Source organism: Serratia inhibens, assembly GCF_003591175.1.
In the GTDB taxonomy this organism is placed as follows: domain Bacteria; phylum Pseudomonadota; class Gammaproteobacteria; order Enterobacterales; family Enterobacteriaceae; genus Serratia; species Serratia inhibens.
In genome coordinates this window covers 227,575-283,643 of sequence record NZ_QYYG01000006.1, presented here as the reverse complement: position 1 = coordinate 283,643, position 56,069 = coordinate 227,575, and the positions used below count along the sequence as shown (strand labels likewise).

Below are 56,069 nucleotides of genomic sequence, written 5' to 3'. Positions count from 1 at the left end.
CGACAGCCCGCAGTTGCAAATCAATATTGACCAGCGTAAGGCGCAAGCGCTCGGCGTGGCCGTCGATGACATCAACAACACGCTGTCTACCGCCTGGGGCTCGACTTACGTCAACGACTTTGTCGATCGCGGCCGGGTGAAAAAGGTGTACGTGCAGGCCGCCGCGCCGTTCCGCATGCTGCCTGGCGATATCGACAAATGGTATGTGCGCAACAGCGCGGGCGGTATGGTGCCTTTCTCGGCCTTCTCGACCTCACACTGGGAATATGGCTCCCCTCGCCTGGAGCGTTACAACGGCAGTTCGGCGGTGGAGATCGTCGGCGAGGCGGCGGAAGGCGTCAGCACCGGCACTGCGATGGCCGAGATGGAGAAAATCGTCAGCCAGCTGCCGACCGGCTTCGGCCTGGAATGGACGGCAATGTCCTATCAGGAACGGCTGTCAGGCTCGCAGGCACCTGCGCTGTACGCCATCTCGCTGCTGGTGGTGTTCCTGTGCCTCGCGGCGCTGTACGAGAGCTGGTCGATTCCGTTCTCGGTAATGCTGGTGGTGCCGCTCGGGGTAATCGGCGCCGTCGCCGCCACCTGGCTGCGCGGACTGGAGAATGACGTTTACTTCCAGGTTGGGCTGCTGACCATCATCGGCCTGTCGGCGAAGAACGCCATTCTGATCGTCGAATTCGCCAACGAGCTGAATCAGAAAGGACAGGATTTGATGTCCGCCACGCTGGAAGCCTCACGCATGCGGCTGCGGCCGATTTTGATGACCTCGTTGGCCTTTATCTTCGGCGTATTGCCGATGACAATCAGCAGCGGTGCCGGCTCCGGCAGCCAGCATGCGGTAGGCACCGGGGTGATGGGCGGCATGATATCCGCCACCCTGCTGGCTATCTTCTTCGTACCGCTGTTCTTTGTGCTGGTACGGCGGCGCTTCCCGGGTAAACCCTTGCCGGCAGCAAACGCGGAAAACGCCGAATAGCAGGCATAAAAAAGCAGCATCGGCAAACCGATGCTGCTTTATCTTGAACGAGAATGTCGTTCCCAAGGTGTTTCAAATACCGACAAATAAACCATACCCTTTACTCTATACCCTATGAATTTCAAGTTGCGGCTAGGCGGCCACCTTGCTCATCCCCAGGCGCTTACTCCGGTAAGTAACTGGGGTGAGCCAGTGCAGCCAACAACGCTGCAATTTGAAATACGACGGGTATTCAGTTTCAACGCAGTATCAGTTACCCAACATCTCATCGATGAAGTCTTTCCAATTTCCTAATTCACGATCAACCATAATACTTTACAACCTCAATTATTAGACGAAGCGAATTCTACGCCTGTTTTTTGAGCAAGTGAAGTATTTCGGGAACGATGCCGGCCGCGGAAACCGGGGTTGGCGCACATTTTCGTATTAATCCTACCCAAGGGTATTTCGCCATATTCCCCGTTGCGATAAACCCCATAATTGCCGTGCGCAGAAAGCATAAAGCCGATACCGAGCCGCAAAATACCGGCCGCAGTCGGGCAAGCGGCCGGGTAAATCGCTCTGGCGCGTTTAAAAATCAACGCGTAAACCCAGGTTATAGCGGCGCCCTTCAAGCTGCGGATATTCGCCCCAATTGGTGGTGCGTTTGGGTGCGGTATCGAAAATGTTATACACGCCGGCCATCACCTGGGTGTGCTTGTCCAGACGGTATATGACCCCGGCGTCCAACAAGGTATAAGCGCCATAGCGGGTATGATCGCCGCTATCGTCGTTGCGGCTGCGATAATTGACTTTGGACCACACATCCAGCGCCGAAGCCGCCGCCCACTTAACGGATAAGTTGGCCATGTGTTTGGGGAAGTCATTCAGCGCATAGCCCTTATTGATACCGTTTTTCTGCTCGCTCTTGTTGAAGGTGTAGTTGGCGCTGATATTCAGCCGGTCCGTGGCCTGCCAGTCCGCATTGAGCTCCACGCCGTAGACATTGGCCTTGCCGATATTGAAATATTTATCAATGGAATCGGCGCTGTAACCGTTGACCACGCAAGGGATATTCTCGCTCGCCTCGCAGATATTGACTTCAGCAATCTTGTTCTTGAAATCGGTATAAAATACCGTGCCGTCCAAAGACAGATCGCGGTTGTTATTCCAGTACAGCCCCAGTTCGGTATTCAGGCTGGTTTCCGGCTTCAGCTCGCTATTGCCTACCGACAGGTAAGGGTAAGGCGGGTTGCTGCCACGCGGGGTGATAAATTGATCCGAGTTTTCCCGCAGCGAGGGCTTTTTATACCCGGAGGAGATCCCCCCCTTCAGCGCCCAGGCTTCGTCCAGCATCCAGTTGCCGTAAAGTTTCGGGCTGATGTGGGTGCCGAAGTAGTTATCCCGGTCCATGCGCGCCGAAGTGGTCAGCGAGAAGTCATCGATGTTCCACTGCCCTTCGGCGAACAGCGCCCAGCCGTCACGCGAAATTTTCGTCACCGGCTCGATCCCCGGAGCCCGCTTGCTGTCGGCGTAGAAGTCGTCGTTCAGCGTTTCGCGGCTGTAGTTGCCGCCGAGAGTCAGGTTGTGCTCGCCGAGGCTCAGCTTGGCCTGGCTATTCAGAACGTAATTCTCGGTTTGAATATGCTGCGGCGCCAGTTGGGCGCTGTGGTAGGTGGATTCGCCTTTCTCATACTGGAAATAGCTGGTGGTGGCGACGCTATCTTCAGCATACCAGCCCGAGTGGGTCAGGCTGAGGGCGTCGCGATCGAAGTCCCATCCCCAGGGCGTGCCGCCGCCTTTGGCCGAACGGCTGCGCTTTTTCTCCCCTTTGGCGAGGTTCAGGTCGAACAGGTTGGTTTCGTTGGCGGCAAAGCCCAGCGTCATGTCGAGGGACTTTTTGTTGTTCTTGCTGAAAGCGTTGGGTTTTTCGTCTTCGCGGCGATCGAGGTAATCTGCCGAAAGATTGAGCCCCAGCACGTCAGGCACCAGCGGCCCCATCAGGAACAGGTTGGCCTGCTGGGTATTGCCGAAATCCTGATGCTGCTGCAGGAAACTGTTGCCGGCAATGGACCCTATCCATTCCCGCACGCCAAACGGCTTTTTGGTGATCACGTTGACCACGCCGCCAATGGAGTCGGAACCATACAACGATGACATCGGGCCGCGGATCACCTCAATGCGTTCAATGGCCGCCAGCGGCGGCAAAAAGCCGGCTTCGGTACCGATATTTTGGCCATACGGACGCGATTCGCCGGTATTTTGCTTGATGCTGTTCACCATGAACGAGGTGTAACTCGAGTCCATGCCGCGGATCATGATATCCCCTGAAACCTCGCTGCCGGCACCGCTGCTGACGAACAGCCCGGAGACATCCTGCACCGCTTCGGCGACATCGCGGCTGTTTTGCTTTTCGAAAGATTTTTTATCGATAACCGAGATACTGGCGGGCGCATACTTCTTGTTCTGCTTAAACCCGGAGGCCGTAACCACCAGCTGGTCTTCCTGCGAAGCGTTATTTTCCTTCTCGGCCCCCTCTTCCTGCGCGTAAACCTGAGGCGTGCCCATCAATGCCAAAGCAATGACCGTCGCGATGCCGGAGCGTTTTCCCATGGATTGTTGATCAATCATCACTGTTCCTAATCGAGCCTGTTTCTGGTTGGTGTTGTAGCTCACAGAGCGCCCAATACGGCAAACGTAGAGCGCGAGCGCGGCATCGACAGCCACTGCGCACGGCGCTGTACCCACTTCTGAACGTTGTATTTTTATTTACAGTTCTTAACAAAAGCCGGGCGAATATAGCGGATATCCACCAACAATAAAAACGAAATGAAAATCATTACAATGCATAAACAAGCAGAAAAAAGGCGTAACAAACGGAACAAAAAACCCAACAATTAAAATAAATACCTTTAATTTCAATAAGTAAAACACATCGATATCAATGATTAATTAAATGATATTGATATTAATTATCAATATCATTAGCATCGACAAATCGTAAATTGATGTAAAGGAATGTCTATGTCGATGCACCTGATCGCCCCAACCAAAGGTTTTTCTCTCAGCGCCCTGACGTCTGCCCTGCTGCTGTGGTCTTGTTCAACGCTGGCTGCCGAACTGCCCGAAAACCATTTTCAGACCAAACCGGTAGGCTATGGCCTGTACGAACTGGCTTTTGACGGCGAAAACAACACCCTGTTTGCCGCCTCTACGCCTTCATTCGCCAAAGGGAAAAACACCGGTATCGTCTACCGGGTCAACCCGACCACATTAGCCACCGACGCCAATATCCTGACCCAGCGCCGCGCCTTCGCTACCGCGTTGGATGAACAGCGGCATCTGCTGTATATCGGCAATACCGTGGACGGTTCGGTGACGGTGATCGACACCCAGACAGGCAAAGAACTCGCCACTATCCAGCTCGATGAAAGCGTGAAAGAAGACCAGTTCACGCCAACGCGCGAGATGGTGCTCGATAAGAAAAACCAGCGTCTGTATGTCACCGGTACCGCGAAAAAAGGCGTGTTGTGGGTTATCGATACTGCCAATCGGAAAAAAATCGCCACCCTGAGCAACATGGGTGAATACCCGACCGGCATTGCGCTGGACAGCGAACGTGGCCGTATCTACTGCGTCAATGGTGGTGGCGAACTGATCACCCTGGACACCGCCAGCCACAACATCCTGAAACGCGTGGTGGTTGAACCCGCCAAGAAACACTTCTTCCTCAACATCAGTCTGGACAGCAAAACCGGCCGCGCTTTCATCACCGATCCCGATCTGCCGAAGGTGCTGGTTGTTGATGTGAATAGCGGGAAAATCCTGCACCAGATTGACGTGATCAATTCCCTGGCGGTGTTGTTCAACCCGGGGCGCAATGAGATCTACATCAGCCACCGTGAAGCCAAGCGCATCAGCATCGTTGACAGCAACAGCTACCAGGTAAAAAACAGCATCACTACCACCGCCTTGCCGAATAGCCTCGCGCTGTCCGCAGACGGCAATACGCTGTTTGCCAGCATCAAACAGTCCAAGGAAGAGATGGAGAAGAAGCAGGACTACCTGATTAAAATCAACCTTGGCGGACTGTGAGACTTATCCATGGCTAGTTTTATGATTCGCCTTTCCGGGGGAGCGCTGCTGTGCCTCCCGGTCATGGTTGCACAAGCGGCGGGTACCGAGCAGGCCCCCCGCACTCAGAAAGAAGACACTCTTGAGGTGGTCGCTTCGCCCTTCAGCGATGACGGCAGTACCGAGAACACCGGCTCCTATACCACCAAACAGATGACCACGGCGACCGGGTTGCCGCTGAGCATCAAGGATACGCCGCAGTCGGTCTCGGTGATAACTCGCCAGCAAATGGACGATCTCAACGCGACTTCGCTGAAGGAAATCCTGCGCTGGTCCACCGGCGTCAGCGAAAGCAATTACGATAGCGAGCGTTCCTCGTTCAACTACCGTGGTTTCAGCGTTGATAGCTATCAATACGACGGTGTCCCCACCTTCTTTGACTCCGGCTACTCCGGCGGGGAATCGGAGATTGACGCGATCACGCTGGATCACGTGGAGATCGTCAGGGGTGCTGCGGGTTTGCTGAACGGTAACGGCAATCCGGGTGCCGTCATCAATCTGGTCAGAAAAAAAGCGTCCAGCCTTTCGCCTTTTGCCCGCGCCGAACTTTCTGCCGGTTCCTGGGATCACTACCGGACCACGGTCGATGTCGGTACGCCGCTCAATGACGAAGGGACCGTCAGGGTGCGTATCGCCGCCGCCGGCGAACGCAGCCGCTCCTTTATGGAACGCCACCAGGAGCGCAAAGGCACTCTCTACGGTACGCTGGAGGCCGATCTGAGCAGCAATACCCTGCTGCGCCTGGGAGCTGATTATCAGCAAAATCGGCCGAAAGCCTCCACCTGGGGCGGCGCATTGCCGACCGGCTGGTTCAGCGACGGCAGTGAGATTAACTGGGATCGGCACTATAACGGCGCCTCTGACTGGTCGAGCTGGGATACCACCCTGACCACCCAGTTTGCCACGCTGGAACATGAGTTCGATAACGACTGGAAAGGCGTGGCCAATTATACCCACAGCCGCCAGGCTTTCGATGCCAAAATGGCGATGAGCCTCGGCGGGCTGATCGATCCGGCAACCTGGGCGGTACAACCTGCAAACCCTTATTCTGCGCGCTATGAAGGCTACCGTGATCAACATGCGATAGACATGAAGTTGAACGGTGACTTCACCCTGCTGGGCCGCAACCACACATTTGTGGTAGGCAGCTCCTCTGCCTGGCAGCACAGCTACAGCACCTATCGCAGCGCCACCTACTCGCAGCAGCAGTTCAACGGTAGCCTGCGGGATTGGAACGGCGGCCAGGGCGAGCCTGAGTGGTCGGATAAAATGCCGCAAATGGATTACCGCACACGGCAGATCGGCATTTACAGCAGCGCCGACTTCTCGCTGACGGACCGGCTGGATCTGGTGCTCGGCGCCCGTTTCAACAGCTTCAAAAACACCACGACCACCACCGCCAACAAGGTCACTCCGTTCGTGGGAACCGTCTATAAGCTGACCGAACAGATCTCTGCCTATGCCAGCTACACCGACATATTCAAGGATCAAAACCTGCTCGACAGCAACGGCCGCAACCTGGCGCCGATTGAAGGGGTCAACAAAGAAGTGGGTATCAAGGCTGCGCTGCTGGATGACCGGCTCAACGTTTCGCTGTCGGCGTTCCGCATCACGCAGGACAATCTCGGGGTGCAGGACGAGAGCGCCAGTGATCCGGATTCGCTGCAACAGACCTATCATGAGAGCCAGGGCGCGACCAGCAAAGGGGTCGAGTTCGAACTGAGCGGTGAGCTGGCGCAGGGCTGGAACGCCCAGCTCGGCATCACCCATTTCTCACTGAAAGACAAGGACAAGGTTAATCTCAACACCGAACAGCCGCGCACCCGCATCAACCTGTTCACCACTTATCAGCTGACAGGTGCCCTGCGCGATCTGACGCTGGGCGGTGGCGCACGCTGGCAGAGCGGCGTTTACGCCAACGTCACCGGGGCCAACAACGGCGAGTTTGTGGAACGCAAGGCCGAGCAAGGATCTTATGTACTGTTCGACGCGATGGCGCGTTACAAACTGACGCCGCAGACCTCAGTGCAACTTAACCTGAACAACGTTTTTGACGAGAAATACTACTCGCAGGTGAATTTCTACAGCACCCGCAACTATGGCGAGCCACGTAACCTGATGCTGACGCTGAAGCACGAGTTCTGATCGCCCTGCCATAAAAACCGGCCCCGGACAACGGGGCCGAGTCTTTCCAGGACGTTTCCCCACTGTTGGCAGTTGGCGAAGTCTCTCGCAAACGTGAAACCTTTAAACATAAACCCATTTCATGAGTAACAATCGGATAGTATTTGGGTATCCCCCGCCCTAACGGGAGTCTGTTTTCTATGTCACTAGCTACCCGACTACATGAATAACGTAAAAAGTTAGGGCCTTACTACCGGCCAGAGGATCGAGATGATCACCGAGCCGGTGACAGTTGATTATCCGCATTGCGCCAGCCACGGAGGGCACAACATGAACATAACTTTTACCCCGGAACCCATCCCCGAGTTGACAATCACAGGCATTGAGCTGGCCGAGTTGGGTTTTGGTATCGGCGAGCCGTTGCAAATTACGCTGCGACCAGATGGGCTGTGGATCACCGTCGTCACCGATGACGCCATCTGGGAAGCACTCTGCGAAGCCAGCCAGCACAGCCCGGATCTTGGTGCAGATTGGGTACGGGAGAACGGCGAGCTGGTGATTGGTGGCGATTGGCTGATTGAGTCTGGGATCACTGAGGCCGGGCAATTGGAAGTCATCTCTGCTCCCGGAGTGATCCGGTTGCAGCGGCGGGAGATTGAGGGATTCGAGGCTTAGAAACACTAACCCCGGCCAAGGCCGGGGTTAGATAAGTGAAGGTTCCGCACCCAAAACCCCTTTTCATCCTTGTAGCGCGCCCTGCGGGAATAACCTGGCCGACCGCTTACTGACCTCTATATTTCTTGTAGGATCAATTCTTCCGTAGTAGCGTGCCAGGGGTAGAAAAAACCCCACTTTTCTGAGGCCATAACATGTCCCCGACGCTGACGATCGAACAATTGAAACAGCTGGGCCGCTATCAGGAAGCGACCGAACTGGCGCAGCAGCAATTGCTGCAAAAACCGGAAGATGCCGCGCTGCACTACCAATTGGCCTGCCTGTACGACGTGCAGGGATTTGAGCAGCAGGCGATCCCCTGCTACCTCGCGGCATTGGCGCACACTCTGCCGGCGGCGCAGCGGCAGGAAGCCTGGCTTGGTCTGGGCAGTACCTACCGCGCACTCGGGCTGTATCAACCATCGCTGGCCGCCTTCGACAATGGGCTGGCCGAGTTCCCGCAGGCCAGGGAACTCACCCTGTTCCGCGCCATGACGCTGTACAATCTGGGGGAAACCAAACAAGCGGTGGCCGATCTGCTGCTGCTGTTGGCGGAAACCTCCTCGCATCGCGACATCAGCAGCTACCAGCGCGCTATCCGTCAATATGCCGCCGATCTGGACCGCATCGGCTAGGAGAGAAGCATGGAGATTGTGACCGACCCAAACCGCTACCGCATCGACTGGCCGCAATTGGCCGCGTTGTTGGCCGCCGCCGGGCTGGGCCAGCGTGACCCGCATCAGCTACAGCGCGTTTATCAGCACAGCCAGTTTTGCTATTGGGGATACCTCGACGGCGAACTGGTGGCCACCGCCCACGCCATCAGCGACATGACTTCGGTGGCTTACCTGGCCGACGTGGCTATCCATCCCCACTATCAGGGCCGCGGTCTGGGCAGGCTGCTGATGGACCGGGTCATGCAGGATTTGGCGCCGCTCGGCAAGGTGTTTATCTACTCGGTACCCGACAAACTGGAATTCTACAAAAAATACCACTTCCACGAACTGACTACCGGCATGGTCTATGCCGAGGGGCCGGCCTTGGCCCGCCTGCAGCAAAGTGGCTACGTACGCTAAAAAAGGAAACCCGAAGTGATCATCGAGAACAAGCTTTCTCCGCAAGACTGTGCGGGCATGAGCGATATCCGCGCGGAAATCGACATGCTGGACGAACACATCATTAAACTGATCGCCCAGCGCTTTGCCTACGTGAAGGCCGCCGCAAAATTCAAAACCAGCCCCGATGCGGTGCGTGCCAAAGAGCGCTTCGAGGCCATGCTGCAACAACGAAGAGTCTGGGCCGACGAGCAGGGCTTAAGCCCGGAAGTGATAGAAAAAATGTATCGCGACCTGGTTAATTATTTTATTGGCGAAGAGATGAAACACTGGTCGCGTGAAAACGGCGAAAAGTGAATTCAAGGGGGAAATAGCGGCAAATGTCTGACTCATCCTGGCTTATCGAAACCGAGCTGAAAAGCAAAACCGTCAGCCTGATCCCTCTGCGCAAAGATCATGCGGCGGCGCTGGTGCAGGCGGCCGCTGATGGGCACCTCTGGGAACTTTGGTTTACTTCGGCGCCCAACGAAAACACCGTCGATGATTATGTCGGTTTCGCCCTGAGCGAACAGGCCGCCGGGCGGGCGTTGCCTTTTGTCGTAGTGCATAACGACACGCAAAAGATTGTCGGCACCACCCGCATTTGCAATGCCGATGGGCACAACCGCCGCGTTGAAATTGGCTATACCTGGTATGCCAAAAGCCATCAGAGAACCGCCGTCAACACCGAGTGCAAACGCCTGCTGCTCGGCTATGCGTTCGAAGCGCTGGCGGTGATTGCCGTTGAATTTCGCACCCACTGGCACAATCACGCATCGAGAACGGCTATCGCGCGTTTGGGCGCCAAGCAGGACGGCGTGCTGAGAAACCACCAGAAAAATGCCGATGGCAGCTATCGCGATACGGTGGTTTTCTCGATCATCGACCATGAATGGCCAATGGTTAAAAAAAGCCTGGAGTATAAATTACGCCAGACCAGAGAGTGATTGCCGCGGGTCAGGTTATAAGGTCTTCGACATAAAAATTCGGCTGGTACCTGCCGGTAGGCAAGGCACTTCACCAAAGCGCGTCCAGCCGTTCTGTTCGTAAAACCTCGGTGCCTGGAAGCTGATGGTGTACAGCACCGCGGAAACGCAACCCCTGCGGCGCCCTTCCAGCTCGAAGCGGCGCAGCAGTTCGCTGCCCAGCCCTGCACCCCGCATTGATTCAGGCAGGTAAAACAAATCCACAAACAGCAAACCCAGCGAAGAGCGCCCGGTAATGCCGCCAAGCACCTCACCGCTGCTCGGGTCTTTCACCGTCACCGCCAGCGGGCGACGATCGCTGCTGCCGGTCACCTCATCGTTATACTGATTCAGCCCTTCCGCGATCAGCGCTTCTATTTTATCTACAGCGTACTCGGTAGTTTCGATACGGTATTTTTCCACATTACTCTCTCCGATAGGATGGCAGGCTGCCGCATTCAGATTAGCAAATATTCGCCGCACTGAATGCAGCCCGAATTTTTTCGCCCTTTCCCTGGCTTTCGGACCATTGGACGGTGGAACTCCCCGCCATTTTTCGGCATGCTGGGCGCTGGTTTTCATTTTACCGCCACGGCGGTTTACCACTGGCGCCATGCCGGTGTTGGGTTGCAGAGAAGGTTCTTATTCCATGACGTTGACCATGTACGGCATCAAAAATTGTGACACCATCAAAAAGGCGCGCCGCTGGCTGGAAGAGCAAGGCGTGGCTTATCAATTTCATGACTACCGCGCCGACGGGCTGGATGAACAGCAGTTGCGCGGGTTCGTCGAACGTCTGGGCTGGGAACCGCTGCTGAATACCCGCGGCACCACCTGGCGCAAGCTGGATGAAGCGCAGCGCAACGCCTGCGACAACGCCGATGCGGCCATCGCGCTGATGCTGGCGCAGCCGGCGATCATCAAACGCCCGCTGCTGGACGACGGCAAGGGGCACGCCCTGCTCGGCTTCAGTGCCGAAGGCTACCAGCAATTTATTTCTGAGGTAACAGCATGATTTGCCCGGTTATCGAACTGGCTCAGCAGCTCATCAAACGCCCGTCCCTCAGCCCGCACGATGAAGGCTGCCAGGCGCTGATGATCGAACGTCTGGAGGCGATTGGTTTTACCGTTGAGCCGATGCCCTTCGGCGACACCCTGAACTTCTGGGCCTGGCGCGGCGAAGGGCAAACTTTGGCGTTTGCCGGCCACACCGACGTGGTGCCGACCGGCGATGAAAAACGCTGGGACAACCCGCCGTTTGAACCCGCCATTCGCGACGGCATGCTGTATGGCCGCGGCGCGGCGGACATGAAAGGTTCGCTGGCGGCGATGGTGGTGGCTGCGGAGCGCTTTGTGGCGGCTAACCCGCACCATCAGGGCCGTCTGGCGTTCCTGATCACCTCCGACGAAGAAGCCAGTGCCACTCACGGCACGGTGAAGGTGGTGGAAGCGCTGATGGCGCGCAACGAGCGCCTGGACTATTGCCTGGTCGGCGAGCCGTCCAGCACCGAACGCGTCGGCGACGTAGTGAAAAACGGCCGCCGCGGTTCGATCACCGCCAACCTGCACATTCACGGCATTCAGGGCCACGTAGCCTATCCGCACCTGGCGGATAACCCCGTACATCGCGCCATGCCTGCGCTCAATGAGCTGGTGGCGACCGAGTGGGATCGCGGCAATGAATTTTTCCCGCCGACCAGCATGCAGATCGCCAACGTGCAGGCCGGTACCGGCAGCAACAATGTGATCCCGGGCGAGATGTTCGTCCAGTTCAACTTCCGTTTCAGCACCGAGTCAACCGACGCGACGATAAAACAGCGCGTGGAAGAACTGCTGGAGCGGCATCAGCTGAACTACAGCATCGAATGGCGTTTGTCCGGCCAGCCGTTCCTGACCGCGCGCGGTGCGCTGGTGGACGCGGTGGTTAACGCCGTCGAACACTATTCTGAACTGACGCCGCAGTTGCTGACCACCGGCGGCACCTCGGACGGCCGCTTTATCGCCCAAATGGGGGCGCAGGTGGTTGAACTGGGGCCGGTCAATGCGACCATCCACAAGGTCAATGAATGCGTACACGCCGCCGATTTGCAACTGCTAAGCCGCATGTATCAGCGCATTATGGAGCAGTTGGTCGCATGATCACGCCGGCAATGCTGACCGGGCTCTCGACCGATCATCTGGCGCCGTTGAGCGGTAACCATCGCCTGCAGCCCGCGGCGGTGACCGCGTTCCGCGCCATGCAGCAGGCGGCGCTGGCGGCCGGGTTCGATCTGCAGCCCGCCAGCACATTTCGTGATTTCGATCGGCAACTGGCGATCTGGAATGGCAAATTCTGCGGCGAACGACCAGTATTAGATAAAGACAGCCTGCCGCTCGACATCAAGCCGCTGTCCGCCGCCGAGCGCTGCGAAGCGATCCTGCGCTGGTCCGCCCTGCCGGGTGCCAGCCGCCATCACTGGGGCAGCGATCTGGACGTGTACGACCCTTCTTTGTTGCCGGAAGGGCAAAAGCTGCAGTTGGAGCCGTGGGAATATGAGGAAGGCGGTTACTTTTATCCGCTCAATCAGTGGATGACGGAACATATGGCCGAATTTGGTTTTTATCGCCCGTTCACCGAAGACGGCGACGGCGTGGCGGTAGAACCCTGGCATCTGAGCTACCGGCCGCTGGCGCAGCAAGCCGAGCATCTGCTGACGCCTGCGCTGCTGCTGGCCGCCTGGCAAAATAAGGACGTTGCCGGTGCCGAATGGCTTGAACGCCATCTGCCCGCGATATTTTCACGTTTTATACGCAGTGAAGGAAAGGAGTAAACATGCAATGGTTAGCTGACTACTGGTGGATTATCCTGCTGATTTTAGCCGGGATGATCATCAGCGGGATCAAAGAGCTGCGTCGCGTCGACGTAAAACGTTACCTCGCCGATAAGCCGGAATTGCCGCCGCACCGCGATAATAATGCCCAGTGGGACGACGAAGACGACAACTGGCCGAAGAAAAAACCCTGACCGCCTGTACGCGCCGCCTCCCGAGGGCGGCGCTTCATTTCCCCCTCTTCCCGCAGAAAAAAGAATCGACTTCTCAAAAAATTGCCTCTAGATTTAACCCTAATTGGTTAACGTGATGATCATCACACTCCCAGCAGGTAAAACGGTCTGAATACAGACGGGGGTTAACCAAAGCACCACCCTCCACGGTAACGGCTACAGCATGGCATCAGCAGACTGATGTGACCCGATTTCAGATTCTCCTATTCTGAGGCTCGAGCTTATGGCTATTAATATTGCGCTAAACCACGTTACCGAATACCGCTACGACCGACGCATCAACCTGGGTCCCCAAGTCATACGCCTGCGCCCTGCCGCGCACAGCCGCACCTCTGTTCTGGCCTATTCACTGAAAGTGACCCCGGAAAACCACTTTATCAACTGGCAGCAGGATCCTAACGGCAATTACCTGGCCAGGCTGGTGTTCCCGGAAAAAACCGACCACTTCCGCGTGGAAGTGGATATGCGGGTTGAGATGTCGGTGATTAACCCCTTCGATTTCTTCCTGGAGCCACAGGCGGAACATATTCCCTTTTGCTATTCGGAAGAGCAAAAAATCGAGCTGGCGCCTTATCTGCACTGCCAACCGCTCACCCCGGAGCTGGAAAGCTACCTGAGCGGTATCCCCGATGAAGCCCGGCGCAGCGCGGAATTCCTGGTGGCGATCAACCAGCAGTTGCAGCAACACATCGGTTACACCATCCGCATGGAGCCGGGCGTGCAGACGCCGGAAGAGACGCTGACCCTGCGCAGCGGCTCCTGCCGCGATTCCGCCTGGCTGCTGGTGCAGATCCTGCGCAACCTCGGGCTGGCCGCGCGCTTCGTGTCCGGTTATCTGATTCAGCTGACGCCGGACGTCAAATCGCTGGATGGACCGTCGGGGCCGGAGGAAGACTTCACCGATCTGCACGCCTGGACCGAGGTTTACCTGCCCGGCGCCGGCTGGATTGGCCTGGATCCCACTTCCGGGTTGTTTGCCGGTGAAGGGCACATCCCGCTGGCCTGCACGCCGGAACCTTCCAGTGCCGCCCCAATCAGCGGCGCAGTTGATGAGTGCGAATGCGAATTTGAACACCTGATGGCGGTCGCCCGCGTGGACGAAGTGCCGCGCGTGACCAGGCCCTACAGCGAGGAACAATGGCAGGCGATCGATGCGCTCGGTTATCGGATTGACAGCGACTTGCAGGCCAACGGCGTTCATCTGACGATGGGCGGCGAGCCGACGTTCGTCGCCGTCGACGATCCTGACGGTGATGAATGGAATACCGACGCGCTGGGGCCAACCAAGCGCCTGCGCGCCGCCGACTTGTTCCTGCGCATGCGCGAGCGCTACGCCCCCGCCGGGCTGGTGCATTTTGGCCAGGGCAAATGGTATCCCGGCGAGCAACTGCCGCGCTGGTCGCTCAACTGTTTCTGGCGCAGGGACGGCGAGCCGCTGGCCGATCCGGCCATGTTTGCCGACGAACGCGAACCTTCCGCAGTCACCGCCGGGCAGGCGGCGGATTTCCTGCAACGCGTCGCGCAGTATCTGGAGGTTTCCGGCCAGCATATCTTCCCGGCTTATGAAGACCCGCTCTACTACCTGTGGCGCGAACGGCGCCTGCCGGACAACGTCGATCCGTCGGATTCCCGGCTGGAAGATCCGCTGGAGCGAGCGCGGTTGCACAAGGTGTTTGAACAAGGTTTGGGGGCCATCATCGGCCATGTTCTGCCGCTGGCCAGAGAAGAGAACCAGCCGTGGCAAAGCGGTTCCTGGTTCCTGCGCAGCGAGCACTGCTACCTGCTGCCGGGCGATTCACCGCTGGGTTACCGCCTGCCGCTGGATTCTCAACCCTGGGTGCATAAAAGCGACTATCCCTACATTCACAGCGCCGATCCGCATCAACCTTTCCCGACGCTGCCGGCCTACCGGCAACTGCTGCAACCGCATTCATCTGCAGCCGAAAATGCCCGGCCTCAGCCGATAACCCAGCGCCCGGAGCAAAAACAGTCCGCGGACTGGATTGCCCGTACCGCGCTGTGCGCCGAGCCGCGCAACGGCATTCTTTATCTGTTCATGCCACCGACGCGCACGCTGGAAGATTACCTGCAGGTAGTGGAGGCCATTGAGGCCACTTCACTGTCGCTGGGCATTCCGGTGGTGCTGGAAGGCTACGAGCCGCCTTCTGATCCGCGTTTGACCTGTTTTCGCATCACTCCCGATCCCGGCGTCATCGAAGTCAACATTCAGCCGGCGGCCAGTTGGGGCGAACTGGTGGAACAGACCACCTTCCTGTACGACGCCGCGCGCCAGTCGCGCCTGACCACCGAAAAGTTCATGATCGATGGCCGCCATACCGGCACCGGCGGCGGCAACCATATGGTGATGGGCGGCGCCACCCCGGCGGAAAGCCCGTTCCTGCGCCGCCCGGACGTGCTGCGCAGCCTGATCGGCTATTGGCATAACCACCCGTCGCTTTCCTATCTGTTCTCCGGCCTGTTTATCGGCCCGACCAGCCAGGCACCGCGCATTGACGAGGCGCGTAACGATTCGGTCTATGAAATGGAGATCGCCTTTAGCCGCTTCCCGGAGCCGGACGAGGAGGCGCAACCCTGGCTTATCGACCGCCTGCTGCGCAACCTGCTGATCGACTCCAGCGGCAATACCCACCGGGCGGAGTTCTGCATCGACAAACTCTATTCGCCGGATGGCCCAAGCGGCCGTCTGGGGCTGCTGGAACTGCGCGCTTTCGAAATGCCGCCGCATGCCCGGATGTCGCTCACCCAACAGCTATTGCTGCGGGCGTTGCTGGCCCGTTTTTGGCAGCAGCCCTATCAACCGGAGCGGCTGCGCCGTTGGGGTACCGAACTGCACGATCGCTTCATGCTGCCGCACTTTGTGCGCCAGGACTTTAACGATGTGCTCGCCGAACTGCGTGAATTTGGCTACCCGTTTGAAGCAACCTGGTTCGACGCACACTTCGCCTTCCGCTTCCCGCAGCATGGCGAATTTTCCGCCGACGGCGTCCAGGTGCAAATCGACCATGCACTGGAACCCTGGCATGTGATGGGCGAAGAAGGTGCAAGCGGCGGAACCGTGCGCTATGTTGACTCATCCGTCGAACGTCTGCAGATCAGGGTCACCGGGTTTAATGACGATCGCCATCAAGTGACCGTCAATGGCCGTCCGGTGCCGCTGCAACCCACCGGCAACGTCGGCGAGGCGGTCGGTGCCGTGCGCTACCGGGCATGGCAACCCGCAGCCAGCCTGCATCCCACCATTGGCGTGCACGCGCCGCTGACCGTGGAACTGGTGGATACCTGGATGCAACGTTCGCTGGGCGGCTGCCAGTACCACGTCGCCCATCCGGGTGGACGCAGCCACGATACCCACCCGATCAACGCCTATGAGGCCGAAGGCCGCAGGCTGGCGCGTTTCTTGCAGATGGGTCATACGCCTGGAAAATTAACCATCGAACCCCAGACGCGCAATCCGAACTTCCCGTTCACGCTCGATTTGCGCTGGAAATAAGGGGGTCGATACTGAGGAGGGCGCAAGTCGGTACCAGGAAGGTGCCGGCCTGCGCCGCAAGGGAGCTGCCGTCGCAGGACCTCATGGAAAACGGGAACGCAAAGCCTATGCCGCAATCACTTTTTGCCCGCTATCGCCACTCGCAAGCGCACTATGACGAGCTGTTCGCCGGCGAGGCTATTTTTCGCCCGCACTGGCAACGTTTTGCCGCCGAGCTGGCCGCCTATCCGGACGAACAGCTGCAAAGCCGCCTCAACCACGTGGCGCGTCAGATTTTTGAAAACGGCGTCACCTATAACGTCTACGCCGATCCGCAAGGGGTTAAACGCCCCTGGGAACTGGATCTGCTGCCGCAGATTATCCCCCACGACGAATGGCAGCAGATAGAATCCGGCATTGCCCAGCGTGCGGAACTGATGAACCGCATCCTGGCCGACGTGTACGGTGAGCAGACCCTGCTGCGCGACGGCCTGCTGCCGCCTGCACTGGTGCATGGGCATGCCGGTTTTCTGCGCCCGGCGCACGGAATCCGCTGCCCGGGCAACGTTTATCTGCATCTGTACGCCGTCGATCTGGCCCGTTCCGCCGATGGCCGCTGGTGGGCGCTGGCAGATCGTGCCCAGGCCCCTTCCGGCGCCGGCTACGCGCTGGAAAACCGCACGGTGATTTCCCGCGCCTTCCCGGAACAGTTCAGGGATCTGAAGGTGCAGCGGCTGAATACCTTTTTCCGCACGCTGCAACAGAGCCTGCGCCACTGGGCACCGTTCGCCGCCGGTGATGGCGAAGCCCCGCACATCGTGGTGTTGACCCCCGGCCCTTACAATGAAACCTATTTCGAGCATGCCTATCTGGCGCGGCATCTGGGGTTCCCGCTGGTGGAAGGCCAGGATCTGATGGTTTCCCAGGGGCGCGTCTGGCTGAAAACCCTGGACGGCCTGCAACGCGTGCATGTGATTTTACGGCGGCAGGATGATGATTTCTGCGATCCGCTGGAGGCGCGCCCCGACTCTTCGCTGGGCATTCCGGGGTTGATCCAGGCGGCACGAGAAGGTCAGGTGCTGATCGCCAATGCGCTCGGTTCCAGCCTGATTGAAACCGGTGCGCTGTACGGCTTTCTGCCAAACCTCAGCCAGCAGATCCTCGGGCAGCCGCTGCTGTTGCCTTCCGTCGCTTCCTGGTGGTGCGGTGAAAACCCCGCGCGGGAAACGGTGCTGGAAAACCTGCCTAACCTGATTATCAAAGGCGCTTTCCCGCAGTTGCGCATCAGGACCTGCATCGCCGGCGATCTGAGTGCCACCGAGCTGGCTCAGCTAAAGGAACGCATCCGCGCGCGCCCTTACAACTATGTCGCCCAGGAGCTGATCGGCCTGTCGCAGGCGCCGGGCCTGTCCCCGCGCCCGCCCTACCAGTTACAAAACCATACCACCTGCCTGCGAGTCTTTGCCGTCGCCACCCCAGACGGCTACCGGGTGATGCCCGGCGGCTTGACCCGCATCTCCGGCCCCAACAGCCGCCAGATCGTGACCATGCAGCAGGGCGGCGGCAGCAAGGATACCTGGGTGCTGGCACCGCCCTCCGCACCACCGCCGCGGCCCGGCGTGCTGGCGCAAGAGTTGCCGCCGACCGGCCACACGCTGTCGACGCGGGTGATTGAAAACTTGTTCTGGCTGGGCCGCTATACCGAACGCTGCGACAACATCGCTCGCCTGCTGCGCACCACCCTCACCCTGCGGCTCGACGAAGATGAAGGCAGCGAACAGCAGCATAAAGCCGTGATGCAGCTTTGCCTCCACTACGGTCTGTTGCCGAACGACGAAGAGTCTCCGCTTGAAGAACTGCCGCCGCAACAGTTGAACACTTTGCTGTTGGAAGCGCTGTTCAATCCGGAAATTCCACAGGGGTTTGCCGGCACCTTGCAGCAACTGCTGCGTATCGGTTTTCAACTGCGTGAGCGGCTTTCGCTGGACAACTGGCATATCCTCAACCGACTGGCCAAGGATCTGGAACAGCGCCATCAGGCCCAGCGCTGGAACCTGGCGGAGGCGCTGGCGTTTCTCGATCAGGCGATCGGGCATATGATGGCGCTCTCCGGTTTTGCGCTGGACGGCATGACGCGTGACATGGGCTGGCGCTTCCTCAGTATTGGCCGGCGGCTGGAACGCCTGCAGCAAGTGACCTATATGCTGACGCTGGTGCTGGACGATGACCAAGTGCGCGACGCCGGGCTGGAGTGGTGGTTGGAGTTGTGCGACAGCACCATCACCTACCGCTCCAGTTATCCGCAGCGGCCGGATCTGGCCACGGCCCTGCCGCTGTTGTTGACCAGCCCGGAGAACCCGCGCTCGGTGATGTTCCTGCTGAAGGGGCTGGTGGAATACCTGAAAAAACTGACCGACCAGTTCGGGCCTTTTACCGAACAGGCCATTTTCGATCTGCCGGAGAAAATTGCCGACCTGGGTCATGCCGGGTTTGCCGGAGGCCCGCAACCCTTGTCAGAATCGGTGTCGCAGTTGCAACTGGCGCTGGACCGGCTGTCCGATCAGATTAGCCTGCGCTTCTTCAATCATGGCCCCCACTACAGTACGGGAAACGACGAATGAGCCAGAGCCAAACTCAAACTGCCGGCCAATCCCTTGTGCCCACCGGCGGATGCCGCTATAGCGTCAGCCACGTGACCGAATACCAATACAGCCTGCCGGTGCCGCATTCGCGCCAGTTGCTGCGGCTGTCGCCGCGCAATCTGGCCTGGCAACAGTGCCACGCTTCGCGGATCCAGGTGGATCCACAGCCCGAGGAGTGGTTCGAACTGGATGATTTTTATGGCAACCACCTGGTGCAATTCGCCCTGCGAACGCCGCATACCCGACTGAGCGTGCGGGTGGATTCGCAGGTGCTGGTCTTGCCGCACGCCGCACAGTGGGTGGCGGAAAACAGCCTGTCTTGGGAGCGGGTACGCCAACAGTTGGCCAACGGGGGAACCGAAGTGCTGGACCCCATTCAATACCTGTTTCCTTCCACTTTTATTCCCATCGATAACGCACTGAGCCACTACGCCCTGCCGAGCTTTACCCCTGAGCGGCCGCTGCTGTCGGCGTTGCTGGATTTTACCGGGCGCATTTTCAACGACTTTACCTTTGATCCGACGGCCACCACCATCGCCACGCCGGTAGAAACCCTGTTGCAGGAGAAGAAAGGGGTTTGTCAGGACTTTGCTCACCTGCAAATTGCCTGCCTGCGTTCGCTGGGGTTGGCGGCACGCTATGTCAGCGGCTATATCCTCACGCAGCCGCCGCCGGGGGAGGAGCGAATGATTGGCGCGGATGCTTCTCACGCCTGGGTGTCGGTGTATTGTCCGCCCTATGGCTGGGTAGATATCGATCCGACCAACAATGTGTTGGCCGATACCCAGCACATTACCGTGGCCTGGGGCCGCGATTTCGGTGATGTCAGCCCGATGCACGGCATTATTTTTGGCGGGGGCGCTCACCGGTTGGACGTTAAGGTTACGGTGATGCCGCAATGACAGCGGGCGCAGCATAGCCGCGCCCGTCAGGGGAATATTATCGAAAGGCGATCAAATCGCCGCGTTTGCCAAACAGCGCTTCATCCCAGTAGCGCTGAGGTACGTAGTAGTGCAACCGCTCAAGGGCATTATTCATCATGCCTTGATTGATGCCGTGCCCGACGCCCTGCTCCACGTCCAGCGTGAAATCCACGCCGACGGCCTGCAACCGTTCCGCCGCCGCTTTGGCGTGCTGCACCGTGATCACCGCATCTTCTTCGCCGTGGATCAAATGCACGACGCTTTCGCCGAAAGCTTGCTCCGGCAGGCTGGCAAAGCGCCCGCTGAAGGCCACCACGCGGCCGGCCAGTTTAGCTTCCGCTTTCAAGGCTTCCAGCGCCATGATCGATCCCTGAGAAAAACCGACCAATGCGGTACCGGCGTAACCGACGCCGCTCTGCTGTTGCCAGTAGCGCACGGTTTCGACGAACTGCGGCATCACCTGTGCAATGCGCTCGGCGCGGTTCTCTTCGGTCACGCCCTGCACCGAGAACCATTGACGACCGTTGCCGTTATCGAAAGCCGCCGGGCCGCCGATACTGACGACCTGCGCCTGCGGGAAATCTTTGGCGAAGTAGCTTCCGATCTCGCCCATTGCCACCGGGTTATCGCCGACACCGTGAAACAGCAAGATCAGCTGCACCGCCGGTGTTGCCGGGCTTTGGACAACGAAATGCTCATGTTTCATGGTGACTCCTCGTCTTCATCGGATATCGCCCGGGGGTGCCGGGCCGTTGGCGTCTACTATACGCCGCCGAGAAATCAGGAAAATCGGGTTTTATTGAACAACATTGTCGATTTATTGCAATGACTGCGCCCAGTTGCGCCAACGCAGGCAGTGCTGCGCATCCAACTGTTCGAGCGCCTGCGCCGCCTCCAGCCGCCAGTGCCGCAGCAAGGCTTTTTGGCCGCTAAGGCCAAACTGCGTCACGCAGTCTGCCGTCGTCCTTTGCTGTTGCAGATGCCCGCGCAGCGCGGGTAGCGGCAGACCGCTTGCCAACAACAAACGTTGCAGCGCACCCAGGCTGGCCTCCAGCGGCCGATGGGCGAAGGAAAACCCGGCCAGTTCACGCCAGTCGTCTTCACTAAGCTGCGTATCGCCGTCATCGCCGGTGATCTCCAGTTGCAGATCGACCCGTTGCTGCAACCAGCGCCAATCGCGCGCCAGGTGCTTATGCGCCGCATACCGCAGCGCTTCCCCCTGTTCGCTCAACGCCAGGATGGCCATTGCGGTATAGCAGCCGCTGCTGGCCTCCGTCTTGCTGCCGATACGCACCAGTTCAAAACCGCAGGATTGCCAAAAGCGCCACAGCGGTTCGGTGTAGCCAAAACTGACCGAAAGGAAATCCAGCCCCTGTGCCTGTTGGCGTTGTTGCGCGATCAGGCTGCGGGCAATGCCCTGTTGGCGCAAGGCGGGCAGTACCGCAATGCGGGTAATACGGCGCGAACGCAGCGTCGGTGCCCACCACTGGCCACCATGCGCCGCCAGCGACTGAGCCACCAGGTTGCCGCGCGGCCGCCGTCGCCCCGCCCAGACCTCATGCGCCAGTTCGGCGCTCAGCCCCCCTTCATCCACCAGCCACAGCGCGCCAACCACTTCTTCTTCCACCTGCGCCACGCCAAAGTGCATGCCGGGCGCATCCATCAGCCGCCGTAAATCGAGTGGCGAGGTGCGGTAATGGGCGCTGCTCAGCAGAGCGTAGAAACGCGCCAATCCTTGGGGATCGGCGCACAGCGCGCTCTGTTCGACCAGGCAGAAACGAGCGGCCTGATCGGTCGCCCGCCATTCCGGTTGTTCGTTGAACAACAGAGCATTATCTATCACCCGCTCCAGCGCATCGCCTTCAGCCCAGCGCATGGGTTGCCGCAATCCTAACGGCCGGAACGAAGGTAAACCGGCGCAGAACTTCAGCAAAAACCCCCGGCCGGTACCTTCATAACCCTGCACGGTGGTAGTCAGCAATACACGAGGGAAATAACTGACCAATTGTTGCAACAGTGGGCCAGGAATAGCCGCCGCTTCATCCACCAGCAACCAGCCCAGATTACTGACGTCATGTTCGCGGCAATGGGCAAGCAGCGCGTCCGGTGCCCAGAACTGCGCTCGCCCCTGCGCCCATTCGCCGGCGACTTCGGTGGCGGCACGGCTCGGTCCGGTAATCCAGCAGGTTAGCGACGTGTTCGCCACCAGCATACCTGCCAGCGTCGACTTGCCGCGGCCACGTGCCGCGGTCAGCACCCAGACACCCGCCGAGGCATTCAGCAGTTGTTCCAGCAGCCTTTGTTGTTCGGCAGTGGGGTGGCCATCGGGCGCCTGCCAAGGCGGGCGCTCCGGCAACGCCGCCAACTCAAGCGTCTCGCCCTGTCGCCAGAGCGTGACTTCGATGTCCGCCGCCAGGTGGCGTTGCAGATGATGGATAAAATGCGGGGTGGTGATCGGTTGAGGGCAATCGCTCCAGCGCAGGCTGTCGGCGTCCGGCTGCTGATGCCACTGGCGCCAGGATGGCGTCAGTAACAACAGCCAACTGCCGGCGCGCAGCGTACCCGCCAGCGCCGCCAGGGCTTCAACATCCAGGGCCGTTGTCGCGTCAAACACCGCATGCAGCCGCTCTTGCCCCAGCAGAGTTCGCACCGCACCGCTCGCCAAAGCTTGCAGGCCGGCCGGCGGGTTTTCCCCCACCCACGGCCAGTCGCCCGCCAGGCTTGCAGCCAGCTGCTGCGCCTGTTGGCGGCACCATTGCGGTTCGCCGCTGAGCACCATCAAGCGCCTGATGCCCTGCTGTTGCATAAGTTGTTGCATTGCCTGTAACAAGGCTGTGTTCCTGCCTAAAAAAATGCCGGAGTCAGGCTCCGGCACGGTATGTTAACGGGATGCGAAGGTGTTGCAGGTGTTAGGATCGCCGCTGTCGAAGCCCTGTTTAAACCAGGTGTAACGCTGTTGCGAGGTACCGTGGGTGAAGCTGTCCGGCACTACGCGCCCCTGGCCCTGCTGCTGCAAACGGTCGTCGCCGATCGCCTGCGCGGCGTTCAATGCCGCCTGCAAGTCACCCTCTTCCAGCATCTGCTGTTTCTCGGCATATTTGCCCCAAACGCCGGCAAAGCAGTCCGCCTGCAGTTCCATTTTAACCGACAGGCGGTTCACTTCAGCCTGGCTGGCGCCCTGTTGCATCTGACGCACTTTAGGTTCAATGCCCAGCAGATTCTGCACGTGGTGGCCGACTTCGTGCGCCACTACATAGGCCTGCGCAAAGTCACCACCGGCGCCCAGTTTGGTTTTCATATCCTGGTAGAACGACAGATCGATATACACCGTTTTGTCGCCCGGGCAATAGAACGGCCCCATCGCCGACTGACCGGTACCGCAGTTGGTGCGAGTCACGCCGCGATACATCACCAGCTTGGGCGGTTGATAGGTTTTGCCCATACGCTGGAAAACTTCTTTCCAGTTATCTTCGGTAGAAGCCAGCACCACCGAGGTAAATTTGGCCAACTCATCGTCTTTTGGACTGATGCTGGCACTCTGTTGTTGAGTTTGCGGACTCACGTCACCGCCGTTCAACAGCGGTGAGAGATCGATGCCGTAATAGCCGGCCACCAGCACCACCACCAGAATGACGATGCCGCCTTTGCCGCCGACTGGCGCGCGAAAACCCCCGCCGCCACCCAGACCTGAAGACTGCCCGCGACGATCCTCAACATTGTCACTTTCCCGACGCCCTTGCCAACGCATAAGTAAACTCCAGATTAGGTTTTTAATAATCGTAGGAAACTAGCCCACTGATTGCCATTATAAATGGTTAACGATGCGGGAAATGTAGAATTTTTCTGGAAATGCAGGCGAAAGAGAAAATGAATGACGGGGCGCTCCGGCTGGATGGCCCCGTTATTGCGGCAGAGCGTTTAGTCCAGCTTCACGCCGATGCGGCGCGCCACTTCTTCGTAGGCCTCGATCAGGCCACCCAGGCTTTGACGGAAACGGTCTTTGTCCATCTTGTCCAGGGTGTTTTTGTCCCACAGGCGGCTGCCGTCCGGCGAGAACTCATCGCCCAGCACCACTTCGCCGTTGAACAGACCGAATTCCAGCTTGAAGTCGACCAGGATCAGGCCCGCGTCGTCAAACAGCTTGCTCAGTACGTCGTTCGCCTTGTAGCTCAGCTCACGCATGCGCGCCAGATGCTCTTTGTTCACCCAGCCGAAGGTTTCGCAATAGGATTCGTTGACCATCGGATCGTGCATCGCATCGTTTTTCAGGAACAGGTCGAACAGCGGCGGGTTCAGCACCAGACCTTCTTCAATGCCCAAACGCTTCACCAGCGAACCGGCGGCGCGGTTGCGGATCACGCATTCGACCGGCACCATATCGAGCTTCTTCACCAGCACTTCGTTGTCTGACAGCAGGCGTTCCATTTGCGTCGGGATGCCGGCTTCTTCCAGTTTGCTCATGATGAAATGGTTGAACTTGTTGTTCACCATGCCTTTGCGATCAAACTGCTCAATGCGCTGACCATCCAGTGCTGACGTATCGTTGCGGAACTCTAACACCAGCAGATCGGGGTTTTCGGTGGTGTAGACGGTTTTTGCCTTTCCGCGATACAACTCAGCTATTTTTTGCATCTTATTACTCCAATAAAAGAATACCCTTCATCTTTCAAACGACAGCGTTGTTGGCTGCGTGCCCTCACTCCAGTCACTTACTCAAGTAAGCTCCTGAAGATTCACGCACTTGCCGCCTGGCTGTCGCTTGAAATCTATTGGGTATAAAATTTATACAACGAATTCTTTAACAACACACATGGGCATATTGTGCCAAACCTGGAACGCAAACGATACCGTGCAGACAAAACAAAAAGGGGCCGCAGCCCCTTTTTAGTTATTTAACGCTGGTTTTACTGAACGCAGCCTGGAATGCCGCAACCAACCCGTCGTTTTGCGACTGGGTCAACGGTTTCCCTTTCGGATCGATAAATTGCAGGCTGGTGCGGTTGTTCAAATCACCCACCTGCAGTTTGTAATCACCTTCGGTCAGTTCAGGATCCTTGGCGCCCAATGCATCCCAGTCGCTACCGCTCAGGGATTTGTAGGTCACGGCGACGGTGCCCTGCGGACGGCTGCGGTCACCCACTTTCATCCCCAGTTTTTCCAACGCCGCAGGCAGGCGATCCCACACTACGGTGTACGGACCACGCACGACCAACATCGGCAAGCCGGTGTCATCCGCGCCGCTCTGCACGTCCAGTGCGCCGAAGCGGTTGGCCGTTTGGCTGCTCGCCAGGTTGTCCTGCTTGTCCAGCCCCTCAACGATAGTGTTCATCATCATGCCGTTGTAACGCTGCACTTCAGAAGGGTCGGTAATCTGCTCGGTTTTGCCCTGCTGCTGCAAACCGACGGTTTTCACCACCAGCGCCTGCTGGTAGCCCTGCTGCTGCACGCTGATCTGGTAGCGGCCTTCGTACTGGTTGTCTTCATCCAGACGATTCCACTTAACCCAATCGGTAGTCAGGGTCTGGCCGGCATCCTGACGTGAGGCAATGGCGATATTTTTCGTCTGCAACATGCTGACGACGCGTGACCACAGGTTCTGGTTCTGCGGGCTGTTTTCCAGCAGCAGCGTACCGCTGTCACCGGCATATTGCGCACGTGAACCGCTCAGCAACGCCAACGGCTGCACCGGCGGACGAATATCCAGTTGCTTGCCAACGCCGCCTTTCAGCGTGGTTGCCGGAACATCATAATTCCCGCTCTGCACCGGCAGGATCATACCGGCCGGCGCGTTCAACGGTTTGAGCTCCGACGCGTTGAGATAAGACTCATCGCCGCTGACCTGGCGTTTGTAACGTTGATCGGTGGTACAGGCGGCCAACATCATAACCAGCGAAATACCCACGACTTTTGCTACCGTCGACTTTTGCAATGAATAAACCATCAAATTTCCCTTAGAGTTACAGCAAACCGGCGCTTTTCAACGCACGCTCAACGATCGGGCGAGCAGCGTCGGTCAACGGCGTCATAGGCAGACGCATCGTATCGGTTGCCATCAATCCCAATGCCTTACAGGCCCATTTCACCGGAATTGGGTTTGCTTCTACAAACAAATCCTGATGCAACGGCATCAAGCGCTGATTCAAGCGGCGTGCTTCAGCAAAGTTGCCCTGTGCCGCCAGCGTGCAAAGCTGCGCCATTTCACGCGCCGCCACGTTGGCCGTCACGGAAATCACCCCTTTGCCGCCCAGTTGCATGAAATCCAGACCGCTGGCGTCATCGCCGCTCAGCAAAATGAAATCTTCATCATCAACCAGCACTTGGATCTGACTTACACGACTTAAGTTCCCTGTTGCCTCTTTAACGGCAACAATATTCTTGATTTTTGCTAAACGCGCAATCACCGGCGGCAGCATGTCACAACCGGTGCGTGAAGGCACGTTATAGAGGATCTGCGGCAGCGCGGTGCTTTCGGCAATCGCCTTGAAGTGCTGGTACAGCCCTTCCTGGGTCGGCTTATTGTAGTAAGGCGTTACCGTCAGGCAACCCACTACGCCGGTATTTTCGAAGCTTTTGGTCAGCGAAATGGCTTCGGCGGTGGCGTTGGAGCCCGTGCCGGCGATCACCGGAATGCGGCCTGCGGCCAGCTCCAGCGTCTGCAATACCACTTCAACGTGCTCGTCATGGGCAAGCGTTGCGGACTCGCCGGTCGTCCCTACGGAAACAATGGCCGAGGTCCCACTGGCTACATGATAATCAATCAGTTTTTTTAGGCTCGCACGATCGACAGCACCTTTGTCGTCCATCGGCGTAACCAGTGCAACAATACTTCCCGTAAACATTGGCCGTCCCCTCCACAAACAAGTCACTCATGGTACTTTTGCTGCCTATCCAAAAGCAAGCGAACAACAGCGTTGTAAGCGCTTGGCAGGCGGTTTTTTTTATGTTTACCATGGTAACCCCATTGAGCACGACAGGAAGATCCATTTTGCCTAAGCCAGATGAACACTATCTCGTGATTACCGCGCTCGGCGCCGACCGCCCCGGAATCGTTAATGCCATCACCCGCCACGTCAGCAGTTGCGGATGCAATATCGAAGATAGCCGTCTGGCCATGCTGGGTGAGGAGTTCACTTTCATCATGCTGCTTTCCGGCAGTTGGAACGCGATTACCCTGATTGAATCCACTCTGCCGCAAAAAGGTGCGGAGCTGGAGTTGCTGATTGTGATGAAACGCACCAACTCGCATGAAAGGCCCCCGATGCCGGCCACGGTGTGGGTTCAGGTTGAGGTGAAAGACTCCCCGCACATCATTGAGCGCTTCACCGATCTGTTCGACTCCAGCCAGATGAACATTGCCGAGCTGGTGTCCAGAACCCAACCGGCGGAAGGTCACCTGCCGCCGCAGCTTTACATTCAGATCACCGCGCACAGCCCCGGCGACGCGGATGCATCAAATATCGAGCAAGCCTTTCATCGCCTATGTACAGAATTGAACGCACAAGGCAGTATTAGCGTTGTTAACTATCCACAGCATGATGAGAAAGATGGAGAGTAGTGATGAGCCCATTGAAAGCCGGTGACACAGCGCCGAAATTTAGTTTGCCTGACCAGGACGGTGAGGAAATTAATTTGGCCGACTTCCAGGGACAGCGAGTGCTTGTTTATTTTTATCCCAAAGCGATGACGCCGGGTTGTACCGTTCAGGCCTGTGGCCTGCGGGATAACATGGATGATTTGAAAAAAGCGGGTGTCGAAGTGCTGGGTATCAGCACGGATAAACCAGAGAAGCTGTCGCGTTTTGCCGAGAAAGAATTGTTAAACTTCACGCTGTTATCTGATGAGGATCATCAGGTGGCGCAGCAGTTCGGCGTTTGGGGTGAAAAAACCTTCATGGGGAAAACCTATGACGGTATTCACCGCATCAGCTTCCTGATTGATACCAAAGGTAAAGTCGAGAAAGTGTTCGATGATTTCAAAACCACCAATCATCACGACATCGTTCTGAGTTACCTGCAGCAATAATTCTCGCGAAGCGCAGCGGCACCGCCTGCTGCGCTTCGTCATTCCCGCTTAATCTTGTTCCGTTTCCACCCGCAGTTCGTCCGGCCAGGCGTGTATCACCGCCTTCACCAGCGTGGCTAATGGGATAGCAAAGAACACCCCCCAAAAACCCCACAGCCCGCCAAAGATGATCACCGACAAGATAATCACCAGCGGGTGCAAATTGACCGCCTCGGAGAACAGGATTGGCACCAACAGGTTGCCGTCCAGCGCCTGCACCACCAGATAGGCGACAATCAGCGTCCAGAAATCGGCCCCGACGCCCCACTGGAACATCGCCACCACCACCACCGGAATGGTCACCAACACCGCGCCTATATAGGGGATCAGTACCGAGAAACCGACCAGCACCGCCAGCAACAGCGAATAGCGCATATCCAAAATAACGAACACCAGATAGGTCGCCACGCCGACGATCACCATCTCCAGCACCTTGCCGCGGATATAATTGGTGATCTGCTGGTTCATCTCGATCCACACCTGCCCTGCCAACCCGCGATTGCGCGGCAACACGCGGCGCACCGCGTTGAGCATTTGCTCTTTGTCCTTCAACAGGAAGAACATCATCATCGGCACCAGAATCAGGTAAATCGCCAACGTCAGCAGCCCGACCAGTGAAGCCAGCGAGAATTTCACCACCGACTCCCCCATGCCCGACAGCCGACCGCGCAGGTTCTCCGCCATCATATCGATGATGCCGGCATCGACCAGCGCCGGATAACGCTTCGGCAGCGTCGCCGCGAAGTTATAGAACTGATTGAGCATCCCCGGCAGATCGGTCATCAGGTTGATACCCTGCTGCCAGGCGGTCGGCGCCACCACAAACACCAGCAGCATCGCGATGCCGGCGAACATGATCATCACCATGCTCGCCGCCCAATTGCGCGAACAACCGATACGCTGCAGCCGTGCGGTCGGCCACTCAAGCAGGTACGCCAGCACGATGGCCACCAGCAGTGGCGTCAGAATGCCGTGCAGAAAATAGAGAATAAGGAACCCGGCGACCAGAATCACCAGCAGCGCGATAGCCTGCGGATCGGTAAAGCGTCGGCGGTACCATTGTAATAACATCTCCAACATCAGAGAGTGCTCCCAGAGGTTTGACTTGCAGGCATTGCGGTTCCTGGAGTGGATCTTTTTATGAAATGAACGGGGTACAGGTTTGGGCACACCGACACTCAAAATCACTGAACGAGCCCGCTATGCTTCAACACCTGACTGATTGGATTTTCCGCCCAGGAAACATCCAACTCACAACATGCTCCATAAGAATACCAGAGCCCAGGGCAAGCGTATCCTTAAAAAACCAGGCCGAATCTCAATCCGCGCATCCCGGCAATGCGCATGGCATTCCGTTGGGAGCAAATAATATTTGCTCTCATTTGGCCTCCGCGTCTCGGCCATTAAACGAAAACCGGGCGTGCAAACGGTGGGTTGCTCAATAAGTCTTATTTATCTTCACATCACAAGCCTAATTATTTTTCTGACGTATTGATTATTGAATAAATAAATCAGATAATTTAATCACTGACTCATAAAGTCTGATTAGCATCGCCATATGTCATACATTAAAAATTCACCTGCCGACGATAAATCTCATACATTGTTACATATTATCGGCCATGATAACTAATCATCACTAAAAAGATCACAGCCAAAAGCAAACTACCAGGGAGTAGTAAACCCATGATTATTCGCCCAAACCAGCACTGGTTTCTTCGCCTGTTTGATTGGCACGGTTCGGTACTGTCAAAAATCACCTTTCGTCTGTTTTTAAATATCCTCATGTCTATTGTCGCCATCATTATTTATCAGTGGTATGAACAACTTGGCATACATCTCACCATTGCCCCCTTTAGTCTTCTGGGGATCGCCATCGCTATTTTTCTGGGTTTTCGCAACAGTGCCAGCTATAGCCGTTTTGTTGAAGCGAGAATGTTATGGGGAACCTTGCTGATAGCGGAACGCACATTATTAAGACAATTAAAAAACCGGCTCCCAGAAGATAAAAAATCTCATGATGAAATAGCAAAATATCTTATTGCGTTTAGCTGGAGCTTGAAGCATCAATTAAGAAACACCGATCCCACTGATGATTTATATCGCATTTTACCGAGAGAGGCATTCTCGGAGGTCATCGCCAGCCCAATGCCCACGAACAGAGTCTTGTTGTTATTGGGTAATGAAATCGGCAAGTTGCGCCTGGAGGGTAAATTAAGCGATGTCACCTATAGAATGCTCGATAATAAACTGGATGAACTGGCACATGTTCTCGGCGGTTGCGAAAGAATAGCCAATACGCCAGTGCCTTTCGCCTACACGCTGATCCTGCAACGCACCGTTTATTTATTCTGTAGCTTGCTGCCGTTTGCGCTGGTTTCTGATTTGCATTATATGACGCCGTTCGTTTCCGTCTTTATTTCCTATACCTTTTTATCCTGGGACTCACTGGCCGAAGAGTTGGAAGATCCTTTTGGTACCAGCGCCAATGATCTGCCATTGAATGCCATCTGCAATACCATCGAACGGAATCTGATGGAAATGAACAATCAAAAACCTCTGCCTGCCCCGCTCAAACCCGACCGTTATTTCAATCTGATCTGACGCTACTCTTCGGCACGGTGCCAACCGTGCCGAAACCTGATGGGAATAAAATATTCAGATAACTACCAGCGTTCAACTGCCGCACAATCTTTTTCCCTTGCGGCAACCCATCGTTCCCCCTGCGGCGTTGATTCCCTTTTCCAGAATGGCGCTTTGGTTTTCAAATAATCCATAATAAATTCGGCGGCAAGAAAGGCGTCGGTTCTATGAGCGCTGCTGACGCCGACCAAAACGATGCCATCTCCAGCCTGCATCTCGCCGATGCGGTGAAACACGACCACCCGCCCCAGCGGCCAACGGAGGCGGGCTTCATCAACAATCTGCGCCAACAACTTTTCGGTCATGCCGGGATAATGTTCCAACGTCAGGGAACTGACATCGCTGCCCAGGTTATTATTTCGTACTTTACCGACGAAAGTGACCACGGCACCCTCGGTCTCAGAGGCTGTTAACCATTGATGTTCCCGCGCGATATCAAAATTCCCGGTATCGACGACAATTTTGTTTTGCATCTCAGCCCCCGGTTACCGGCGGATAAAAGGCCACTTCATCACCGGCATTCAAGGGGTGATCGAAAGGCACCAGCGTTTGGTTTACCGCTGCCAAAAGTTTATCGCCCTCCAGCGCCAGCGCCCAACGGTGGCCTTTTAACAACAGTGCCTGGCGTAATTTCTCCACCGTGGCGTAGTCGGCAGGGAGTTGCAAATGGTGGCAACCGATCAGCTCACGCACCTGAGCAAAGAATAAAACCTCAATCATGATCCACCGCCGTGTAATCGGAGGATTTACCTCCTCGCTTTGCCAGTAAACGCACATTGCCGATGACGATGTCTTTTTGCACGGCTTTGCACATGTCATAAATGGTCAGCGCCGCAACCGACGCGGCGGTCAGGGCTTCCATCTCGACGCCGGTTTTACCGTTTAAACGGCACAGCGCCTGAATAACCACCCTATTGTTTTGCTCATCGGCGCGCAGCGTGACTTCAACTTTATTCAGCATTAACGGATGGCACAGCGGGATAAGTTCCCAGGTCCGCTTTGCCGCCTGAATACCGGCAATACGGGCGGTAGCGAAAACATCGCCTTTATGGTGTTTGCCTTCAACGATCATTTTTAACGTTGTCGGGTTCATCGACACCGCAGCTTCGGCAACGGCTTCACGCTGCGTCTCGGGTTTGGCGGAGACATCCACCATATGGGCCTCGCCCATCGTATTGATATGTGTGAAATACGCCATGATTACACTTTCTTTAAATAAGGAACGAATTGACAAGGAGCGGAGGGTGCACGCGGATGGCGGCAAGCCCCGGCTGCCGACACTGCCCGGTTTGAAAGGACCAATTCAGCCGAAGTTTTGGTCATGGTCTTTCTCCAGTAACATTTACCCCCCGATAAACGACAGGTTTTGCGTGATGCCGGTATTTCCCTGATGCAGGAAATGCGTTTGTTTTTTCTGCAATAAACTGTGTGCAATACGCTCCTGCAATTCTTGCTGGCTGCTGTCGGACTGCAACAGGTCGCGCAAGACAATGCCGCCGTCACCAAACAGGCACAGATGCAACTTCCCCGTTGCCGAGACTCGCAGCCGGTTACAACTAGCGCAGAAGTTCTTTTCGTACGGCATTATCAGGCCGATTTCCCCCAGGTAATCAGGGTGAAAAAACACCTGAGCCGGGCCTGCGCTACGCTCTTGATCCCGGCGCTGCCACCCCATGGCGACCAGGCGTTCACGGATCACCTCGCCCGAAACATGATGTTGGCGGAACAAATCTCGCCCTTCTCCCGTTTCCATCAGTTCGATAAAACGCAGCTGAATCGGGCGGTGCTTAATCCAGTCAAGGAACGTCTGCAGGCTATGATGATTGATCCCGCGCATCAAAACGGTATTGACCTTGACCTTGTCAAAACCCGCCGTAAAGGCAGCGTCAATTCCGTCCATAACCTGCCTGAACTTGTCCTGGCCGGTAATGGCGTGAAACTGGTTGGCATCCAGGCTGTCCACACTGACGTTAATGGACGTCAGCCCCGCAGCCCGCCAACGCGCCACATCACGCGCCATGCGGTAGCCATTGGTGGTCATGGCAATATTGCTGATTTCCGGATTTTGTCTGACGGTTTCAATGATCTCGACAAAATCTCTGCGCAGTGACGGTTCGCCGCCGGTCAGACGGATCTTTTCCGTGCCGCAGGCGGCAAAAGCCCGCGTAACCCGCCGAATTTCATCCAACGTCAGAAAGCTTTTGTTATTGCCCCCAGTGGGACGATACCCATCAGGCAAACAATAGCTGCAACGGAAGTTACACACATCCGTAATGGAGAGCCGCAAATAATAAAACTTACGTTCCCAGGGGTCGGTAAATGTCGACATCTGCAATACCTCCCAAATGAGCAGTAACCAGAAATCACCAGGCACTGATTACTGAAGTGTCAGAGCGGAAAATAATGGCGTTGCTGTTGATTGCCCCAAGGCCGACTGAAAAGCAAAGCCAGGCTATCTACTATTAAGCCATAACCTGGCTGCCTGATTTTTCAGTGAGACTTCATGCCGGCTGCGACCATCAGCAGTTTAAATACCGATGCAACTACGCCGAGGGCCAGCACGCTTGCGGCCCAAATAGCCATCATCCACATCAAGCGCCGCCACAAGGCTGGGTGGCTGTCTATCACAGGTTTCATGATGTTCGTCTCCTGGTTAGGTTATCGATCAATGGTAACCTTCATCCGGTTTGATTTTTCCGCGGAACACGTAATAGCTCCAGCAGGTGTAAGCCAGAATGACCGGAATAATCAGCAACCCGCCGACCAGCATAAAGCCCTGGCTCTGAGGCGGTGATGCCGCCTGCCAGATGGAGATCGACGGTGGGATGATATTCGGCCAAATGCTGATCCCCAGACCGCTGAAACCAAGGAACATCAAACCCAGGGTCATCAGGAACGGACCATAGCTGGCCCGGCGGTTATACGCCGCCCGCACAATGCCCCAGGCAAAGGCCAGAACCAACAGCGGTACCGGCAGGAACAAGAAGATATTCGGCGTAGTGAACCAGCGCGCGGCAATATCCTGGTGCGCTAACGGCGTCCAGATGCTGATGACGGCAATGGCTGCCAACAGCGCCAGCGTCAAGGGGATCGCCAACTCGGACATCTTGCGGTGCAGGGCCCCTTCCGTTTTCATGATCAGCCAGGTACAACCCAATAACGCATAGGCGACCACCAGGCCGAGGCCGCAGAACAGCGGGAACGGCGCCAGCCAGCTCAGTGCCGAACCGCTGTAGACGCGGCCTGTGACCTCGAAGCCATTCAATATTGCCCCGACGGCAACCCCCTGGCTGAAGGTCGCCAGGATCGAGCCAACAATAAACGCTTTGTCCCAAAATGGACGATGATCCGGCGTGGCCTTGAACCGGAATTCAAACGCCACGCCACGAAAGATCAGGCCAATCAGCATCGCAGTCAGCGGAATGGATAACGCATCGGTGATAACGGCATAAGCCAGCGGGAAAGCGCCATACAGCGCCGCACCGCCCAACACCAGCCAGGTTTCGTTGCCGTCCCAGACCGGTGCCACGGTATTGACCATCATGTCGCGTTCGGTGGCGTCCTTATTGAACGGAAACAGGATACCAATCCCGAGATCGAAGCCATCCATCACGATGTACATCAAGGTGGCGAATACGATGATGGTGAACCAAATAATTGAAAGATCGATGCCCATGTTAGTTTCTCCCTTCCGGCTTGTTCAAAGGATCCTGAACCGCAGACAGCGGACGAGCCGGCGTGCCGTCGACAACGGCGCCATGCGTATCGTCGCTCCCCGGGCCTTTCTTGATCAGACGCATCAAGTACATATAGCCAACGCCGAACACCGAGCAATACACCGCGATAAAGGCCAGCAGGCTGAAGGTCATATGCATATCACCGTGCGCGGAAACGGCGTCGCGGGTCCGTTGCACCCCATAGACCACCCAGGGTTGACGGCCAATTTCAGTGGTGAACCACCCGGCCAACAGCGCAATCAGGCCTGAAGGCCCCATTAGCAACGCGAACCACAAAAAAGGACGCGACTGATACAAACGGCCTCTCCAACGCAGCCATGCGCTGACAACGCCAAGCAGAATCATCAGCATGCCCAAACCGGCCATCACGCGGAACGACCAAAAGATGATGGTGGAATTCGGGCGATCTTCCTTAGGAAAGCTTTTCAACGCCGGTACCTGCTTGTCGAGACTGTGCGTCAGGATCAGGCTGCCCAGATAAGGGATTTCCAGCTTGTAGCGGGTTTTTTCCTGTTCCATATCCGGCACACCGATCAGCACCAGCGGCGTGGCTTCACCCGGCCTGTTTTCCCAATGGCCTTCAATGGCGGCAATTTTCGCCGGTTGATACTCCAGGGTATTCAAGCCATGAGCGTCACCGATAACCGCTTGAATCGGGGCGACAAACAGCGCCATCCAGAGCGCCATGGAGAACATTTTGCGCACCGCCGGCGAATCATTGCCCCGCAGCAGGTGCCACGCAGCCGATGCCCCGACAAAGAAGGCGCTGGCCAGGAAAGCGGCGGTAGACATGTGCAATAAACGGTAGGGGAATGACGGGTTAAAGACAATTTTCAGCCAGTCGACCGGGACCACAATGCCGTTTTCGATCGCATAGCCTTGCGGCGTGTGCATCCAGCTGTTCGAGGCCAGGATCCAAAAGGTCGAGATGAGCGTACCCAGCGCGACCATGCAGGTTGCGAAGAAATGCAGCCCACGCCCTACCCGGTTCCAGCCAAACAGCATAACCCCGAGGAAACCGGCTTCCAGGAAGAAAGCGGTAAGCACTTCATAGGTCAATAACGGCCCGGTAATGCTACCGGCGAACTGCGAAAAACCGCTCCAGTTGGTGCCAAACTGGTAAGCCATTACCAGACCTGACACTACCCCCATTCCAAAATTGACCGCAAATATCTTCGACCAAAAATGATAAAGCTCACGGTAGGTGTCATTACGTGTTTTCAGCCACAAACCTTCCAGCACAGCCAGAAAACTCGCGAGCCCGATGGTAATAGCCGGAAAAATAATATGGAAAGAGACAGTAAAGGCAAACTGTATCCTCGCTAAATGGAAGGCATCTAATCCCAACATTGTTCACCCCTGTGTATCACCATTTTGATAAGTTTATAAACCATGAGTTATATTGCTATTCCAGGTCACTGCCCGTCATCCATTAAAAAGCGGGCCAAACCCTTTACATGAGCCACGCAAAAAATGAGGAAAACCTCATACCGTACTTTGTTTTTTTATCCCGGTAATTTTTAGCTTTCTTTTCCTGGCCGTGTTTTTATCGAAACAGGCCTGCGGGTGCCCCAAGCATTGGTTTATGGGCACAAACATGGGCATAATCAGGAAAATTAATTATCCTCGATACGCTTTAACCGATACAGATGATTTTGTTTTAAGTTTTAACGGCATATCTTCTCAACTTACCGCCGCCCTTTTTCCAGCGAATAATCAGTTGGTTTTTCTCAGTCTCCTCCGCCTTGTGAAGTAATTTTACCTGCCAATAACATTTCGTCAAATTGGTTAATTTTATTGCGCAATAGATACAATCTATCACGCACCTTGTTAAGTTTTGATATGCTATTTAGAAAGGTTGTATCAACATTGACAACGCAAAGTAAAAAAGGTAGCTCTATATTTAATGCGTTTTACATCAGTTATTGTTGCTTTTTAAATATCATATTTAACCTTTACTGGATGGTAGACGACTTATGAGCACGTATTATGATGATTCACAGGCAGTTTTTAGCCCTGTTACGCGCAGTGCCATCTTCATTGTCGCGACAATAACAAATACGCCGGAACACCACGCCACCGTACGCAACTGGTGTGCCGACGTGGCGGCAGTAGTGCGTTCGGTAGCAAAAAGAGCGCCAGATGGGCGGCTGTCATGCGTCTGCGGATTCGGTTCCACTGCCTGGAATACGCTTTTCGGCCTTCCGCGCCCGGCGCAATTGCATCCTTTTCGTGAAATAGGATCCGGTGGCCGCGTGGCCATCGCTACGCCCGGTGACATCCTTTTACATATTCGTGCCGAAGAGATGGATCTGTGTTTTGAGCTGGCCACCCAGTTGCTGAACAAGCTCGGCGATGCCGTCACCGTCGTGGATGAAGTCCAGGGTTTCCGTTATTTCGATCAACGCGCCATGATCGGCTTTGTCGACGGCACCGAAAACCCTGAAGGCCGCGGAGCCATCGACTTCACCGTGGTGGGTGAGGAAGACCGTACCTTTGCCGGCGGCAGTTACGCATTGGTGCAGAAGTATCTGCATGATATGAAAGGCTGGAATGCGCTGACCGTTGAACAGCAAGAGGGAATTATCGGCCGCCATAAACAATCCAATATTGAGCTGGATGCCGACGTAAAACCTTCCTCATCCCACAGCTCACTCACCACACTGGAAGATGAGAACGGTAACGAAGTAAAGATCCTGCGCGATAACATGCCGTTTGGCAGACCCGGCATGGGCGAATTCGGTACCTACTTTATCGGCTATGCCCGGTCCCCGGCGCCGATAGAACAAATGCTTGAAAACATGATTATTGGCCTTCCACCGGGTAATTATGATCGTTTGCTCGACTTCAGCCATGCCGTTACCGGCGGTTTATTCTTTATTCCATCACTGACATTATTAGAAGAGTTGTCGACGCGCAGTGTGCCGCCCAATGGTCATTGACGTAACGACTGGCGAAAACATCATTCAAGGATAATTAAAGAGTAACGCATCCAGCATTTTACTGAAAAATGCTGAATGCACTTCATTTCGTCAACCGGCATTGCGACAACAATGCTTTAACTCACCACCACCAATAAGGAGCCGGCATTAAATTCGTTAACACCATTATTTAATCCGAAAACATTAAATAACAGACATTTCTAAAACGCCTGTTTTATTGAAGTTAAATCGCTTTAACTTGATAGGAGTTAATTCACCATGCCTATTTTATGTGATATTTGTCATGTCCGTCCGGCATCGGGCCGTGTGACAGTGATGCCAAATGATTCGTGTAATCGTGAATATCCGGTTTGAGCATTTAACGCGCTCGGCGGCGGCTCAGGATATCACCCTCGATATTGCAAATTATCTGGTGGAACACCTGGAATAGTTGTCGGTTATCCCACCTCCCGAGGGGAATACCGAATAGACCTGTCTCAACGAGATATCGCCCACTCAGGGGCGGTAGGAGTTCATATGATTAAGAAGAAACGCGCCGTTCCCGGAATTCGGCCCTATGATGGACCGGCAGGTGGCTGGGGCGCCTTGAAAGCGACGGCTATCGCCGTGAAAACACAAATGGAAACCTTCGAAGCGCCGGTCACGCTGATGCGGACCAACCAACCGGACGGCTTCGACTGCCCTGGGTGCGCCTGGCCTGACAAGGAACACCACTCGACCTTCCAGTTCTGCGAAAACGGCGCCAAGGCGGTCACCTGGGAAGCCACCAGCAAGCGGGTAACGCCGGAGTTTCTGGCGGCCAATACCGTGACCTCCCTGCTGGAAAAAACGGATTTTGAGCTGGAAGGCTACGGCCGTCTGACGCATCCGCTGGTTTACGACAGCGCCAGCGATACGCTGCGCCCGGTCGAATGGGAGGATGCCTTCAAGCGCATCGGCGAGCTATTGCGCGGCATGCAGTCGCCGGATCAGGTTGAATTCTATACCTCCGGCCGCGCTTCCAATGAAGCAGCCTACCTGTTCCAACTGTTTGCCCGTGAATTCGGTACCAACAACTTCCCGGATTGCTCCAACATGTGTCACGAACCGACCAGCGTTGGCTTGCCGCAATCCATAGGTATCGGTAAGGGCACGGTGTCATTGGACGACTTCGACAATACCGAACTGGTGATTTCCATTGGCCATAACCCGGGCACCAATCACCCGCGCATGATGGGGACCCTGCACGAACTGGCGCGACGCCAGATACCGATTATCGTCTTCAACCCGCTGCGTGAACGCGCGCTCGAGCGCTTTGCCGATCCGCAAAACGTTATCGAGATGGCGACCTACAGCTCCACCAATATCGCTTCAACCTACTATCAGGTTAAAGCCGGCGGCGATGCCGCCGCATTGAAAGGGATCGCCAAGGCGCTGTTGGAATATGACGCCGCACAGGGAGCTGGCAGCAACGTTATCGATCGTGATTTCATTGCCGAACACACCCAGGGTTTCGAACAATTCGCCACGGATTTGGCCACCACCCCGTGGAAAGACATTGAAGCGGAGAGCGGCCTGACTCAGGAAGATCTGGAGCAGGTTGCGCTGGCCTATGCGAAATCCAAAGCCACGATCATTACTTACGGCATGGGCATTACCCAGCACAATAAAGGGACGGCAAACGTACGTTTGATTGCCGATCTGCTGTTAATGCGCGGCAATATCGGCAAGCCCGGCGCCGGGATCTGCCCGCTGCGCGGCCATTCCAACGTTCAGGGCAACCGCACCGTCGGCATCACTGAAAAGCCTTCGCCAGAGTTCCTGGCCAATCTGGAAAACGTGTTCGGCTTTGTCGCCCCGAAAGAGCACGGGCATGATGCGGTAAAAGGCATGCAATCCATGGTGGAAGGCACCTCCAAAGCGCTGATCTGCCTTGGCGGTAACTTCGCCGTGGCCTTGCCGGACCCGGATCTGTGCTTCCCGGCGATGAAATCGCTGGATTTAAGCGTCCATCTCGGCACCAAGCTGAACCGCTCACACCTGCTGGTAGCCAGGGAAACCTACATCCTGCCTTGCCTGGGGCGTACCGAACTGGATATGCAGGACAGCGGTCGCCAGTCGATCACGGTGGAGGATTCCATGTCGATGGTGCACGCCTCTTCCGGCAAACTGAAACCGGCATCCCCGTTCCTGCTTTCAGAACCGGCGATCGTCGCCGGTATGGCCAAGGCAACCCTGCAAGACAGTAAGGTCCCCTGGATGGAACTGGTGGCCGATTACAGCATCATTCGCGATTTGATTGAAAAAACCATTCCCGGTTTCGATAAATACAATGAGCGTATCGCACAGCCCGGTGGGTTCCGCATGCCGCTGCCGCCAACCGAGCGCATCTGGCCGACGCCAACCGGCAAAGCCATGTTCTCGGTGTTCAGCGGCGTAGAAGAAGACGCCGAGGTTCAGGGCGACGACGTGCTGCGGCTAATCACCCTACGCAGCCATGACCAGTACAACACCACTATTTACGCAATGGACGACCGTTATAGAGGCGTATTTGGCCGTCGCGATGTTCTGTTCATGCACGACATCGATCTCGAGAAGCGGGGCCTGGAACATGGTGATCTGGTGGATATCGAAACCGTGGTGGCCGGGCGCAAACTGCGGCTGGAAAATATCACGGTGATCTCCTACAACATCGCCCCAGGTTCCGTCGGCGCCTACTATCCTGAGGCGAACGTTCTGGTTCCGCTGGATTATATCGACAAGGAAAGCGGTACCCCGTCTTATAAATCGGTGCCGGTTCGCGTAACTCACGCCACGGCCAGCTAACGGCTTATTAGACTCGTCGTTAATAAGTCTGCATTGAAGGGGGGAAGTCACATTCCCCCTTTTTTATTTGAATGCCTGCCCGGCGAGCAAACCGATGGCAATAAACAGCATGGCAGCGCCGGAAATGCGGCTGACGACACGGGCGGCCTGCGGACGCGTCTGCAAAATGGACTGCGATCCCCATCCCACCAGCAGGTAAATCAGCCCGCAACTCACCAGATGCAACAGACCCAACGCGAGGATCTGCATCGGGATCGACCAGGCGGCATTGGCATCGGTGAACTGCGGCAACAGCGCCAAAAACAACAGGAAAACCTTGGGGTTGAGGCCGCTGATGCAAATCCCTTTACCGGCCCAACGCAGCCAGGAGCCGGACGACTGCCCTTCACCCGCGCTCGGCGCGGGGGGATGAAGCAGCATGTTGAAACCGATCCATAACAGATAAGCCGCGCCAATCAGGGTCAACGCCGTGAGGGCCAGCGGATTGCCCGCTACCAGCGCGCCCACGCCGGCCGCCACGATCGCTATCGCCATCAGATGCCCCAACAGCAAGCCCGTCACCGCAGGCACTACCACTCGTCCGCGTATGCCTGCCGATATGATGTACGCCCAGTCCAGCCCCGGCGTAATGACAAACAGCATGGATACCGCCCAGAAGGCGGCAAAAATAGCCGGCGTCATGTCCGCAACGCCTTTTGCGGCCACCGTAGCGCGGTGGGTGGGCTTATCCGTTTGATCACTTCACTTTCCTCCGCAGGACACGCCTTTCAGGCTCCAAAAGCCAGGAATGTCCAAAATTGTTCAATTATTGAAAAGAATATCCCCAAGTTGTTAGAATGTGGTTTCAATTATTTGCGTATAAATTGCAGATTGAGGGAAATTATTCCAAATGGACAAGATCGACCGCAAAATCCTTGCTGAACTCCAGTTCGATGGGCGTCTTTCCGTTACCGAATTGGCTGACCGGATCGGGCTCAGCGTTTCCCCCTGCCATCGCCGGGTGCGCGCTCTGGAACAATCCGGGGTGATCAGGGGCTACCGCGCGCATCTCGATCCCGGCTGCCTTGGCTTTAACTTTTCTGCGTTGGTGTTTGTCACAATGCGGGAAGGCGATCGCCAGGCCGTTGAGGCCTTCGAGAATGCCATGCTGGACATTCCCCAGGTTATCCAGGCGCAGCGGCTGTTCGGCGACCCCGACTATCTGCTGCACGTTATTGCCCGCGATCTGCCGGCTTTTCAGCGGCTTTACGACGAACGGCTTTCCGCCCTGCCCGGCGTACAGCGCCTTACCTCCACTCTGGTCATGAAAAGCGTGGTGCAAGACCGGCCTTTTCTGCCGTTGTAGATTCAAATCAAACCCAAGAGGAAACAGTGATGAGCAGTGGTTTCGAGGATTCAAAAGCCTTATACATCGGCATCTGCACGGTGGTAGGCGATGCGTTCCTGGCATTGGCCAATGAAGAGCGTGAAACGCAAAAAACGGACGTGATTAATGAACTCAAAACGGCGATTACCCGCGAAGGCCGGGATGTCGGCCTGGATGAAGCGCGCGAGTTGGCGATCGAGTGGCTGGAGCGATAACAGTGCCGAGGATAAAAACCGGGATTTGGCTGCGTGCTTTTTTACCCTTGGGAAACCGGCAATAAAGCGGGAGCGTCTCCGCTCCCGCATGCGATTCAGGGCACAATCACAAAGTCCGGATTGGCAACGGCGAAAAGCGCATCGCGGTCCGGCGCCGGTGGATAGATCCACTGCGTATTGATCTCCTGCTTAATCTTTTTGCCCTCCTGCCGGGTAAAGCGTATCTGACGCTCCCATCCTTCGGTGTAGAGCGCCCCCCAAGGGCCGAGATCAAGACAAGTGACATATTTCGGCTGGCTGTAAGGGTGTAGCGGCAGCCCCGTCAGTTCCGCCGCCGCGTTATGGCCGGCAACGCGGCCGAGGCTCATGGCATGCTGGCAGGACATCAGGTTGTAGTTGCCGCAATCGTCGGTCGCTGCCTTCACCGTATCCCCGGTAACAAAGACGCCCGCCGCCGCCGGTGCTCGCAGGAACGCATCGCCGATCACCCTCCCGCTGCCGTCGCGTTCGCCGGGGATCTGCGCAGTGAGCGGGTGTGCACGCATGCCCGCAGCCAGTATCACCGTATTGGCCGCGATGCGTTCGCCGCTCGACAACGTCACGCCGTCCGCATCTATCGCAGTGACGCGCACCCCGGCCCGCGACTCGACGCCGCATTCGGCCAGCGCCTGCTGGATCACTGCGGCAGGCTCGGTGCCCATTCCGGCACCGACCTCTGGCGCGGTATCAACAATCACCACGCGAATATCCGCTTGGCTGCCCAAAATGGCACGTAGCCGCATTGGCATCTCGGTGGCACTTTCCAACCCGGTCAGCCCACCGCCGACCACCACCACACTATTGCGCGCAGGGGTTTCCGCTTTATTGGTCAGCGTTTTTAAATGGGTATCCAGGCGCTGCGCGCTTTCCAGCGTATCCACGTTGAAACCGTATTCTGCAAAACCCGGCACCGCAGGAACAAACAGCCGGCTGCCGGTCGCCAGTACAAAGCGGTCATAACCCAGGGTGATTTTTTGCCCGTCTGCCTGTTGAACCACCAGCGATTGACTCGCAGTATCAACCTGCTCAACCAGACCCGCCAGATGATGCACGCCGACGGCGGCAAGCTGGGAGGAAATGTCCGGGTTCATGTTTTCCAGCACCGCCTCATAGAGACGTGGCCGTATGGTGACATTTGGCGTCGGCGATACCATCGTCACCTCGATCGCCCCGGTTTTACCGGCAAGCGCGATGGCACGCATGGCGGAAACGGCAGCCCAAAACCCGGCAAAACCCGAACCGGCGATCACTATTTTCTGCGTCATTGGTTTACTCCTTCAAAGATAGATAACCGGGCCTTCAGGCTGCCCGTGACATTTTCCGGACGAACGGCGCCGCTCCGCCGCCCGTCAACAGGGCGCAGAAGGGCCCCCGCCTCTTCCGGAGAGGCGGGAAAAAAGAGTCTTTTCAGGGAAATACTACGGCGATGTCAGGGCTTGGTGCGCGCCGGTTTGCCGCTGCGGGTGGTGCGCCCGGTCATGCGTTCATCGATCCAGATATTCACCTCGCTGAAGAAGCCTTGCGGTGCCTTGCGGCCAAAACGAGTGGCGACGGCGCCCAGAGTTTGCGCCGCCAGAGCGTCGCGCATGGCTTTTTCCGCCTGCAGCATCACCGCATGGATCGCGCACTTGCCGGAAACCGCCCAATCGGGCGGCGAATTGTCGAATACGGCGCAGCGGCCACGCACTTCCTGGCAATCGAACAAGGGTTTGTGCCCTTCAATGGCGTCGATGATTTCCAGGAAACTGATTTCATCCGCCGGGCGCGCCAACCGGTAGCCGCCGCGCACCCCTTCGCTGGCCGCCACTATCCCCGCCTTTTCGAGTTTGGGAAAAATTTTGGCGAGGAAGCTGGGGGAAATCCCCTGCAATTCTGCCAGCTCACGGCTGCTGAGGGCGCGCTGGTTATCGCCGACCAGCCAGAGCAAACAGTGGATACCATATTCAACGCTGGTTGTGATGTACGCCATTTTTGAGTCTTCAGTATGATGTGGCCTTCAATAACACAGACTATATTAGTCTCCGTTTATCTTGTCAATAAAACACAGACAAACTTTGTCCTCGTTTTAGCCTGTAACCTGAATCAATCGAAAAGGGGATGACGGGCAGAGCGAGATAAAAGCGGGGTTCAGAAATGAAAAATAAAACTTTTTTGCCTGGTTATTCCCTGACGGAAGTTTCATTGTCGCCTGCGGCTGACTATGATGTGATCTGTTTAAACGGCACTGCAGCGTGCCGTTTTGTGAGCCACCGCACTTTCGCGCTGATTGTTTTGGCGAGCCCGGCACGGAAGAAGAACTCTTATGTGATGCTGACGTCTTAGAGATGACTATTTAAGGGAAAGGCCTGACTATGACCACCCGGTTGACCAAAACAGCGATTGCAGTACTGTTGCTCGGCGCGATCAACGCCACGGCGATGGCGCCGGCGAAGGCGGAAACCCAGGATCAACTGCCGGATATGGGCACCTCTGCGGGCGGCACCCTGAGCATCGGCCAGGAGCTGGCGATGGGGGATTTCTATGTGCGTCAGTTACGCGCCAGCGCGCCCCTGATCAACGATCCGCTGCTGACCCAATACATCAACCAGTTGGGCAACCGGCTGGTGGCGAGCGCCTATTCGGTGCGTACGCCGTTCCATTTCTATCTGGTGCGCAACGACGAAATCAACGCCTTCGCTTTCTTTGGCGGCAACGTGGTGCTGCACTCCGCCCTGTTCCGTGAAACCGACAACGAAAGCCAACTGGCCTCGGTGCTGGCGCATGAAATCTCGCACGTTACCCAACGCCATCTGGCGCGGGCAATGGAAGACCAGCAGCGCAATGCCCCGCTGACCTGGGTCGGCGCCCTGGGTTCGATCCTGCTGGCGATGGCCAACCCGACCATGGGCATGGCAGCATTGAGCGGCACGCTGGCGGGTACCCAACAGGGCATGATCAGCTTTACCCAATCGAATGAGCAGGAAGCAGACCGCATCGGCATTCAGGTGCTGCAACGCGCCGGATTCGATCCGGAAGCGATGCCCAATTTCTTGCAGAAACTGTCCGACCAATCGCGCTACGCCTCCAAGCCGCCGGAAATGCTGCTGACACACCCCTTGCCCGACAGCCGCCTGTCCGATGCGCGCAACCGCGCCAACCAAATGCCCAAGCACCTGGTGCAGTCCACACAGGATTACCTGATGGCCAAGGTGCGTTCGCTGGGCATGTACAGTTCGGAAGGTTACGGTCTGAATGAAGAGCTGCTCGATACTTACAGCAAAGGCAACGTACGCGAGCAGATGGCCGCCAAATACGGCCGCGCCATCCTGTTCTATGAGGCGAAAAAGTACGACGACGCCCGCAATCTCATTCAGCCGCTGCTGACGCAAGATCCGAAAAACGTCTGGCTGCTCGATCTGATGACCGACATCGATCTCGGTCAGAAACGTGCGCCGCAGGCCATCGCACGGCTACAGGCCGCCAACGCCGCGCAGAGCAACAACCCGGTGCTGCAGCTCAACCTGGCCAACGCCTATGTGGAAGGCAACCAGCCGGCGCAGGCCTCAAAAATACTTAACCGCTACACCTTCGCCCATCCGGACGATCCCAATGCCTGGGATCTGCTGGCGCAGGCCAGCGCCGCACAAGGGCTGCGCGATGAAGAGCTTTCCGCACGCGCCGAGAGCCTGGCGCTAACCGGCCGCCTCGATCAGGCGATCGGCCTGCTCAGCAACGCCAGTTCGCTGCAAAAACTCGGTAGCCTGAAACAGGCGCGCTACGATGCGCGCATCGACCAGTTGCGCCAGTTGCAAGAACGTTTCCGCCAGTACCAGCGCAGCTGATTTTCATAAGGATGAAGTCAATGAAAAACGTCACTATTTACCACAACCCACGCTGCTCCAAGAGCCGCGAAACCCTGGCGCTGCTGGAGCAGCATGGCGTAACGCCTGAAGTGGTGCTGTATCTGGAAACGCCGCCGTCGGCGGAAGAACTGAAGAAACTGCTGAAGGAACTGGGTTTCAGCTCCGCACGCGAGTTGATGCGTAAAAAAGAGGATCTGTACAAAGAACTGAAGCTGGCGGATGAAACGCTGAGCGAAGCGCAACTGCTGGCGGCAATGGTGGAGAATCCGAAGCTGATCGAACGCCCTATCGTGGTCAAAGGCAGTAAAGCACGTATCGGCCGGCCACCGGAGCAGGTGCTGGAGATTCTGTAAACGCTGCTCCGGCAGCCCCCCATTGACCAAGATTATGATCATAGCCCTTACCTGGGCTATTTTTAATTGATTGTTATATAAATACTTTTCATCATCCCTTCTGGTTCTTCCTGCTATTCTCCCGACGTGCAGTTTTAACTCACAAACGGCGTTGACAACCGTCAACGGTTAAAATATCCTCAACATAGCTTTAGGTGGCCGATGAAAAACCACCCTAATAAACATATTCAGGCCGCGTTATCCTATGCCATCTCGCAAGGTTGGTTTTTTCGCTCCAGCAATGGGCACGCGTTTGGCCGCCTACAATGTTCTCTTCCGGAGCATCGAGAACACATGATGAGCATCTGGTCCACGCCAAAAAACCCTGAACAGCACGCCATGCAAATACGACGCAAGGTAGATCAATGTCTTGCTCAATCAGGAAAAAAGTAACAGGGGGCCCCTATGGCGCTTTACCATTTCTCACTGACGCTGACCGGCGTCACCTCAGATACCGCCAATCTGGAGGATGCATTGTATGCCAGCGGGTGTGATGACGGCTTAATCTGTTTCTATGGCAAGAGCGTTTACCTGGAGTTCGATCGTGAAAGCGACAGCTTCGCCAAGGCTATTTTCAGCGCCATCGAAGATATCGAATCCGCCGGTATTGCCGCTCAAGTAGTGTCCGTCGATTCCTCTCTGGTGGGCTTAAGCGATATTGCCGAGCTCACCGACATGTCGCGGCAAGCCATCGCTATGCTGAAAGACGGCACACGCGGTTCCGGTGATTTCCCCTCCCCGATCCAAAGAATCAAAGGTTCGTCGCCCTTATGGCGTTGGGCTAGCGTAGCAACCTGGCTGGCGAGCAAAGGTAAAATTGGCCAGGAACTGGCAGATAATGCGCGCTGTCTGGAGAACATCAATCTGGCGTTGCAACTGAGGGCCAGCAAGGAACGCGGTCAGATTGATCGCTATTTTGCCTTACTGGAACACGCGGAAGAATAACGGCGGTAGGTCATTGCAGGGCTACGGCTACAGCCCCAGAATTTCTTTGACGAACGGAATGGTCAACTTGCGCTGAGCGGTGATCGAGGCGCGATCGAGCTGATCCAGCGTCATAAACAATGTGCGCATCTCGCGATCCAACCGTTTCAGCAGGAAACGGCCTACGTCTTCCGGCAGTTCAAAGCCACGCAGTTTGCCGCGCAGTTGCAAAGCCTGCAGTTTCTCTTCATCCGACAGCGGTTGCAGCTTGTAGATTTGCCCCCAGTCAAGACGCGAAGCCAGGTCCGGCAGATGGAGGTTCAATTGACGCGGCGGGCGATCGCCGGTAATAAACAGACGCGTACGGCCTGTTTCCAGAATGCGGTTGTAGAGATTAAAGATCGCCATTTCCCACTCTTCGTCGCCCGCGATGCATTCGATATTGTCGATACACACCAGAGCCAACTGCTCCATGCCGTCCAGCACTTCAGGCACGAAATAAGCACGCTTATCCAGCGGCACATAGCCCACCGCTTCTCCGCGCTGCGAAAGCTCCGCGCAGGCCGCATGCAACAGGTGACTGCGCCCACCGCCCTCGCGAGACCAGAAATAGATATAATTGCCATGTTCCTGACGAACGGCAGACTGGATCGCGGCTAATAGGGATGGGTTCTCGCCCGGATAAAAACTGGCAAAAGTTTCATCATCGGGAAGATAAAGTGGCAGTGAAAGCTGTGCCGGCGTATTCAGGGAAGCACCTCAACCAAAACTGGCAGGAAAACGCGGTAAGTCTATCACAAAAAGCGGGCGCTGTTGAACCGGCAGGATTTTATGCCGCAATAGTGAGCAACCGCCCTCTGTGACCGCAAAGTAACTCACTGCCATCGCTGGTGAAATTTGTATTTTAGCCAAGATTTATCCTAGTATAGAGAGGCGAAATGCAGTCACCATAAACTAGGTTTCTACAAGGACATAGACAATGAAAGTATGGAATAAAGTGCTTTTGGCCTCAATCATTGGGCTGTTGGTTGCCGGTTGTGATGATTCATCCAAAGTCGACGCCAATCTTGAGAAAGCCAAAGACAGCGCAGAGCAGATGAAAGACGCCGCACAGAAAAAAGCGGACAATCTGACCGATAAAGCGGAAGCCGCCGCCAAAGACATCAAAAAAGAAGCATCCACTCAGGCTGACCAGCTCAAAGACAAGGCTTCAGCCATTAAAGACGACGCCTCCAGGCAGGCGGAAGCGATCACCAATGATGCCAAGGCCAAAGCCGATGCCATCAAGGATGACGCCACCCAACAAAGCCAACAGCTGGTCGAGCAGGCTAAATCCATTAAAAACGATGCCATTGGTGGCGCCAAGGATCTGACCGAACAGGCCAAGGCGAAAACCGAAGCCATTAAAAACAGCGCTGAGAATAAAGCGGAAGAATTAAAAAATGACGCCAACGCGGTGGTGACGGAAAATACTCCGCCAGCCAAGCAGCAGTAATGAAAATCGAGTATCAAAAGCAAAGTAAGGAGCAGTAAATGGGTATTATTTCCTGGATTATCTTCGGTCTCATCGCCGGTATTTTAGCCAAGTGGATCATGCCAGGCAAAGACGGTGGCGGTTTTATTCTGACCATCGTGTTGGGTATTGTCGGCGCCGTGGTCGGTGGCTACATCAGCACCTTCTTTGGTTATGGCAGAGTTGACGGTTTCAACTTCGGCAGCTTCGTGGTGGCGGTGATCGGCGCTATCGTGGTGCTGTTCGTTTACCGTAAAATCCGCAGTTAACGGATTGCGCATCAACGAAACGGGCAGCCTTTTGGCTGCCCGTTTTTATTTACTTCGGTTCTGCCGGCGTTTCGATAACCTCTTCTTCTTTGCGATACAGGCTGATGACCTTGAACAGCAGGCTGAGGCCGATACCGACGATAGTCGCCAGCGCCATGCCCTTCAGCTCCGCCGCCCCGATATGCACCTTGGCGCCGCTAACGCCGATAATCAGGATCACCGAAGTCAGGATCAGGTTCTGCGCCTTGTTGTAATCCACTTTGGATTCAATCAGCACGCGAATGCCGGAAGCACCTATCACCCCGTACAGCAAAAGTGAAACGCCCCCCATCACCGGCACGGGCACTGCCTGGATGGCTGCCGCCAGCTTGCCGACACAGGAAAGCAGAATAGCCAGAATGGCCGCGCCGCCGATCACCCAGGTGCTGTAAACCTTGGTGATGGCCATTACGCCGATATTCTCGCCGTAGGTGGTGTTCGGCGTTGAACCGAAGAAGCCGGAAATCACCGTCGAGATGCCGTTGGCAAACATTGAGCGATGCAGGCCCGGATCGCGGATCAGGTCTTTTTTCACGATATTGGCGGTCACGACCAGGTGCCCAACGTGCTCGGCGATCACCACCAGCGCCGCCGGCAAGATGGTGAAGATGGCAAACCATTCAAAACGCGGGGTATAGAAGGTCGGCAGCGCAAACCAGTGCGCCTCGCGGATCGGGGTCAAATCCACCACGCCCATAAAGAACGACAGCGCATACCCCACCAGCACGCCAATCAGGATCGGGATAATCGCCAGAAAACCGCGGAACAGCACCGAGCCCAGGATGGTCACGCCCAATGTCACCAGTGAAATGGTTACGGTAGTGGGATCCGCATGGGTGCCGTCGGCCGGCAGCAGGCCCGCCATATTGGCCGCCACACCCGCCAGCTCCAGGCCGATAACCGCAACAATAGCCCCCATCGCCGCCGGCGGGAACATCACATCCAGCCAGCCGGTGCCGGCTTTTTTGACGATCAGCGCCACCAGGCAAAACAGCACGCCGCACATGATGAAACCGCCCAGCGCCACCTCATAACCCAGCGGCAACAGCAGCAGCACCGGTGAGATAAACGCAAAGCTGGAACCAAGATAGGCCGGGATCTTGCCCTTGCAGATAAACAGATACAGCAGCGTGCCGACGCCGTTGAACAGCAGCACCGTCGCCGGGTTGATCTTGAACAGGATGGGCACCAATACGGTAGCGCCAAACATGGCGAAAAGATGCTGGAAGCTGAGCGGAATGGTCTGCAGTAACGGCGGGCGTTCGCTGACGCCAATGACGCGACGGGTCATGGGTGTTTTCCTCTGCTATCCCCGTCATACTTGCCGCTGCCTCTGCGTTGGCTACGCTCACTCACCCGAATCACTTACCTAAGTAAGCTCATCGGGATTCTCTCGCTTGCCGCCTTGATGCAACATCAATTATTTAGGGGATAGATATGTTTTATACATAAAAAAGCCGACTCATTAAGTCGGCTAAATTTGTTACTTGGTACCAAATATCTTGTCGCCGGCATCACCCAGGCCCGGCACGATGTACCCTTTCTCGTTCAGACATTGGTCGATGGAGGCAGTGTACAGCTCGACGTCCGGATGCGCTTTCTCCAGCGCGGCGATCCCTTCCGGCGCCGCAACCAGCACCAGCACCTTGATGCTGTTACAGCCGGCTTTCTTCAGCAGATCGATAGTGGCGATCATCGAACCGCCGGTAGCCAGCATCGGGTCAACAACCAGCGCCAAACGTTCTTCGATATTGGAAACCAGCTTCTGGAAATAGGGTACCGGCTCCAGGGTTTCTTCGTCGCGGTAAACGCCAACCACGCTGATACGCGCGCTCGGGACGTGCTCCAGCACCCCTTCCATCATGCCCAAACCTGCACGCAGGATCGGTACAACGGTAATTTTTTTTCCTTTAATCTGGTCTATTTCAACCGGCCCACACCAACCTTCGATGGTGACTTTTTCCGTCTCCAGATCGGCGGTCGCTTCATAGGTCAGCAAACTACCCACTTCAGAGGCCAGCTCACGGAAGCGTTTGGTACTGATGTCATTTTCACGCATCAGACCAAGCTTGTGTTTCACCAGCGGGTGTTTCACCTCAACGATCTTCATCATTTTTCTCCTATTAAGGTGGTTGACGGCCAAAAAAATCGCGGGATTATAACTCCTTTTACCGGCCGCGCCACCCACAATAGCCCGATCGGGATCAACAAAAGTTTGAATAGCAGTATAGATGACGAAAAAGCGGAGCTGGTTCACAAGCCACTCGCAAACGTTTGCCTGCGCTGTTAGAATTGCCGCGCCTTATTCCGGTATCAACGCCGGATGCACAGTATTCAAACCGCAAACCGTCGTGGGGAACGCGCAGTGACCGACAAAACCTCTCTCAGCTATAAAGACGCAGGTGTCGATATCGATGCTGGCAATGCATTGGTAGACCGCATCAAAGGTGTAGTTAAACAGACCCGCCGCCCGGAAGTGATGGGTGGTCTGGGCGGTTTTGGCGCCCTGTGTGCGTTGCCGCAGAAATACCGCGAGCCGATCCTGGTTTCCGGTACCGACGGCGTAGGCACCAAGCTGCGTCTGGCGATGGACCTGAAACGCCACGACACCATCGGCATCGATCTGGTTGCAATGTGTGTGAACGACCTGGTGGTACAGGGCGCTGAGCCGCTGTTCTTCCTGGATTACTTTGCCACCGGCAAACTGGACGTGGACACTGCGGCCAGCGTCATCACCGGCATCGCCGAAGGCTGCAAGCAGTCCGGCTGTGCGTTGGTGGGCGGTGAAACCGCCGAAATGCCGGGTATGTACCACGGTGAAGATTACGACGTGGCCGGCTTTTGCGTCGGCGTGGTCGAGAAATCCGAAATCATCGACGGCAGCAAAGTTCAGTCCGGTGACGCACTGATCGCGCTGGGCGCTTCCGGCCCGCACTCCAACGGCTACTCGCTGGTGCGCAAAATCCTGGAAGTCAGCAACACCGATCCAACCACCACCGATCTGGAAGGCAAACCGCTGGCTGACCACCTGTTGGAACCGACCAAGATTTACGTGAAATCGGTACTGGAACTGATCGAGAAAATCGACGTTCACGCTATCGCTCACCTGACCGGCGGCGGCTTCTGGGAAAATATCCCGCGCGTACTGCCGGAAGGCATGCAGGCGGTGATCGACGAATCAAGCTGGCAGTGGCCGGCGGTATTCAGCTGGCTGCAGCAGGCCGGTAACGTCAGCCGCCACGAAATGTACCGCACCTTTAACTGTGGCGTGGGCATGGTGATCGCACTGCCGGAAGAATCCGTTGAACAAGCCATCGCATTGTTGACCGCAGCCGGTGAAAAAGCGTGGAAGATCGGTAAACTGACCGCATCTTCCGACGAACAACAAGTGGTCATCAACTGATGAAAAAGATCGTGGTGTTGGTCTCCGGCCAGGGGAGCAATCTCCAGGCACTGATTGACGCCTGCCAGCAGGGCCGGATTGCCGCCGAGATTGTGGCGGTGTTCAGCAACAAGGCGCAGGCTTACGGCCTGCAACGCGCAGAAGCGGCAGGCATTGCCGCCCATGCGCTGGATGCCAAGGCCTTTGCCGACCGCGTGGCGTTTGACGCTGCGCTGGCGGATGCCATCGACCGGTACCAGCCGGATCTGGTGGTGCTGGCCGGCTATATGCGCATTCTCAGCCCGCAGTTCGTGCAGCGCTATGCAGGCCGCATGCTGAATATCCACCCTTCTCTGCTGCCGAAATACCCTGGGCTGCATACTCACCGCCAGGCCATCGACAACGGTGACAGCGAACACGGCACCTCGGTGCACTTCGTGACCGAGCAGCTCGACGGCGGCCCGGTGATCCTGCAGGCCAAGGTACCGATTTTCCCCGGCGACGAGGAAGATGAGGTGGTTGAACGGGTGCAAACCCAGGAACACACCATTTACCCGCTGGTGGTGAACTGGTTTGCCGAAGGCCGGTTGGCGATGCGTGATAACGCCGCCTGGCTGGACGGCGAACGCCTGCCGGAACAGGGGCATGCAGCGGACTGATCGCCTATCTTGATTCACTTCTCAAACCCTGGCTTTTAGCCGGGGTTTGTTCTTCAGGGATATTCTCGTTTAGCGTGAATCACGCCAAGAACTTCTATTATGTCCGATGATTCTATAAACAATCAGGTAGTTGGGATGGACGACAATCTCACGAGTGTTATCTACTCTACCCAACCGGTACATAAAGGGATTCAGCGACAGCGAATGCACCGCCGTTTCGATCCCGCGCTGTAAAATGAGCGCAGCCTGCGGGTTTCTATCATCAATATAATCAATAATGTTCCATAGCTCTTCCTGAGCTTCACGACTCCATTCTATCCGCATCAATCATTCCATTTTGCGTATCTTTTTCTTTGCAGCTAAACGAATTTGCATCTCGTTCATGACCTGCTCGTGCGGAACTCTTGGCTTTTCGCTGTTAATGGCTGCTTCAATCTTGGCCCGGAACCAACGATCGTAACTTTCGCCTTGTTCGGCTACCTCAGCTATGGGCTGGGTGGAGAGGGAGGTTTTGATCACCATAAAGTTTGGCCTCTCTGAGGTGTTTATATTTCAGGCAGTATAGCGGCTTTGGTTACCAAAAAATACGCGACTCAAACCGGCATTCTTTCCATAATTTATTGTCCAGTATTATCATTGGTACTTACCCACGGCATAAGAGGAACACACATGTCCAGCACTACCAGCGTCAGGCTACGTCCATTGGAACGGGATGATCTGGCGTTCGTCCATCAGATGGACAACAACGCCAGCGTGATGCGCTATTGGTTTGAAGAACCTTACGAAGCCTTTGTCGAGCTTTCCGATCTCTACGACAAACACATCCACGATCAGAGCGAACGGCGTTTTATCATCGCCCACGAAGGTGCCAGGGTCGGGCTGGTGGAGTTGGTGGAGATCGACCACATCCACCGCCGCGCAGAATTCCAGATCATCATAGATCCGGCCCATCAGGGCAAAGGCTACGCCAGCACCGCCGCCAAGCTGGCGATGGATTACGGCTTCTCGGTGCTGAACCTGTACAAGCTGTACCTGATCGTCGACAAAGAAAACCCGAAGGCGATCCACATTTACAGCAAGCTGGGCTTCGAAGTGGAAGGCGAACTGATTGACGAGTTCTTCGTCAACGGCGAATACCGCACCGTGCTGCGCATGTGCATCTTCCAGCCGCAGTACCTGGCGAAGTTCAAAACGCCTGGCGATAAGCCGCTGGTGAAGTGAACAAAAAACCCGCTAACGCGGGTTTTTTAAGGCAATGCAGCACAAGGTTCAAAAATAAATCAACCGTAACGCCCGGTAATATAGTCTTCGGTGCGGCGTTGACGCGGTGACGTAAAGATATCGTCGGTCGCGTTGTATTCCACAAGTTGCCCCTGGTGAATAAACGCCGTGTAATCGGATACCCGCGCCGCCTGCTGCATGTTGTGGGTGACCAGCACCACGCTGTACTGCTGTTTCAGCGCGGAGATCAGCTCTTCGATGGTCAGGGTGGAGATGGGATCCAGCGCCGAAGTCGGTTCATCAAGCAACAGCACTTCCGGCTCAATGGCTATCGCCCGCGCAATCACCAGCCTTTGCTGCTGCCCGCTGGAAAGGCGGAATGCATTCTCGCGCAGCCGATCCTTGACCTCATGCCACAGCGCTGCGGCGCGCAGTGAACGCTCCACCGCCTCGTCCAGGATCCGGCGGTCACGCACGCCCTGTAGCCGCAGGCCATAGACCACGTTTTCATAAATCGACTTCGGGAACGGGTTTGGGCGCTGGAATACCATGCCGACCCGCCGCCGCAGCGCCGCTACGTCGATCTGCGTGCCGGAAATACCCTGCCCGTTGAGTTGCAGCTCACCTTCGATCCGGCAGTTATCCACCAAATCGTTCATGCGGTTAAAACAGCGCAGCAGCGTCGATTTACCGCAGCCGGAAGGGCCGATCAGCGCCGTAACGCGGTGCTTTGGAATACGCAGCGAAATATTGTGCAGCACCTGTTTCTCGCCATAAAACAGGTTGAGGCCATTCACCGCCAGCGCGGTATGTTCATCGTCAAGATGCTGGACATCCAGCCGGGGCAAACTGCCTGGCGTCATCAAACCCATTACGCACTCCCCAGAAATAACGTCATTGTTACTGCGACCATGCTCTATACCGCTCCCTCAGCGAATGGCGGATGCCCATCGCCGCCAGATTCAACCCTACCACAATCGTCACCAGCAGAAACGCCGTGGCGAACACCAGCGGCCGGGCGGCTTCCACGCTCGGGCTCTGGAAGGCCATATCGTAAATCTGGAAGCTCAGATGCATAAACTTCCGCTCCAGATGCAGATACGGGAAAATATCGTCCACCGGCAGCACCGGCACGGATTTCACCACACCCACCAGCATCAGCGGCGCCGTTTCCCCGGCGGCGCGCGCCACTGCCAGGATCAGGCCGGTCATCATCGCCGGTGCGGCCATCGGCAAAACGATACGCCACAGCGTTTCCGCACGGCTGGCGCCTAATGCCAACGACCCCTGGCGCAGCGTGGCGGGAATACGCGACAGCCCTTCTTCGGTAGCCACGATCACCACCGGCAGCGTCAATAGCGCCAGCGTCAACGCCGCCCACAGCACGCCGGGCGTACCGAAGGTCGGGTTGGGCAGCGATTCCGGATAAAACAGCTGATCGAGGGTGCCGCCAATCATATAAACGAAGAAACCCAGACCAAACACGCCGTAAACAATCGACGGCACGCCGGCCAGATTGACCACCGCAATGCGGATCAGCCGGGTCAGCAGATTATTGCCGGCGTATTCGTGCAGATAAACGGCGGCGATCACGCCAAACGGCATCACCACCATCGACATCAGGATCACCATCAGTACGGTGCCGAAAATCGCCGGGAACACGCCACCTTCGGTATTGGCCTCACGCGGGCTGTCGCTGAGGAACTTCTTCACCTGCTCGGCCCAATGCACCAGCTTTTGAGTGGTGTTCATCGCATTGGGATACCAGGCATCACGCACCTGACTGAGCGCAATGGTATGAATCTGCCCGTGCATATCGCGCAGCAACAGCGCATCGCGCTGACGATCGCGGTTCAAGCCTTCCAACCGGTCGGACAACTGCCGATACTGGCGTTGCAGCTCCAGCCTTTCAGCCCTGATGGAGGCCTGTGAACGA

The 56,069-nt window shown here is 56.3% G+C and carries 60 protein-coding genes (2 of these 60 only partly in view); 33 read left to right on the top strand and 27 right to left on the bottom strand.

The window, feature by feature from the left end; translation table 11 throughout:
• Positions 1-976 carry the 3' end of a multidrug efflux RND transporter permease AcrD gene (acrD, locus tag D4100_RS18835; RefSeq protein WP_119804994.1) on the top strand. The gene continues 2,159 nt to the left of window position 1, outside the view, so only the last 976 of its 3,135 coding nucleotides appear in the window; its start codon lies off the left edge, out of view; the stop codon is at positions 974-976.
• A gap of 249 nt (positions 977-1,225) precedes the next feature.
• On the opposite strand, the gene ypfM is transcribed toward acrD, so the two are convergent.
• Both ypfM and D4100_RS18825 read right to left on the bottom strand, forming a co-directional pair.
• Positions 1,226-1,285, bottom strand: a complete 60-nt coding sequence (gene ypfM / locus D4100_RS18830) for a protein YpfM (RefSeq protein WP_100396732.1) — start codon at positions 1,283-1,285, stop codon at positions 1,226-1,228.
• Between the two features lie 261 nt (positions 1,286-1,546).
• Complete coding sequence (locus D4100_RS18825; RefSeq protein ID WP_119804993.1) at positions 1,547-3,586, bottom strand: TonB-dependent receptor domain-containing protein; 2,040 nt, start codon at positions 3,584-3,586, stop codon at positions 1,547-1,549.
• A gap of 393 nt (positions 3,587-3,979) precedes the next feature.
• Here D4100_RS18825 and yncE point away from each other — a divergent pair, with 393 nt between their 5' ends.
• From yncE to D4100_RS18790, 7 genes are all read left to right on the top strand, one after another.
• Positions 3,980-5,050: a 7-bladed beta-propeller protein YncE gene (yncE, locus tag D4100_RS18820; protein ID WP_119804992.1), complete on the top strand. Its 1,071-nt coding sequence runs from the start codon at positions 3,980-3,982 to the stop codon at positions 5,048-5,050.
• Positions 5,051-5,059: 9 nt separating this feature from the next.
• Positions 5,060-7,234, top strand: coding sequence for a TonB-dependent siderophore receptor (locus D4100_RS18815; protein WP_119804991.1), 2,175 nt, complete (start codon positions 5,060-5,062; stop codon positions 7,232-7,234).
• Positions 7,235-7,543: 309 nt separating this feature from the next.
• Positions 7,544-7,888 (top strand): SymE family type I addiction module toxin, encoded by a 345-nt coding sequence (locus tag D4100_RS18810; protein WP_119804990.1) that lies wholly within the window; start codon positions 7,544-7,546, stop codon positions 7,886-7,888.
• Between the two features lie 194 nt (positions 7,889-8,082).
• Complete coding sequence (locus D4100_RS18805) at positions 8,083-8,562, top strand: tetratricopeptide repeat protein (RefSeq protein WP_119804989.1); 480 nt, start codon at positions 8,083-8,085, stop codon at positions 8,560-8,562.
• A gap of 9 nt (positions 8,563-8,571) precedes the next feature.
• Positions 8,572-9,003: a GNAT family N-acetyltransferase gene (locus D4100_RS18800; protein WP_119804988.1), complete on the top strand. Its 432-nt coding sequence runs from the start codon at positions 8,572-8,574 to the stop codon at positions 9,001-9,003.
• Positions 9,004-9,018: 15 nt separating this feature from the next.
• Positions 9,019-9,339: an isochorismate lyase gene (locus D4100_RS18795; RefSeq protein WP_119804987.1), complete on the top strand. Its 321-nt coding sequence runs from the start codon at positions 9,019-9,021 to the stop codon at positions 9,337-9,339.
• A 23-nt stretch (positions 9,340-9,362) separates the two neighbouring features.
• Complete coding sequence (locus D4100_RS18790) at positions 9,363-9,968, top strand: GNAT family N-acetyltransferase (protein WP_119804986.1); 606 nt, start codon at positions 9,363-9,365, stop codon at positions 9,966-9,968.
• 15 nt (positions 9,969-9,983) lie between these two features.
• Here the strand turns inward: D4100_RS18790 and D4100_RS18785 are convergent, their stop codons facing one another.
• Positions 9,984-10,409, bottom strand: a complete 426-nt coding sequence (locus D4100_RS18785) for a GNAT family N-acetyltransferase (protein ID WP_004951804.1) — start codon at positions 10,407-10,409, stop codon at positions 9,984-9,986.
• Between the two features lie 226 nt (positions 10,410-10,635).
• On the opposite strand from D4100_RS18785, the gene D4100_RS18780 reads away from it, so the two are divergent.
• The 7 genes from D4100_RS18780 to D4100_RS18750 all read left to right on the top strand — a co-directional run bounded on the left by D4100_RS18780 (position 10,636) and on the right by D4100_RS18750 (position 20,063).
• Positions 10,636-11,001, top strand: coding sequence for an ArsC family reductase (locus D4100_RS18780; protein WP_037431537.1), 366 nt, complete (start codon positions 10,636-10,638; stop codon positions 10,999-11,001).
• Positions 10,998-12,125, top strand: coding sequence for a succinyl-diaminopimelate desuccinylase (gene dapE, locus D4100_RS18775; protein ID WP_119804985.1), 1,128 nt, complete (start codon positions 10,998-11,000; stop codon positions 12,123-12,125). The genes D4100_RS18780 and dapE overlap by 4 nt, the downstream gene beginning before the upstream one ends.
• Complete coding sequence (locus tag D4100_RS18770) at positions 12,122-12,796, top strand: M15 family metallopeptidase (protein ID WP_119804984.1); 675 nt, start codon at positions 12,122-12,124, stop codon at positions 12,794-12,796. Before dapE ends, D4100_RS18770 begins: the two co-directional genes overlap by 4 nt.
• A gap of 2 nt (positions 12,797-12,798) precedes the next feature.
• Positions 12,799-12,990, top strand: coding sequence for a YpfN family protein (locus tag D4100_RS18765; RefSeq protein WP_004951808.1), 192 nt, complete (start codon positions 12,799-12,801; stop codon positions 12,988-12,990).
• A 262-nt stretch (positions 12,991-13,252) separates the two neighbouring features.
• Entirely contained in the window at positions 13,253-16,540 is a 3,288-nt protein-coding gene (locus tag D4100_RS18760) for a transglutaminase family protein (RefSeq protein ID WP_119804983.1), read from the top strand.
• A 107-nt stretch (positions 16,541-16,647) separates the two neighbouring features.
• Entirely contained in the window at positions 16,648-19,140 is a 2,493-nt protein-coding gene (locus D4100_RS18755; RefSeq protein ID WP_244941682.1) for a circularly permuted type 2 ATP-grasp protein, read from the top strand.
• Positions 19,137-20,063 carry a transglutaminase family protein gene (locus D4100_RS18750; RefSeq protein ID WP_119804981.1) on the top strand — a complete coding sequence of 309 codons (927 nt, stop codon included), beginning with the start codon at positions 19,137-19,139 and terminating at the stop codon, positions 20,061-20,063. The genes D4100_RS18755 and D4100_RS18750 overlap by 4 nt, the downstream gene beginning before the upstream one ends.
• A 37-nt stretch (positions 20,064-20,100) precedes the next feature.
• Here D4100_RS18750 and ypfH read toward each other — a convergent pair whose 3' ends face one another.
• The 6 genes from ypfH to dapA form a co-directional block, all read right to left on the bottom strand.
• Complete coding sequence (ypfH, locus tag D4100_RS18745; protein ID WP_119804980.1) at positions 20,101-20,790, bottom strand: esterase; 690 nt, start codon at positions 20,788-20,790, stop codon at positions 20,101-20,103.
• 111 nt (positions 20,791-20,901) lie between these two features.
• On the bottom strand, positions 20,902-22,902 hold the full coding sequence (locus D4100_RS18740; protein ID WP_244941681.1) for a GNAT family N-acetyltransferase: 2,001 nt from the start codon (positions 22,900-22,902) through the stop codon (positions 20,902-20,904).
• A gap of 63 nt (positions 22,903-22,965) precedes the next feature.
• A complete protein-coding gene (ypfJ, locus tag D4100_RS18735; protein WP_006316869.1) occupies positions 22,966-23,832 on the bottom strand; it encodes a KPN_02809 family neutral zinc metallopeptidase in 867 nt (288 codons plus the stop codon).
• 170 nt (positions 23,833-24,002) lie between these two features.
• Entirely contained in the window at positions 24,003-24,716 is a 714-nt protein-coding gene (gene purC / locus D4100_RS18730) for a phosphoribosylaminoimidazolesuccinocarboxamide synthase (protein WP_004951825.1), read from the bottom strand.
• A gap of 256 nt (positions 24,717-24,972) precedes the next feature.
• Positions 24,973-26,025: an outer membrane protein assembly factor BamC gene (gene bamC / locus D4100_RS18725; protein WP_006316873.1), complete on the bottom strand. Its 1,053-nt coding sequence runs from the start codon at positions 26,023-26,025 to the stop codon at positions 24,973-24,975.
• A gap of 16 nt (positions 26,026-26,041) precedes the next feature.
• Complete coding sequence (dapA, locus tag D4100_RS18720; RefSeq protein ID WP_006316875.1) at positions 26,042-26,923, bottom strand: 4-hydroxy-tetrahydrodipicolinate synthase; 882 nt, start codon at positions 26,921-26,923, stop codon at positions 26,042-26,044.
• Between the two features lie 110 nt (positions 26,924-27,033).
• Here dapA and D4100_RS18715 point away from each other — a divergent pair, with 110 nt between their 5' ends.
• Both D4100_RS18715 and bcp read left to right on the top strand, forming a co-directional pair.
• A complete protein-coding gene (locus tag D4100_RS18715; RefSeq protein WP_199685709.1) occupies positions 27,034-27,639 on the top strand; it encodes a glycine cleavage system transcriptional repressor in 606 nt (201 codons plus the stop codon).
• Positions 27,640-27,641: 2 nt separating this feature from the next.
• Positions 27,642-28,106, top strand: coding sequence for a thioredoxin-dependent thiol peroxidase (gene bcp / locus D4100_RS18710; RefSeq protein ID WP_006316879.1), 465 nt, complete (start codon positions 27,642-27,644; stop codon positions 28,104-28,106).
• A 48-nt stretch (positions 28,107-28,154) separates the two neighbouring features.
• Here the strand turns inward: bcp and D4100_RS18705 are convergent, their stop codons facing one another.
• Positions 28,155-29,225: an AI-2E family transporter gene (locus tag D4100_RS18705; RefSeq protein WP_006316880.1), complete on the bottom strand. Its 1,071-nt coding sequence runs from the start codon at positions 29,223-29,225 to the stop codon at positions 28,155-28,157.
• Positions 29,226-29,831: 606 nt separating this feature from the next.
• On the opposite strand from D4100_RS18705, the gene D4100_RS18700 reads away from it, so the two are divergent.
• Complete coding sequence (locus tag D4100_RS18700) at positions 29,832-30,749, top strand: bestrophin family protein (protein WP_119804978.1); 918 nt, start codon at positions 29,832-29,834, stop codon at positions 30,747-30,749.
• 62 nt (positions 30,750-30,811) lie between these two features.
• Here the strand turns inward: D4100_RS18700 and moaE are convergent, their stop codons facing one another.
• From moaE to D4100_RS18665, 7 genes are all read right to left on the bottom strand, one after another.
• A complete protein-coding gene (moaE, locus tag D4100_RS18695) occupies positions 30,812-31,261 on the bottom strand; it encodes a molybdopterin synthase catalytic subunit MoaE (RefSeq protein ID WP_119804977.1) in 450 nt (149 codons plus the stop codon).
• Between the two features lies 1 nt (position 31,262).
• Complete coding sequence (gene moaD / locus D4100_RS18690; RefSeq protein WP_119804976.1) at positions 31,263-31,508, bottom strand: molybdopterin synthase sulfur carrier subunit; 246 nt, start codon at positions 31,506-31,508, stop codon at positions 31,263-31,265.
• Positions 31,501-31,986 carry a cyclic pyranopterin monophosphate synthase MoaC gene (moaC, locus tag D4100_RS18685; protein WP_119804975.1) on the bottom strand — a complete coding sequence of 162 codons (486 nt, stop codon included), beginning with the start codon at positions 31,984-31,986 and terminating at the stop codon, positions 31,501-31,503. The genes moaD and moaC overlap by 8 nt, the downstream gene beginning before the upstream one ends.
• A gap of 144 nt (positions 31,987-32,130) precedes the next feature.
• On the bottom strand, positions 32,131-33,117 hold the full coding sequence (gene moaA, locus D4100_RS18680; protein ID WP_119804974.1) for a GTP 3',8-cyclase MoaA: 987 nt from the start codon (positions 33,115-33,117) through the stop codon (positions 32,131-32,133).
• Between the two features lie 161 nt (positions 33,118-33,278).
• Positions 33,279-33,425, bottom strand: coding sequence for a DUF2474 domain-containing protein (locus D4100_RS18675; RefSeq protein ID WP_119804973.1), 147 nt, complete (start codon positions 33,423-33,425; stop codon positions 33,279-33,281).
• 28 nt (positions 33,426-33,453) lie between these two features.
• Positions 33,454-34,464: a cytochrome d ubiquinol oxidase subunit II gene (gene cydB / locus D4100_RS18670; protein WP_119804972.1), complete on the bottom strand. Its 1,011-nt coding sequence runs from the start codon at positions 34,462-34,464 to the stop codon at positions 33,454-33,456.
• A gap of 1 nt (position 34,465) precedes the next feature.
• A complete protein-coding gene (locus D4100_RS18665) occupies positions 34,466-35,875 on the bottom strand; it encodes a cytochrome ubiquinol oxidase subunit I (protein ID WP_119804971.1) in 1,410 nt (469 codons plus the stop codon).
• A 626-nt stretch (positions 35,876-36,501) separates the two neighbouring features.
• On the opposite strand from D4100_RS18665, the gene D4100_RS18660 reads away from it, so the two are divergent.
• Positions 36,502-37,467 carry a Dyp-type peroxidase gene (locus D4100_RS18660; protein WP_119804970.1) on the top strand — a complete coding sequence of 322 codons (966 nt, stop codon included), beginning with the start codon at positions 36,502-36,504 and terminating at the stop codon, positions 37,465-37,467.
• A 516-nt stretch (positions 37,468-37,983) separates the two neighbouring features.
• Positions 37,984-40,272: an FdhF/YdeP family oxidoreductase gene (locus D4100_RS18655; protein WP_119804969.1), complete on the top strand. Its 2,289-nt coding sequence runs from the start codon at positions 37,984-37,986 to the stop codon at positions 40,270-40,272.
• Positions 40,273-40,335: 63 nt separating this feature from the next.
• Here D4100_RS18655 and D4100_RS18650 read toward each other — a convergent pair whose 3' ends face one another.
• On the bottom strand, positions 40,336-40,953 hold the full coding sequence (locus D4100_RS18650) for a LysE family translocator (RefSeq protein ID WP_119804968.1): 618 nt from the start codon (positions 40,951-40,953) through the stop codon (positions 40,336-40,338).
• A 208-nt stretch (positions 40,954-41,161) separates the two neighbouring features.
• Here D4100_RS18650 and D4100_RS18645 point away from each other — a divergent pair, with 208 nt between their 5' ends.
• Both D4100_RS18645 and D4100_RS18640 read left to right on the top strand, forming a co-directional pair.
• Positions 41,162-41,617, top strand: a complete 456-nt coding sequence (locus tag D4100_RS18645; RefSeq protein ID WP_004951866.1) for an Lrp/AsnC family transcriptional regulator — start codon at positions 41,162-41,164, stop codon at positions 41,615-41,617.
• Positions 41,618-41,646: 29 nt separating this feature from the next.
• Positions 41,647-41,853, top strand: coding sequence for a DUF2767 family protein (locus D4100_RS18640; protein WP_119804967.1), 207 nt, complete (start codon positions 41,647-41,649; stop codon positions 41,851-41,853).
• Positions 41,854-41,948: 95 nt separating this feature from the next.
• On the opposite strand, the gene D4100_RS18635 is transcribed toward D4100_RS18640, so the two are convergent.
• Positions 41,949-43,157 carry an NAD(P)/FAD-dependent oxidoreductase gene (locus D4100_RS18635; protein WP_006316884.1) on the bottom strand — a complete coding sequence of 403 codons (1,209 nt, stop codon included), beginning with the start codon at positions 43,155-43,157 and terminating at the stop codon, positions 41,949-41,951.
• A gap of 164 nt (positions 43,158-43,321) precedes the next feature.
• The gene (locus D4100_RS18630) at positions 43,322-43,861 is read right to left on the bottom strand and encodes an RrF2 family transcriptional regulator (protein ID WP_006316885.1); all 540 of its coding nucleotides are present in this window, start codon (positions 43,859-43,861) and stop codon (positions 43,322-43,324) included.
• Positions 43,862-44,025: 164 nt separating this feature from the next.
• Here D4100_RS18630 and D4100_RS18625 point away from each other — a divergent pair, with 164 nt between their 5' ends.
• The 5 genes from D4100_RS18625 to D4100_RS18605 all read left to right on the top strand — a co-directional run bounded on the left by D4100_RS18625 (position 44,026) and on the right by D4100_RS18605 (position 47,071).
• Positions 44,026-44,214: a hypothetical protein gene (locus D4100_RS18625; protein ID WP_006316887.1), complete on the top strand. Its 189-nt coding sequence runs from the start codon at positions 44,026-44,028 to the stop codon at positions 44,212-44,214.
• A 29-nt stretch (positions 44,215-44,243) separates the two neighbouring features.
• Positions 44,244-45,713: a beta-barrel assembly-enhancing protease gene (gene bepA, locus D4100_RS18620; RefSeq protein WP_006316888.1), complete on the top strand. Its 1,470-nt coding sequence runs from the start codon at positions 44,244-44,246 to the stop codon at positions 45,711-45,713.
• Between the two features lie 20 nt (positions 45,714-45,733).
• Positions 45,734-46,087 (top strand): arsenate reductase (glutaredoxin), encoded by a 354-nt coding sequence (arsC, locus tag D4100_RS18615; RefSeq protein WP_006316889.1) that lies wholly within the window; start codon positions 45,734-45,736, stop codon positions 46,085-46,087.
• Between the two features lie 201 nt (positions 46,088-46,288).
• On the top strand, positions 46,289-46,519 hold the full coding sequence (locus D4100_RS25920; protein ID WP_071919919.1) for a hypothetical protein: 231 nt from the start codon (positions 46,289-46,291) through the stop codon (positions 46,517-46,519).
• A gap of 12 nt (positions 46,520-46,531) precedes the next feature.
• The gene (locus D4100_RS18605) at positions 46,532-47,071 is read left to right on the top strand and encodes a helix-turn-helix transcriptional regulator (RefSeq protein ID WP_006316890.1); all 540 of its coding nucleotides are present in this window, start codon (positions 46,532-46,534) and stop codon (positions 47,069-47,071) included.
• Positions 47,072-47,098: 27 nt separating this feature from the next.
• Here the strand turns inward: D4100_RS18605 and hda are convergent, their stop codons facing one another.
• Positions 47,099-47,800, bottom strand: coding sequence for a DnaA inactivator Hda (gene hda / locus D4100_RS18600; RefSeq protein ID WP_043911850.1), 702 nt, complete (start codon positions 47,798-47,800; stop codon positions 47,099-47,101).
• On the opposite strand from hda, the gene D4100_RS25615 reads away from it, so the two are divergent.
• The 3 genes from D4100_RS25615 (at position 47,716) to D4100_RS18590 (ending at position 48,832) form a co-directional block, all read left to right on the top strand.
• Complete coding sequence (locus tag D4100_RS25615) at positions 47,716-47,913, top strand: hypothetical protein (protein ID WP_065506479.1); 198 nt, start codon at positions 47,716-47,718, stop codon at positions 47,911-47,913. The genes hda and D4100_RS25615 overlap by 85 nt on opposite strands.
• A 116-nt stretch (positions 47,914-48,029) precedes the next feature.
• A complete protein-coding gene (locus D4100_RS18595) occupies positions 48,030-48,545 on the top strand; it encodes a hypothetical protein (protein WP_006316896.1) in 516 nt (171 codons plus the stop codon).
• Positions 48,546-48,583: 38 nt separating this feature from the next.
• Positions 48,584-48,832, top strand: coding sequence for a GlsB/YeaQ/YmgE family stress response membrane protein (locus tag D4100_RS18590; protein WP_006316897.1), 249 nt, complete (start codon positions 48,584-48,586; stop codon positions 48,830-48,832).
• A gap of 49 nt (positions 48,833-48,881) precedes the next feature.
• Here D4100_RS18590 and uraA read toward each other — a convergent pair whose 3' ends face one another.
• Positions 48,882-50,162, bottom strand: coding sequence for a uracil permease (gene uraA, locus D4100_RS18585; RefSeq protein WP_006316898.1), 1,281 nt, complete (start codon positions 50,160-50,162; stop codon positions 48,882-48,884).
• Between the two features lie 192 nt (positions 50,163-50,354).
• A complete protein-coding gene (upp, locus tag D4100_RS18580) occupies positions 50,355-50,981 on the bottom strand; it encodes a uracil phosphoribosyltransferase (RefSeq protein WP_006316899.1) in 627 nt (208 codons plus the stop codon).
• 255 nt (positions 50,982-51,236) lie between these two features.
• Here upp and purM point away from each other — a divergent pair, with 255 nt between their 5' ends.
• Together purM and purN are read left to right on the top strand one after the other, a co-directional pair.
• The gene (purM, locus tag D4100_RS18575) at positions 51,237-52,274 is read left to right on the top strand and encodes a phosphoribosylformylglycinamidine cyclo-ligase (protein ID WP_006316901.1); all 1,038 of its coding nucleotides are present in this window, start codon (positions 51,237-51,239) and stop codon (positions 52,272-52,274) included.
• Positions 52,274-52,912: a phosphoribosylglycinamide formyltransferase gene (gene purN, locus D4100_RS18570; RefSeq protein ID WP_004951897.1), complete on the top strand. Its 639-nt coding sequence runs from the start codon at positions 52,274-52,276 to the stop codon at positions 52,910-52,912. Before purM ends, purN begins: the two co-directional genes overlap by 1 nt.
• Before the next feature lie 69 nt (positions 52,913-52,981).
• Here the strand turns inward: purN and D4100_RS18565 are convergent, their stop codons facing one another.
• Positions 52,982-53,236, bottom strand: coding sequence for a type II toxin-antitoxin system RelE/ParE family toxin (locus D4100_RS18565; RefSeq protein ID WP_244941680.1), 255 nt, complete (start codon positions 53,234-53,236; stop codon positions 52,982-52,984).
• Positions 53,237-53,239: 3 nt separating this feature from the next.
• Positions 53,240-53,434, bottom strand: a complete 195-nt coding sequence (gene relB, locus D4100_RS18560) for a type II toxin-antitoxin system RelB family antitoxin (RefSeq protein WP_119804966.1) — start codon at positions 53,432-53,434, stop codon at positions 53,240-53,242.
• A gap of 147 nt (positions 53,435-53,581) precedes the next feature.
• On the opposite strand from relB, the gene speG reads away from it, so the two are divergent.
• Positions 53,582-54,133: a spermidine N1-acetyltransferase gene (speG, locus tag D4100_RS18555; protein ID WP_006316910.1), complete on the top strand. Its 552-nt coding sequence runs from the start codon at positions 53,582-53,584 to the stop codon at positions 54,131-54,133.
• 59 nt (positions 54,134-54,192) lie between these two features.
• Here the strand turns inward: speG and pstB are convergent, their stop codons facing one another.
• Together pstB and pstA are read right to left on the bottom strand one after the other, a co-directional pair.
• Positions 54,193-55,005, bottom strand: a complete 813-nt coding sequence (pstB, locus tag D4100_RS18550) for a phosphate ABC transporter ATP-binding protein PstB (RefSeq protein WP_006316912.1) — start codon at positions 55,003-55,005, stop codon at positions 54,193-54,195.
• A gap of 28 nt (positions 55,006-55,033) precedes the next feature.
• Positions 55,034-56,069: the 3' portion of a phosphate ABC transporter permease PstA gene (gene pstA, locus D4100_RS18545; protein ID WP_006316914.1), read on the bottom strand. 617 nt of this gene lie beyond the right edge of the window; the window shows 1,036 of its 1,653 coding nt (coding positions 618-1,653); its start codon lies off the right edge, out of view; it ends in the stop codon at positions 55,034-55,036.

What these genes read in the sequence shown, in the direction of transcription:
- D4100_RS18800 (WP_119804988.1), top strand. Translation starts at nt 8,572, where the DNA reads ATGGAGATTGTGACCGACCCAAACCGCTACCGCATCGACTGGCCGCAA.
- D4100_RS18780 (WP_037431537.1), top strand. Translation starts at nt 10,636, where the DNA reads ATGACGTTGACCATGTACGGCATCAAAAATTGTGACACCATCAAAAAG.
- D4100_RS25920 (WP_071919919.1), top strand. Translation starts at nt 46,289, where the DNA reads ATGAAAAACCACCCTAATAAACATATTCAGGCCGCGTTATCCTATGCC.
- moaA (WP_119804974.1), bottom strand. Translation starts at nt 33,117, where the DNA reads ATGTCGACATTTACCGACCCCTGGGAACGTAAGTTTTATTATTTGCGG.
- D4100_RS18655 (WP_119804969.1), top strand. Translation starts at nt 37,984, where the DNA reads ATGATTAAGAAGAAACGCGCCGTTCCCGGAATTCGGCCCTATGATGGA.
- D4100_RS18760 (WP_119804983.1), top strand. Translation starts at nt 13,253, where the DNA reads ATGGCTATTAATATTGCGCTAAACCACGTTACCGAATACCGCTACGAC.
- D4100_RS18640 (WP_119804967.1), top strand. Translation starts at nt 41,647, where the DNA reads ATGAGCAGTGGTTTCGAGGATTCAAAAGCCTTATACATCGGCATCTGC.
- purN (WP_004951897.1), top strand. Translation starts at nt 52,274, where the DNA reads ATGAAAAAGATCGTGGTGTTGGTCTCCGGCCAGGGGAGCAATCTCCAG.
- D4100_RS18675 (WP_119804973.1), bottom strand. Translation starts at nt 33,425, where the DNA reads ATGAAACCTGTGATAGACAGCCACCCAGCCTTGTGGCGGCGCTTGATG.
- D4100_RS18630 (WP_006316885.1), bottom strand. Translation starts at nt 43,861, where the DNA reads ATGGCGTACATCACAACCAGCGTTGAATATGGTATCCACTGTTTGCTC.
- D4100_RS18770 (WP_119804984.1), top strand. Translation starts at nt 12,122, where the DNA reads ATGATCACGCCGGCAATGCTGACCGGGCTCTCGACCGATCATCTGGCG.
- D4100_RS18815 (WP_119804991.1), top strand. Translation starts at nt 5,060, where the DNA reads ATGGCTAGTTTTATGATTCGCCTTTCCGGGGGAGCGCTGCTGTGCCTC.
- D4100_RS18740 (WP_244941681.1), bottom strand. Translation starts at nt 22,902, where the DNA reads ATGCAACAACTTATGCAACAGCAGGGCATCAGGCGCTTGATGGTGCTC.
- D4100_RS18595 (WP_006316896.1), top strand. Translation starts at nt 48,030, where the DNA reads ATGAAAGTATGGAATAAAGTGCTTTTGGCCTCAATCATTGGGCTGTTG.
- D4100_RS18635 (WP_006316884.1), bottom strand. Translation starts at nt 43,157, where the DNA reads ATGACGCAGAAAATAGTGATCGCCGGTTCGGGTTTTGCCGGGTTTTGG.
- yncE (WP_119804992.1), top strand. Translation starts at nt 3,980, where the DNA reads ATGTCGATGCACCTGATCGCCCCAACCAAAGGTTTTTCTCTCAGCGCC.
- relB (WP_119804966.1), bottom strand. Translation starts at nt 53,434, where the DNA reads ATGGTGATCAAAACCTCCCTCTCCACCCAGCCCATAGCTGAGGTAGCC.
- D4100_RS18660 (WP_119804970.1), top strand. Translation starts at nt 36,502, where the DNA reads ATGAGCACGTATTATGATGATTCACAGGCAGTTTTTAGCCCTGTTACG.
- cydB (WP_119804972.1), bottom strand. Translation starts at nt 34,464, where the DNA reads ATGGGCATCGATCTTTCAATTATTTGGTTCACCATCATCGTATTCGCC.
- purC (WP_004951825.1), bottom strand. Translation starts at nt 24,716, where the DNA reads ATGCAAAAAATAGCTGAGTTGTATCGCGGAAAGGCAAAAACCGTCTAC.
- D4100_RS18665 (WP_119804971.1), bottom strand. Translation starts at nt 35,875, where the DNA reads ATGTTGGGATTAGATGCCTTCCATTTAGCGAGGATACAGTTTGCCTTT.
- D4100_RS18565 (WP_244941680.1), bottom strand. Translation starts at nt 53,236, where the DNA reads ATGCGGATAGAATGGAGTCGTGAAGCTCAGGAAGAGCTATGGAACATT.
- D4100_RS18705 (WP_006316880.1), bottom strand. Translation starts at nt 29,225, where the DNA reads ATGTTGGAGATGTTATTACAATGGTACCGCCGACGCTTTACCGATCCG.
- speG (WP_006316910.1), top strand. Translation starts at nt 53,582, where the DNA reads ATGTCCAGCACTACCAGCGTCAGGCTACGTCCATTGGAACGGGATGAT.
- uraA (WP_006316898.1), bottom strand. Translation starts at nt 50,162, where the DNA reads ATGACCCGTCGCGTCATTGGCGTCAGCGAACGCCCGCCGTTACTGCAG.
- moaD (WP_119804976.1), bottom strand. Translation starts at nt 31,508, where the DNA reads ATGATTGAGGTTTTATTCTTTGCTCAGGTGCGTGAGCTGATCGGTTGC.
- D4100_RS18715 (WP_199685709.1), top strand. Translation starts at nt 27,034, where the DNA reads ATGGTAACCCCATTGAGCACGACAGGAAGATCCATTTTGCCTAAGCCA.
- arsC (WP_006316889.1), top strand. Translation starts at nt 45,734, where the DNA reads ATGAAAAACGTCACTATTTACCACAACCCACGCTGCTCCAAGAGCCGC.
- moaE (WP_119804977.1), bottom strand. Translation starts at nt 31,261, where the DNA reads ATGCAAAACAAAATTGTCGTCGATACCGGGAATTTTGATATCGCGCGG.
- bepA (WP_006316888.1), top strand. Translation starts at nt 44,244, where the DNA reads ATGACCACCCGGTTGACCAAAACAGCGATTGCAGTACTGTTGCTCGGC.
- D4100_RS18605 (WP_006316890.1), top strand. Translation starts at nt 46,532, where the DNA reads ATGGCGCTTTACCATTTCTCACTGACGCTGACCGGCGTCACCTCAGAT.
- D4100_RS18750 (WP_119804981.1), top strand. Translation starts at nt 19,137, where the DNA reads ATGAGCCAGAGCCAAACTCAAACTGCCGGCCAATCCCTTGTGCCCACC.
- D4100_RS18700 (WP_119804978.1), top strand. Translation starts at nt 29,832, where the DNA reads ATGATTATTCGCCCAAACCAGCACTGGTTTCTTCGCCTGTTTGATTGG.
- dapE (WP_119804985.1), top strand. Translation starts at nt 10,998, where the DNA reads ATGATTTGCCCGGTTATCGAACTGGCTCAGCAGCTCATCAAACGCCCG.
- D4100_RS18590 (WP_006316897.1), top strand. Translation starts at nt 48,584, where the DNA reads ATGGGTATTATTTCCTGGATTATCTTCGGTCTCATCGCCGGTATTTTA.
- D4100_RS18805 (WP_119804989.1), top strand. Translation starts at nt 8,083, where the DNA reads ATGTCCCCGACGCTGACGATCGAACAATTGAAACAGCTGGGCCGCTAT.
- upp (WP_006316899.1), bottom strand. Translation starts at nt 50,981, where the DNA reads ATGAAGATCGTTGAGGTGAAACACCCGCTGGTGAAACACAAGCTTGGT.
- D4100_RS18625 (WP_006316887.1), top strand. Translation starts at nt 44,026, where the DNA reads ATGAAAAATAAAACTTTTTTGCCTGGTTATTCCCTGACGGAAGTTTCA.
- bcp (WP_006316879.1), top strand. Translation starts at nt 27,642, where the DNA reads ATGAGCCCATTGAAAGCCGGTGACACAGCGCCGAAATTTAGTTTGCCT.
- D4100_RS18650 (WP_119804968.1), bottom strand. Translation starts at nt 40,953, where the DNA reads ATGACGCCGGCTATTTTTGCCGCCTTCTGGGCGGTATCCATGCTGTTT.
- D4100_RS18810 (WP_119804990.1), top strand. Translation starts at nt 7,544, where the DNA reads ATGAACATAACTTTTACCCCGGAACCCATCCCCGAGTTGACAATCACA.
- ypfH (WP_119804980.1), bottom strand. Translation starts at nt 20,790, where the DNA reads ATGAAACATGAGCATTTCGTTGTCCAAAGCCCGGCAACACCGGCGGTG.
- D4100_RS25615 (WP_065506479.1), top strand. Translation starts at nt 47,716, where the DNA reads ATGGGTTCTCGCCCGGATAAAAACTGGCAAAAGTTTCATCATCGGGAA.
- D4100_RS18645 (WP_004951866.1), top strand. Translation starts at nt 41,162, where the DNA reads ATGGACAAGATCGACCGCAAAATCCTTGCTGAACTCCAGTTCGATGGG.
- D4100_RS18765 (WP_004951808.1), top strand. Translation starts at nt 12,799, where the DNA reads ATGCAATGGTTAGCTGACTACTGGTGGATTATCCTGCTGATTTTAGCC.
- pstB (WP_006316912.1), bottom strand. Translation starts at nt 55,005, where the DNA reads ATGGGTTTGATGACGCCAGGCAGTTTGCCCCGGCTGGATGTCCAGCAT.
- D4100_RS18790 (WP_119804986.1), top strand. Translation starts at nt 9,363, where the DNA reads ATGTCTGACTCATCCTGGCTTATCGAAACCGAGCTGAAAAGCAAAACC.
- ypfJ (WP_006316869.1), bottom strand. Translation starts at nt 23,832, where the DNA reads ATGCGTTGGCAAGGGCGTCGGGAAAGTGACAATGTTGAGGATCGTCGC.
- D4100_RS18755 (WP_244941682.1), top strand. Translation starts at nt 16,648, where the DNA reads ATGCCGCAATCACTTTTTGCCCGCTATCGCCACTCGCAAGCGCACTAT.
- moaC (WP_119804975.1), bottom strand. Translation starts at nt 31,986, where the DNA reads ATGGCGTATTTCACACATATCAATACGATGGGCGAGGCCCATATGGTG.
- dapA (WP_006316875.1), bottom strand. Translation starts at nt 26,923, where the DNA reads ATGTTTACGGGAAGTATTGTTGCACTGGTTACGCCGATGGACGACAAA.
- D4100_RS18825 (WP_119804993.1), bottom strand. Translation starts at nt 3,586, where the DNA reads ATGATTGATCAACAATCCATGGGAAAACGCTCCGGCATCGCGACGGTC.
- bamC (WP_006316873.1), bottom strand. Translation starts at nt 26,025, where the DNA reads ATGGTTTATTCATTGCAAAAGTCGACGGTAGCAAAAGTCGTGGGTATT.